At 37.0% G+C, this 57671-nt stretch carries 51 protein-coding genes (1 of these 51 running past the window's edge); 34 read left to right on the top strand and 17 right to left on the bottom strand.

Features of this window, described 5'->3' with window-relative positions:
- Nucleotides 1-84: 84 nt before the first annotated feature.
- The 12 genes from ACSHWW_RS12460 to ACSHWW_RS12515 all read left to right on the top strand — a co-directional run bounded on the left by ACSHWW_RS12460 (nucleotide 85) and on the right by ACSHWW_RS12515 (nucleotide 15375).
- Nucleotides 85-1290, top strand: a complete 1206-nt coding sequence (locus tag ACSHWW_RS12460) for an acetyl-CoA C-acyltransferase (protein WP_435682791.1) — start codon at nucleotides 85-87, stop codon at nucleotides 1288-1290.
- A gap of 56 nt (nucleotides 1291-1346) precedes the next feature.
- A complete protein-coding gene (locus tag ACSHWW_RS12465) occupies nucleotides 1347-3680 on the top strand; it encodes a hypothetical protein (protein WP_435682792.1) in 2334 nt (777 codons plus the stop codon).
- A 210-nt stretch (nucleotides 3681-3890) separates the two neighbouring features.
- Entirely contained in the window at nucleotides 3891-6428 is a 2538-nt protein-coding gene (paaZ, locus tag ACSHWW_RS12470; RefSeq protein WP_435682793.1) for a phenylacetic acid degradation bifunctional protein PaaZ, read from the top strand.
- A 139-nt stretch (nucleotides 6429-6567) separates the two neighbouring features.
- Nucleotides 6568-6882, top strand: coding sequence for a GIY-YIG nuclease family protein (locus ACSHWW_RS12475; RefSeq protein WP_435682794.1), 315 nt, complete (start codon nucleotides 6568-6570; stop codon nucleotides 6880-6882).
- A 107-nt stretch (nucleotides 6883-6989) separates the two neighbouring features.
- A complete protein-coding gene (locus tag ACSHWW_RS12480; protein WP_435682795.1) occupies nucleotides 6990-7742 on the top strand; it encodes an enoyl-CoA hydratase/isomerase family protein in 753 nt (250 codons plus the stop codon).
- Nucleotides 7742-8341 (top strand): transferase hexapeptide repeat family protein, encoded by a 600-nt coding sequence (locus tag ACSHWW_RS12485; protein ID WP_435682796.1) that lies wholly within the window; start codon nucleotides 7742-7744, stop codon nucleotides 8339-8341. The genes ACSHWW_RS12480 and ACSHWW_RS12485 overlap by 1 nt, the downstream gene beginning before the upstream one ends.
- Before the next feature lie 229 nt (nucleotides 8342-8570).
- Nucleotides 8571-9392 (top strand): hypothetical protein, encoded by an 822-nt coding sequence (locus tag ACSHWW_RS12490; RefSeq protein ID WP_435682797.1) that lies wholly within the window; start codon nucleotides 8571-8573, stop codon nucleotides 9390-9392.
- A 96-nt stretch (nucleotides 9393-9488) separates the two neighbouring features.
- The gene (locus ACSHWW_RS12495) at nucleotides 9489-10826 is read left to right on the top strand and encodes a dihydrolipoamide acetyltransferase family protein (protein WP_435682798.1); all 1338 of its coding nucleotides are present in this window, start codon (nucleotides 9489-9491) and stop codon (nucleotides 10824-10826) included.
- 118 nt (nucleotides 10827-10944) lie between these two features.
- Nucleotides 10945-11190, top strand: a complete 246-nt coding sequence (locus ACSHWW_RS12500) for a GIY-YIG nuclease family protein (RefSeq protein WP_435682799.1) — start codon at nucleotides 10945-10947, stop codon at nucleotides 11188-11190.
- 149 nt (nucleotides 11191-11339) lie between these two features.
- A complete protein-coding gene (locus ACSHWW_RS12505) occupies nucleotides 11340-13442 on the top strand; it encodes an alpha-ketoacid dehydrogenase subunit alpha/beta (RefSeq protein WP_435682800.1) in 2103 nt (700 codons plus the stop codon).
- Between the two features lie 13 nt (nucleotides 13443-13455).
- The gene (locus tag ACSHWW_RS12510; RefSeq protein ID WP_435682801.1) at nucleotides 13456-14943 is read left to right on the top strand and encodes a hypothetical protein; all 1488 of its coding nucleotides are present in this window, start codon (nucleotides 13456-13458) and stop codon (nucleotides 14941-14943) included.
- 24 nt (nucleotides 14944-14967) lie between these two features.
- Complete coding sequence (locus tag ACSHWW_RS12515) at nucleotides 14968-15375, top strand: OsmC family protein (protein ID WP_435682802.1); 408 nt, start codon at nucleotides 14968-14970, stop codon at nucleotides 15373-15375.
- Nucleotides 15376-15390: 15 nt separating this feature from the next.
- Here the strand turns inward: ACSHWW_RS12515 and ACSHWW_RS12520 are convergent, their stop codons facing one another.
- From ACSHWW_RS12520 to ACSHWW_RS12535, 4 genes are all read right to left on the bottom strand, one after another.
- Complete coding sequence (locus tag ACSHWW_RS12520; RefSeq protein ID WP_435682803.1) at nucleotides 15391-17799, bottom strand: hypothetical protein; 2409 nt, start codon at nucleotides 17797-17799, stop codon at nucleotides 15391-15393.
- A 219-nt stretch (nucleotides 17800-18018) separates the two neighbouring features.
- Nucleotides 18019-18546: a DUF4136 domain-containing protein gene (locus tag ACSHWW_RS12525; RefSeq protein WP_435682804.1), complete on the bottom strand. Its 528-nt coding sequence runs from the start codon at nucleotides 18544-18546 to the stop codon at nucleotides 18019-18021.
- 68 nt (nucleotides 18547-18614) lie between these two features.
- Nucleotides 18615-20639, bottom strand: a complete 2025-nt coding sequence (locus ACSHWW_RS12530) for a urocanate hydratase (protein ID WP_435682805.1) — start codon at nucleotides 20637-20639, stop codon at nucleotides 18615-18617.
- On the bottom strand, nucleotides 20636-20806 hold the full coding sequence (locus ACSHWW_RS12535) for a DUF5522 domain-containing protein (RefSeq protein WP_435682806.1): 171 nt from the start codon (nucleotides 20804-20806) through the stop codon (nucleotides 20636-20638). The genes ACSHWW_RS12530 and ACSHWW_RS12535 overlap by 4 nt, the downstream gene beginning before the upstream one ends.
- Nucleotides 20807-20875: 69 nt before the next feature.
- On the opposite strand from ACSHWW_RS12535, the gene ACSHWW_RS12540 reads away from it, so the two are divergent.
- Genes ACSHWW_RS12540 through hemL form a run of 4 tightly spaced genes read left to right on the top strand, consistent with a single transcriptional unit; the run spans nucleotide 20876 to nucleotide 24334 of the window.
- Nucleotides 20876-21211, top strand: coding sequence for a hypothetical protein (locus ACSHWW_RS12540; protein WP_435682807.1), 336 nt, complete (start codon nucleotides 20876-20878; stop codon nucleotides 21209-21211).
- The gene (locus ACSHWW_RS12545) at nucleotides 21208-22197 is read left to right on the top strand and encodes a 1-aminocyclopropane-1-carboxylate deaminase/D-cysteine desulfhydrase (protein WP_435682808.1); all 990 of its coding nucleotides are present in this window, start codon (nucleotides 21208-21210) and stop codon (nucleotides 22195-22197) included. Before ACSHWW_RS12540 ends, ACSHWW_RS12545 begins: the two co-directional genes overlap by 4 nt.
- Nucleotides 22187-23032: a glucosaminidase domain-containing protein gene (locus ACSHWW_RS12550; protein ID WP_435682809.1), complete on the top strand. Its 846-nt coding sequence runs from the start codon at nucleotides 22187-22189 to the stop codon at nucleotides 23030-23032. Before ACSHWW_RS12545 ends, ACSHWW_RS12550 begins: the two co-directional genes overlap by 11 nt.
- Before the next feature lie 9 nt (nucleotides 23033-23041).
- Nucleotides 23042-24334 (top strand): glutamate-1-semialdehyde 2,1-aminomutase, encoded by a 1293-nt coding sequence (hemL, locus tag ACSHWW_RS12555; protein ID WP_435682810.1) that lies wholly within the window; start codon nucleotides 23042-23044, stop codon nucleotides 24332-24334.
- Nucleotides 24335-24440: 106 nt separating this feature from the next.
- Here hemL and ACSHWW_RS12560 read toward each other — a convergent pair whose 3' ends face one another.
- From ACSHWW_RS12560 to lysS, 3 genes are all read right to left on the bottom strand, one after another.
- Entirely contained in the window at nucleotides 24441-24815 is a 375-nt protein-coding gene (locus ACSHWW_RS12560) for a hypothetical protein (protein ID WP_435682811.1), read from the bottom strand.
- Nucleotides 24816-24930: 115 nt separating this feature from the next.
- Nucleotides 24931-25356 (bottom strand): hypothetical protein, encoded by a 426-nt coding sequence (locus tag ACSHWW_RS12565; RefSeq protein ID WP_435682812.1) that lies wholly within the window; start codon nucleotides 25354-25356, stop codon nucleotides 24931-24933.
- A 118-nt stretch (nucleotides 25357-25474) separates the two neighbouring features.
- Nucleotides 25475-27166 carry a lysine--tRNA ligase gene (gene lysS, locus ACSHWW_RS12570; protein ID WP_435682813.1) on the bottom strand — a complete coding sequence of 564 codons (1692 nt, stop codon included), beginning with the start codon at nucleotides 27164-27166 and terminating at the stop codon, nucleotides 25475-25477.
- A 409-nt stretch (nucleotides 27167-27575) separates the two neighbouring features.
- Between lysS and ACSHWW_RS12575 the strand changes: the two genes are divergently transcribed.
- The 4 genes from ACSHWW_RS12575 to ACSHWW_RS12590 all read left to right on the top strand — a co-directional run bounded on the left by ACSHWW_RS12575 (nucleotide 27576) and on the right by ACSHWW_RS12590 (nucleotide 30102).
- Nucleotides 27576-27743, top strand: a complete 168-nt coding sequence (locus ACSHWW_RS12575) for a YqaE/Pmp3 family membrane protein (protein WP_435682814.1) — start codon at nucleotides 27576-27578, stop codon at nucleotides 27741-27743.
- A 67-nt stretch (nucleotides 27744-27810) separates the two neighbouring features.
- Nucleotides 27811-28197, top strand: a complete 387-nt coding sequence (locus ACSHWW_RS12580; protein ID WP_435682815.1) for a hypothetical protein — start codon at nucleotides 27811-27813, stop codon at nucleotides 28195-28197.
- A 68-nt stretch (nucleotides 28198-28265) separates the two neighbouring features.
- A complete protein-coding gene (gene lipB, locus ACSHWW_RS12585) occupies nucleotides 28266-28964 on the top strand; it encodes a lipoyl(octanoyl) transferase LipB (RefSeq protein ID WP_435682816.1) in 699 nt (232 codons plus the stop codon).
- A 61-nt stretch (nucleotides 28965-29025) separates the two neighbouring features.
- A complete protein-coding gene (locus ACSHWW_RS12590) occupies nucleotides 29026-30102 on the top strand; it encodes a DNA topoisomerase IB (RefSeq protein ID WP_435682817.1) in 1077 nt (358 codons plus the stop codon).
- Between the two features lie 114 nt (nucleotides 30103-30216).
- Here the strand turns inward: ACSHWW_RS12590 and ACSHWW_RS12595 are convergent, their stop codons facing one another.
- Nucleotides 30217-32646 carry a hypothetical protein gene (locus ACSHWW_RS12595; RefSeq protein ID WP_435682818.1) on the bottom strand — a complete coding sequence of 810 codons (2430 nt, stop codon included), beginning with the start codon at nucleotides 32644-32646 and terminating at the stop codon, nucleotides 30217-30219.
- Nucleotides 32647-32731: 85 nt separating this feature from the next.
- Complete coding sequence (locus ACSHWW_RS12600) at nucleotides 32732-33331, bottom strand: ribonuclease HII (RefSeq protein ID WP_435682819.1); 600 nt, start codon at nucleotides 33329-33331, stop codon at nucleotides 32732-32734.
- A gap of 294 nt (nucleotides 33332-33625) precedes the next feature.
- Here ACSHWW_RS12600 and ACSHWW_RS12605 point away from each other — a divergent pair, with 294 nt between their 5' ends.
- The 5 genes from ACSHWW_RS12605 (at nucleotide 33626) to ACSHWW_RS12625 (ending at nucleotide 40222) form a co-directional block, all read left to right on the top strand.
- Complete coding sequence (locus tag ACSHWW_RS12605) at nucleotides 33626-35611, top strand: putative porin (protein ID WP_435682820.1); 1986 nt, start codon at nucleotides 33626-33628, stop codon at nucleotides 35609-35611.
- Between the two features lie 159 nt (nucleotides 35612-35770).
- Nucleotides 35771-36745 (top strand): hypothetical protein, encoded by a 975-nt coding sequence (locus ACSHWW_RS12610; protein ID WP_435682821.1) that lies wholly within the window; start codon nucleotides 35771-35773, stop codon nucleotides 36743-36745.
- A 104-nt stretch (nucleotides 36746-36849) separates the two neighbouring features.
- The gene (locus tag ACSHWW_RS12615) at nucleotides 36850-37134 is read left to right on the top strand and encodes a hypothetical protein (RefSeq protein ID WP_435682822.1); all 285 of its coding nucleotides are present in this window, start codon (nucleotides 36850-36852) and stop codon (nucleotides 37132-37134) included.
- A gap of 43 nt (nucleotides 37135-37177) precedes the next feature.
- Nucleotides 37178-39631 carry a TonB-dependent receptor gene (locus ACSHWW_RS12620; RefSeq protein ID WP_435682823.1) on the top strand — a complete coding sequence of 818 codons (2454 nt, stop codon included), beginning with the start codon at nucleotides 37178-37180 and terminating at the stop codon, nucleotides 39629-39631.
- A gap of 36 nt (nucleotides 39632-39667) precedes the next feature.
- Complete coding sequence (locus tag ACSHWW_RS12625) at nucleotides 39668-40222, top strand: type 1 periplasmic binding fold superfamily protein (protein WP_435682824.1); 555 nt, start codon at nucleotides 39668-39670, stop codon at nucleotides 40220-40222.
- 67 nt (nucleotides 40223-40289) lie between these two features.
- Here the strand turns inward: ACSHWW_RS12625 and ACSHWW_RS12630 are convergent, their stop codons facing one another.
- The 7 genes from ACSHWW_RS12630 to ACSHWW_RS12660 all read right to left on the bottom strand — a co-directional run bounded on the left by ACSHWW_RS12630 (nucleotide 40290) and on the right by ACSHWW_RS12660 (nucleotide 48855).
- On the bottom strand, nucleotides 40290-40421 hold the full coding sequence (locus ACSHWW_RS12630) for a hypothetical protein (RefSeq protein ID WP_435682825.1): 132 nt from the start codon (nucleotides 40419-40421) through the stop codon (nucleotides 40290-40292).
- 29 nt (nucleotides 40422-40450) lie between these two features.
- The gene (locus ACSHWW_RS12635) at nucleotides 40451-40621 is read right to left on the bottom strand and encodes a lmo0937 family membrane protein (RefSeq protein WP_435682826.1); all 171 of its coding nucleotides are present in this window, start codon (nucleotides 40619-40621) and stop codon (nucleotides 40451-40453) included.
- 88 nt (nucleotides 40622-40709) lie between these two features.
- Nucleotides 40710-42251, bottom strand: a complete 1542-nt coding sequence (locus ACSHWW_RS12640) for a cryptochrome/photolyase family protein (protein WP_435682827.1) — start codon at nucleotides 42249-42251, stop codon at nucleotides 40710-40712.
- Between the two features lie 7 nt (nucleotides 42252-42258).
- Entirely contained in the window at nucleotides 42259-43587 is a 1329-nt protein-coding gene (locus tag ACSHWW_RS12645; RefSeq protein ID WP_435682828.1) for a DASH family cryptochrome, read from the bottom strand.
- Nucleotides 43588-44005: 418 nt separating this feature from the next.
- Nucleotides 44006-44137 carry a DUF2256 domain-containing protein gene (locus ACSHWW_RS12650; protein WP_435682829.1) on the bottom strand — a complete coding sequence of 44 codons (132 nt, stop codon included), beginning with the start codon at nucleotides 44135-44137 and terminating at the stop codon, nucleotides 44006-44008.
- Entirely contained in the window at nucleotides 44130-44783 is a 654-nt protein-coding gene (locus ACSHWW_RS12655) for a flavin reductase family protein (RefSeq protein ID WP_435682830.1), read from the bottom strand. Before ACSHWW_RS12655 ends, ACSHWW_RS12650 begins: the two co-directional genes overlap by 8 nt.
- A 109-nt stretch (nucleotides 44784-44892) precedes the next feature.
- Entirely contained in the window at nucleotides 44893-48855 is a 3963-nt protein-coding gene (locus ACSHWW_RS12660; RefSeq protein ID WP_435682831.1) for a fibronectin type III domain-containing protein, read from the bottom strand.
- Nucleotides 48856-49241: 386 nt separating this feature from the next.
- Between ACSHWW_RS12660 and ACSHWW_RS12665 the strand changes: the two genes are divergently transcribed.
- The gene (locus ACSHWW_RS12665) at nucleotides 49242-50039 is read left to right on the top strand and encodes a class I SAM-dependent methyltransferase (protein ID WP_435682832.1); all 798 of its coding nucleotides are present in this window, start codon (nucleotides 49242-49244) and stop codon (nucleotides 50037-50039) included.
- A 213-nt stretch (nucleotides 50040-50252) separates the two neighbouring features.
- Here the strand turns inward: ACSHWW_RS12665 and ACSHWW_RS12670 are convergent, their stop codons facing one another.
- Entirely contained in the window at nucleotides 50253-52469 is a 2217-nt protein-coding gene (locus ACSHWW_RS12670) for a TonB-dependent receptor family protein (protein ID WP_435682833.1), read from the bottom strand.
- Between the two features lie 234 nt (nucleotides 52470-52703).
- Between ACSHWW_RS12670 and guaB the strand changes: the two genes are divergently transcribed.
- The 8 genes from guaB to ftsY form a co-directional block, all read left to right on the top strand.
- Nucleotides 52704-54176 (top strand): IMP dehydrogenase, encoded by a 1473-nt coding sequence (gene guaB, locus ACSHWW_RS12675; RefSeq protein ID WP_435682834.1) that lies wholly within the window; start codon nucleotides 52704-52706, stop codon nucleotides 54174-54176.
- Nucleotides 54177-54181: 5 nt separating this feature from the next.
- Nucleotides 54182-54796, top strand: a complete 615-nt coding sequence (locus tag ACSHWW_RS12680; RefSeq protein WP_435682835.1) for a fumarylacetoacetate hydrolase family protein — start codon at nucleotides 54182-54184, stop codon at nucleotides 54794-54796.
- Nucleotides 54793-55128 carry an Hpt domain-containing protein gene (locus ACSHWW_RS12685; RefSeq protein ID WP_435682836.1) on the top strand — a complete coding sequence of 112 codons (336 nt, stop codon included), beginning with the start codon at nucleotides 54793-54795 and terminating at the stop codon, nucleotides 55126-55128. The genes ACSHWW_RS12680 and ACSHWW_RS12685 overlap by 4 nt, the downstream gene beginning before the upstream one ends.
- Nucleotides 55129-55144: 16 nt before the next feature.
- Nucleotides 55145-56392 carry a CinA family nicotinamide mononucleotide deamidase-related protein gene (locus ACSHWW_RS12690; RefSeq protein ID WP_435682837.1) on the top strand — a complete coding sequence of 416 codons (1248 nt, stop codon included), beginning with the start codon at nucleotides 55145-55147 and terminating at the stop codon, nucleotides 56390-56392.
- A gap of 150 nt (nucleotides 56393-56542) precedes the next feature.
- Nucleotides 56543-56782 carry a 50S ribosomal protein L28 gene (rpmB, locus tag ACSHWW_RS12695; RefSeq protein ID WP_435682838.1) on the top strand — a complete coding sequence of 80 codons (240 nt, stop codon included), beginning with the start codon at nucleotides 56543-56545 and terminating at the stop codon, nucleotides 56780-56782.
- A gap of 20 nt (nucleotides 56783-56802) precedes the next feature.
- Nucleotides 56803-56985 (top strand): 50S ribosomal protein L33, encoded by a 183-nt coding sequence (gene rpmG, locus ACSHWW_RS12700; protein ID WP_040003760.1) that lies wholly within the window; start codon nucleotides 56803-56805, stop codon nucleotides 56983-56985.
- Nucleotides 56986-56991: 6 nt separating this feature from the next.
- Nucleotides 56992-57144, top strand: coding sequence for a DUF4295 domain-containing protein (locus tag ACSHWW_RS12705; protein ID WP_081866548.1), 153 nt, complete (start codon nucleotides 56992-56994; stop codon nucleotides 57142-57144).
- 144 nt (nucleotides 57145-57288) lie between these two features.
- Nucleotides 57289-57671 carry the 5' portion of a signal recognition particle-docking protein FtsY gene (ftsY, locus tag ACSHWW_RS12710; protein ID WP_435682839.1) on the top strand. It continues 571 nt past the right edge of the window, so the window shows 383 of its 954 coding nt (coding positions 1-383); its start codon is at nucleotides 57289-57291; its stop codon lies off the right edge, out of view.

Below are 57671 nucleotides of genomic sequence, written 5' to 3' on the forward strand. Positions count from 1 at the left end.
ATCCACTAATCCACTAATCCACTAATCCACTAATCCACTAATCCACTAATCCACTAATCCACTAATCCACTAATCCACTAATCCATGAACACATACATAATTGACGGAGTTCGTACACCAATAGGAAACTACAAAGGAACCCTATCAACAATACGACCAGATGACCTTGCTGCACATGTTATTAAAACCATAGTGGAAAGAAATCCAAATATCCCGACAGATGCTTATGCCGATGTGATTATGGGTTGTGCCAACCAAGCAGGAGAAGATAATCGTAATGTAGCACGTATGGCTGGATTGCTTGCAGGATTGCCTGTCACTGTACCTGGAGAAACAGTGAATAGATTATGTAGTTCTGGATTGAGTGCTATTGTTCATGCGCATAGAGCGATACAAGCTGGAGATGGAGACGTATTTATATCTGGCGGAGTAGAGAATATGACTCGTGGACCGTTGGTAATTGCAAAACCGAGCAGCGCTTTTGGAACAGATTCAATGATGTATGATTCTAGTTTTGGATGGCGTTTTGTCAACCATAAAATGGCCGAAATGTATGGTGTAGACGGAATGGGAAACACTGCCGAAAATCTTGTAGAAAAATATACAATTTCACGTGAAGATCAAGATGCATTTGCCGCATGGTCCCAACAAAAAGCGGCGGAAGCGCAACAATCAGGAAGACTTGCAAAAGAAATCGTTGCTGTAGAAATACCACAACGTAAAAAAGATCCTATCATCTTTAAAGATGACGAGTTTATAAAACCTACAACGACTAAAGAAGTGCTTGCAAAACTACGTCCAGCTTTTAAAAAAGAAGGTGGATCTGTAACTGCAGGAAATTCAAGTGGTCTAAATGATGGTGCAGCTGCAACCATAATCGCAAGTGAAGATGCAGTAAAAAAATACAACTTAAAACCTATCGCTAGAGTCGTGAGCAGTGCGGTAGTAGGAGTAGAACCTCGTATTATGGGTATAGGTCCAGTAAAAGCGAGTAATAAAGCACTAGAGAAAGCTGGATTAACTATGGCAGATATGGATGTCATCGAATTAAATGAAGCCTTTGCATCACAAGCACTAGCCTGCACCAGAGCTTGGGGACTTAATGATGATGATCCTCGCTTAAATCCTAATGGTGGCTCTATTGCCATAGGTCATCCGCTAGGTGTGACAGGAGCTAGACTTGCTTATAGTGCTGCTTTAGAACTGCAATTGACAGGAAAAAAATATGCATTGATTACTATGTGTGTAGGTGTAGGACAAGGTTATGCAATGGTGATTGAGAATGTATAGTAGGATTTATCACATTTATTAATCTTGATAACCTATTTTTATAATAAATGATTCAAATGATTAGAATAGTGTTTTTTGTAATCCTAGCTTTTATCCATTTAGGAGTGGATGCGCAACAGCCTGTAGACTCTATTAAGTCAAAATATCAACGGTACAATGCGATACCTAATGAAATAGTTCATTTACATTTAAACAAATCTGCTTTTATCAAAGGTGAGGATGTAGGTTTTACAGCTTATGTTTTTGATAGGAAAAATAAAAAACCATCACTTCTTACTAAAAACTTACATTGTCAACTTACAGATGAAAAAGGAAACGTCGTAAAGTCTAAACTAGTACAAGTAAATAACGGCTTTGCTAGCAATACATTCAGATTAGATTCTACAATGAACCTTGGTGTTTATAGAGTAAAGGCGTTTACTAACTTCATGCGTAATTTTGATGATCCGCATTACTTTGAAACTACGATAAAGATTAATGATGAGAACGCTGCAGCTGTTGTAGAAAAAGAAGATGTTGTCTCACAAGTAGATGTTCAGTTCTTACCAGAAAGTGGTCACTTACTATCTGGAGTTAATAATGTATTAGGTGTTATTGCAAAGTCTAAAAACCGTGCTTTTGAAATAACAGATGGAATTATCTTAGAAGATGGATTACCTATTACAGATTTTAAAACTTCTCAATTGGGTATAGGAAGATTAAACTTAATTCCTAAACCAAATGCAAAATATACGGCAAAGTACTCATGGAATGGTGTTGAGCATACAGCGATTCTACCGGCAATCGATAAACTCGGTATTATTGTTAATTTAAGAGCAGCTGGAGATAAAGTAATCGTTGTTTTAAGAGCAAATGATGCATCTGTAGCAAATTTTAAAAACCAAGATTATCATCTTTCAATCCACAATGGTGAGAAAATGCAAGTGATTCCAGTTAAGATTATTAAAAACGAAACCATTCTTGCAGCTCCATTTGATCAATTAGGATATGGAGTAAATGTTTTTACATTATTTGATTCAGATGGTAATCCCATTGCTGAGCGTTCCTTCTTTAATTATAATAAATTACCCTTACTTGAATTAGCTTCTAGTGATATGAAGGTCGTATATGATTCTGTTGAGGTTTCAATGAAAATAAAATCTAATCTCAAAGATATAGATACAGTGAATAATTTTAGTGTCTCAGTTGTTCCATTAACATCCATGGCGATTAATGAAAGAAATAATGTGGCTGTGAGTGCTTTATTACGTCCATTTGTAAAAGGATATATCGATAACCCTTCTTATTATTTCAATGATATTAATCGTGAAACAAAGTATGAGATGGATAATTTAATGCTCACTCAGGCTTGGTCTGGTTATGATTGGGCTCAAATTTTTAATAGAACACCACAATTTAATTACCTTTTTGAATTGGGTATATCGATGAGTCTTAAGACAAATAACTTAAAAGATAAACGCTTTATGCTTTATCCTTTAGAGCTATCAAACACACAATTGATAGACATTGATAATGAAGAAGGAGAAGTACTTCTCACTAACTTATTTCCATTAGAAAATGAGAAAATCGAGCTAAGTGTTATGAATAAAAAAGGCGGCGTGTCTAAGCCTAAAGTAGCTTTAGGTTTTTTGCCTAATAAAACGCCCGTTTTTAAAAAGTATAAGGAAGTAAATGATTTTGATATTCCTAGTATTTATAAAAATAATGATAAACCGTTATTTGATCGTAAAGCTCAAGAACTTAATGAAATATTACTCGTAGTTGATAGAGATGAGGTACGCAGGGATTCTATTAAATCTAGAGCAATGGGAATCATAGATTATTTTACAGACGAGGATAGAGCGCGCACCGTTGATTTTCAAACTTATCTAGCAACTTTAAGTTATGATACTTATGTTGAAGGAGGATTACTCAAAGTAATAACTCGTAGCGCAGCGAGAGGAAATCCGACCTTTGTCATTGACAGTGTCATCTATAATGACCCAGGTATACTGGCCAGTTTTGAAGTGAATACTATAGACTTTGTAGAAATTGATCGAACAGGTCGTTATAATGGAAGATATTTTGGAGGAGATATTATTAAGATCACAACAGATCCTTCTTTGCGCTTTAAAAGTGCCAGTAATAAAAATACCACAAAGTACGATGTCCCGTTGAAATTTGCTGTTACTCGCTCTTTCTATATTCCAGCATATAACGATTATGAAGATGAGGCGTTTAAGAAATTAGGCGTTATTGCCTGGGAAGGAAATTTACAGTTGGATAAAAATGGTAATCTCTCATTTACCTTTCCGTATCGAGGCATAGAAAATTATAAGGTCATTGTAGAAGGTGCTGACGTTGATGGGCAACTTATTTCTAGCATACTTGATGTTCCAGTGAAAAGGTAAAACTTTGTTTTCGTTAATGTATTAAAATTAAAGATTACAGCAATTTTAATATTAGTTGGATTCAACTAACAGCTGTTAGTCTTTCCACTTGCTTTTTGTATTTTCGTAAGGTCTTTATGTTCTCGCTTTCAATTTGCTTTAGGAAATTGAAGTTTATGCTGAACTTGATTCAGTGCGAAAGCGTAATTACAACAATTTTACAGCAAGAATATGATCTTAGAAAGTTACATAAATGGCCAGTGGATTGCTGGTGAAGAAAAATCCACTCGTAGCATGTACGACGCTATAACTGGCGAGGTAATCGGTCTCACGAGCACGGAAGGATTAAACATCGCAAGCGCATTGCAATACGGTCGTGACCATGGGAAAGTCTTGAGAGACATGACGTTCCAGCAACGTGGTAACATGATTAAAAAACTGGCACTTTACTTAGAAAAACGTAAACGTCAATTTTATGATATCAGTTATAAAACTGGAGCTACTAGAGCAGATTCTTGGGTAGATATAGAAGGTGGTTTTGGGAACTTATTTGCAAACGCGAGTTTGAGAAAACTCTTTCCAGATCAATCCTATGCAGTAGAAGGCGATCCTATTGATTTATCTAAAGGTGGTCGTTTTATGGCGCATCACATACTTGTGCCACGCAAAGGAGTTGCAGTCCATATCAACGCATTTAACTTTCCAGTTTGGGGAATGTTAGAAAAATGTGCCGTGAACTGGATGGCAGGTATGCCAGCAGTAGTGTTGCCAGCACCTCAAACAGCCTTTTTAACAGAAGCCGTAGTACGCGAGATCATTAATTCAGGCATCCTTCCAGAAGGATCTTTACAGCTCTTAAGTGGTTTAACAACCAGCATTTTAGATACGGTAAATTCGCAAGACGTAGTAACTTTTACTGGTAGTGCCGCAACAGGTAGAAAACTAAAAGCACATCCACGATTGCTGGAAGAATCAGTGCCATTTACAATGGAAGCAGATTCTTTAAACTCATCGGTTTTAGGACCAGATGCTGTTCCTGGAACACCAGAATTTGACATCTTTGTAAAAGAAGTACGCAAAGAAATGACTTCTAAATCTGGACAGAAATGTACTGCGATAAGAAGGATTCTTGTTCCAGAAAACTTGATGGAAGACGTGCAAATCGCGCTAGGAAAACAATTGTCTAAAACCGTAATAGGTGATCCGTTATTGAGAGAAACTCGCATGGGTGCACTTATCAACCAAGATCAAAAAATCGCAGTACTTGAGCAAATCAGTAAAATTGCCAATACAGCAAACCTTGTTTACGGAAATCTCGATGCTGTAGAAATATTAGGTGATCGCGCGCAAAAAGGAGCATTTATGTCGCCTATTTTGATGCGGGAAGATCAGCCGTTTAAGAATACTGCCGTTCATGAAGTGGAATGTTTTGGGCCGGTTTCAACTTTGATGCCGTATAAGAATATCGATGAGGCGATTGAGTTGGCTCACATGGGTAAAGGCTCGTTAGTGAGCAGTGTAGTTACTGGTGATGACGCTTTCGCGAAAGCGTACACCATAAACGCTGCATCGTCACATGGAAGAATTTTAACATTGAACAGAGAAAGTGCACCGCAATCCACCGGTCACGGCTCACCATTACCATTACTGGTTCATGGAGGTCCTGGACGCGCCGGCGGCGGCGAGGAAATGGGTGGTTTGCGAGGAATCAAACACTACATGCAACGTTGCGCGGTTCAAGGAAGTCCGACTTCGTTAACCGAAATTACAGGAATTTATCAACCTAATGGTGCTTATAAAAAAGCAGAGAAGCATCCATTCTCTTACCATTATGAGGATATCAAGCCTGGAATGAGTTTGGAAACTCACAAAAGAACATTGACCGATAACGATATCCAGAATTTTGCAAACCTAACTTGGGATCATTTCTATGCACATACAGATATTACAAGTTTGGATGGTAGTATTTTCAAAAAACGCACCGCTCACGGTTATTTCATAATCAGTGCCGCAGCAGGACTTTTTGTCTATCCTAATAAAGGACCAGTAAGTGCTAACTACGGTCTGGAAGACATCCGTTTCTTGAGACCATTATATCATAATGATACGATTTATGTACGTTTAACTTGTAAAGAAAAACGTGAAAGAGACGTAGCTGGTCGTGAGCATCCATCGGGAATTGTAAAATGGTACGTTGAGGTTTTTGATGCAGAACCAGTAGATTATGAAAATGGAAAAACAGATGAAGAATCAGATGCGCTCGTTTGTGTAGCAACGATCTTAACGATGGTGGAAAAGAAACAAGCCGTTTTCCCGACCATTACTGAGGATTATATCAAGTCTGCGCTGTCCAATTTAACCGAGGATTCAAAACCTAATTGGGGAATGATGACGCCACAGCACATGGTAGAACATTTAGAAATGAGTTACCGTATTGCGAGTGGAGAAATTCAAGACTTTGACATCGCAACTCCAGAAGAATATCTAGAAAAAACAGCAGCAACTTTGTGGAACTTTGATAAAATGCCTCAAAACCACAAAATGCCTTTAATGAAAGATGGAGCACTAGAAGACTTAAAACACGCTGACTTAGAAACTGCAAAAGCTCAAATGCTCGAAGCTAGAAAAGAATACCTGGACTACTTTAAAAAGCATCCAAAAGCAACGACTAAAAATGCTGTTTTCGGAGAATTGAGTAAGTATGAATGGACGTTGTTGGAGAGGAAACATGTATATCACCATCTAACTCAGTTTGCATTAATTGACTAATCTAAGCCGCTCTGCAGCGACTTGATTTTTAGAAGGTTAAGCCGTCACAAAGCCAGTTGGTAAGTCAAGCCGTCGCAGGACGGCTTCGCTTCATATTAAATGAGAAGATTATTAAAAATTTATTTTCATAGTGAAAACAATGTACACCTACATCATGGCTCATATTAAAAACAAGCTTTTCTATGTAGGTGTTACTAATGATATCAAGCAACGTACGTTTGATCATAAAAATGCGACTTATAAAACACATACTGGACGATACAATATCAATCAATTAGTTTGGTTTGAGAAACATGTTGAACCACTAGAAGCTATCAAAAGAGAGAAATTGATTAAGAAGTGGAAACGAGAGTATAAAATTAATTTGATAGAAAGGATTAATCCTGAATGGATTGATTTATCTGAAGATTGGGATTTTACAGGGTATATTACGAGTAAAAAGAGATTTGAATAAACATTGAGATAAATAATAACCGAAGCCGTCCTGCGACGGCTTGACAATTAAAAGGTCAAGCCGCTGCAGAGCGCCTTCGATAGGTACAAACCCAAAAGGCATTTAAGATGACAGCACCTTACGTAAAAACAAACACAACAAACCAAATAACAACCATAGAATTCTTCCATCCAGCGCACAACTCGTTGCCAGGTGATATTCTTGCGCAACTAGCTCAAGCGATTACTGATGCTGGAATTGATAATGCTACTAAAGTGATTATCCTAAAATCTGGTGGAGAACGTACTTTTTGTGCAGGAGCTAGTTTTAAAGAATTGATTGCTATTAATGATGAGAAAACTGGCGAGGTTTTCTTCTCTGGTTTTGCAAATGTGATCAACGCGATGCGCAAGTGTCCTAAATTTATTTTAGGTCGCGTACAAGGAAAAACCGTGGGCGGTGGAGTAGGAGTTGCAAGTGCAACAGACTATTGTTTTGCAACAAAATTTGCGAGTATAAAACTTAGCGAACTTAACATAGGAATCGGACCATTTGTAGTTGGACCAGCTGTAGAGCGCAAACTTGGCTTGTCAGGAATGAGTCAAATCGCCATCAACGCAAACGAATTCTACTCACCAGAATGGGCAAAAAACAACGGTCTTTTTGCTGAGGTTTATGAATCCACTGAAGAAATGGACGCAGGGATTCAAGCATTTGCTGAGAATCTGTGCAACTATAATCCAGATGCCATGGCAGAGATGAAAAAAATCTTCTGGTCAGGTTGTGAAAATTGGGATCAATTACTTTTTGAAAGAGCAAAAATCTCAGGGAGATTAGTATTGAGTGAGTTTACGAAGGAGACGCTTAAGCGATTTAAATAATGGCAATTTACAGTTTCAAATCCCATATCCCAGTAATCCACAAATCCAGCTTTGTACATCCACAAGCTACGGTCATCGGTAATGTGATTATAGGTAAGAATTGCTATATAGGACCTAGTGCGGTGATACGAGGCGATTGGGGCGAGATCATACTAGAAGATGGCGTTAATGTGCAAGAGAATTGTACGGTTCATATGTTCCCAGGGAAAAGTATTACACTTAAGGAAGGTGCTCATGTAGGTCATGGAGCGATAATTCACGGTGCAAATCTAGGACGCAATTGCATGATAGGTATGAATAGCGTTATTATGGATGATGCCATCATCGGAGATGAGTGTATTGTAGGAGCTATGGCATTTGTAAAAGCTGAGGCTATTTTTGAACCTCGATCCTTAATCGTAGGTAACCCAGCCAAAAAAATTAAAGAAGTCTCTGATCAAATGGTCGCCTGGAAGACGGCAGGAACAAAATTATACCAACAACTTCCAGCCGACTGTCAGGAAACGATGAAAGAGGTAGAGCCACTCAGAGAAATTCCTGAAAATAGACCAGTACAAGAAGATTTTTATAAGACACTTCAAGAAATGAAGAAGAAATAAAAATTAAATCTTTCCTATATGAATTGTGGCCCGAGAATTTAATTGAAGTCACAATCTTTTTCTTTTACGTAATAATGTCTTTTCGCTCATTTGCGTCTAAGAAATTACCTAGTACTATCGATGAATTACATTAATACGTATTAAATCGGCCTTTTGTGAGCGTTCGTCTATGTTTATATGCTATATTTACTGAATAATTGTAACTCTTATTGTTTTCAAGGTATTGATTATGAGGCATGTTTTTCTGTTAGTAATTTTATTTTCTAGCTCTTTTTTAGTAGCCCAAGTTGGTATTAGTACTTCAACTCCAGAGGCAGCTCTTGACATAACTTCTACTGATTCTGGATTTCTACCACCTAGAGTGAGTTTAACTGGGAAGACTGATGTTACAACCATTTCTAATCCAACTGGAGCAGCACTAGTTAATGGAACTTTAGTATATAATACAGTAACTGCGGGAACAGGCTTTAATATTGTCTATCCGGGATACTATTACTGGAATGGAACCTTATGGGCAGAACTCATAACTACACAAAATACAGACACATATAATATACCGCGCTCAGCATATTTTAGACTCGATTCTGATTTGCCTCATTTTTTAAATACCACACCTGCAGGAACTACGCAATCAATTCCCATGACAGAGATTTTTAATGGATGTGGAACGTCAGATGGTGTGACGGCAAATGTGGCTATCAATTCAGCTGGTACACAACTGACATTTGCTCCAGGTGTTTATAGAATTGAATTTACATATGAGGCGACTCATAATAATGGTGTTTCATGCACGCTTTCTAGTTATTTTGTAGATTTCCCTGTTAATAATGTTTTTGCCTCACCCAACCATGCAAGAATCCATAGTACAGCTCCACATCTTTGGGGTGGGAATAGTTATCATGGAGGAACAATTTCTATAATCACACGAATTACCGCCAGCTATGCATGGGATATAGGGATAGGTAGAGGAGCAAGCGGTAATTGTTCGGGACCAGGTAATACTATGCGAGAACTTTCTACATTTATTTCGGTAGAACGATTAAGTGATTAGTCTTTTATTTATCTCGCTTTCGCGAAAGCGGAATTATCATGTCATTTTTACCACTAACAAGCGTTAGTTTCTTATTTTTATACCATGGCAAAGACTATGGATTTCATACTCCCAAAAATGGGAGAATCAATTACTGAAGGAACAATACTCAACTGGCTCGTTCAAGAAGGAGAAGCCTTTGAAGAAGGAGATATTCTCGTAGAGGTAGGAACTGACAAAGTCGATAACGAAGTTCCCGCTCCAGCAGCTGGAATAATGTCTAAACATTTATGTTCTAATGGTGACGTTGTTGAAATAGGTAGCGTTCTAGCACATTTTGAAAAGTCTGTTGGTTCTTCTAATAGTACGTCTAGCTCTAATACTATAGATTCCAAAAAGTCTAGCGAAAAGAAAAAGCAGATTCCGGATCACACTTCGACACAGCTCAGTGGAACAGTGCGGAATGACAATAAATTAAAAATTTCAAGTTCAAATTCAAATTCAATTTCGAGTTCGTTCGTAAATCAAGATCTTTTCGTTAGTCCATTAATCGATTCTATAGCACGTAAACATCATATTTCCTATGAAGAATTAGCGCGCATACCAGCAACAGGAATTGAAGGTAGATTGCGCAAGAGTGATGTCGTTAATTATATCAATGAAGGCAGACCGTTTCAATTTGCTCAAGCAGTATCAAATGAACCAGACCCTACAGCTTACCGCATTCCACAATTAAAGCTGGATAAAGGAACAGGTAAAATCATAGAAATGGATCGCATGCGTTCTATGATTGCAGACCATATGGTGTATTCTAAACATACTAGTCCGCATGTCACGGCTTATGTGGAGGCAGATCTTACTGATTTAGTAAACTGGCGAAATAAGAACAAAGCTCATTTTCAAGAAAAACACGGCGAGCGATTAACGTTCACACCATTATTTGTAGATGCTGTAGCAAGAGCAATCAAAGAATATCCTAATATTAACGCTAGTGTAGATGGGAAGAATATCATTGTAAAGGAAAATATCAATGTAGGAATGGCAACAGCATTACAATCTGGAAATTTAATTGTTCCTGTAGTAAAAAATGCTGATCAAAAATCCCTACAAGAAATAGCAGCTGATGTAAATCGCATGGCAAATCTGGCTCGTGAAAACAAATTAGGAGGAGACGATATCAAAGGTGGAACTTTTACTATTTCAAATGTAGGAACTTTTGGTTCACTCATGGGAACACCTATCATTAATCAACCAGAAGTAGCGATTCTAGCAACAGGAATTATCAAAAAACGAGCTGAGGTGATGACACGTGATGGCGTAGATTCGATAGAAATACGTAGTATGATGATGTTGAGTTTATCCTTTGATCATAGAGTGGTTGATGGGTTTTTAGGTGGAAGCTTTTTAAAGCAAGTGGCTTTGAATTTAGAAGTTGCACCAGATAGTGATTTTTAAAAAGTTGAATTTCCGCGCTCGACGCGGAAACTACTAGTTTTAACGCATGGCTGGATATGAGCACAAGTATTACGTCTATTTACTTTCTAATAAGAAAGATGGCGTATTATATCTATGAATGACAGATGATATAAAGCATAGAGCAGGACAGCATGAAGAAGAAAAGTATAAAAAGGCATTCTCAAAACGTTACCAAACTAAAAAGCTGGTCTATTTTGAAGAATATCAATGGGTTCAAGATGCCCAAGCGCGAGAGAAGAAGCTGAAGAAGTGGAAGCGGCAATGGAAAATAGACCTTATTGAAAAAGATAATCCAGAATGGCTAGATCTGGCCGAAAGTTGGTGGGATGAGGAGAATTATTGATTCCGCATCAAGTGCGGAAAGTCAGCCGCATTGCGTGTGGAAATCTAATAAAATTAGACTTGGAACATAGGTTTTCAAGTATATTGAGAAGGTATAATCAGATTCCGCATCAAGTGCGGAAATTCAAGCATATTAAAAGCTTAGTAATTATGAGCAATAATCAAACAGATTCCCACTTTCGTGGGAAATTGGAACAAGCATATAGAAACCTAACTACTGCCAAAGCTATGGCAGAACTCTACGAGGAGAACTTTAAAACGGTTTCTAAATACGTGCACGCGACCAGTCGTGGTCATGAGGTGATTCAAACCGCACTAGGAATGCAGTTATTACCGCAAGATTATGCATTTCCATATTACCGTGATGATGCGATGTTACTGTCCATAGGGATGAAACCTTATGATTTAATGTTGCAATTACTCGCCAAAAAAGACGATCCATTTTCTGGTGGACGCACCTATTACTCTCATCCATCATTAAATGATATTGATAAGCCTAAAATCCCGCATCAGTCCAGTGCTACTGGAATGCAGGCAATTCCAGCTACTGGTGTGGCTCTTGGCTTCCATTACCGTGAGAGTTTAACTCAAGAGCAACGTGATGCGATTGATTCAAATTCGAGTTCGAGTTCAAGTTCAGATTCTATCGTAGTATGTAGTTTAGGTGACGCATCTGTCACAGAAGGAGAAATTGCCGAAGCCATGCAAATGGCGGCTTTAAAGCAATTGCCTATTCTTTATCTAGTGCAAGATAATGGCTGGGATATCAGTGCAAATGCTGCTGAGACTCGTGCCCAAAACGCTGCCGAATATGCAGCTGGTTTTCATGGAATCGAAGCTATTTCTATAGATGGGACAGATTTTGAAGAAAGTTACAACACCTTAAATGAGGTGATTGAAAAGATAAGAACTGAACGCAGACCATTTTTGGTTCATGCTACGGTTCCATTATTAAACCACCATACGAGTGGTGTGCGTATGGAGTTTTACCGCGATGATTTGGAAGAGGCGAGAAGCCGTGATCCGTATCCACGTATGAGACAGTTGCTTCTCGATAATGGATTTAGTGAGCAGGATGTGGATGGGTATGACGCTTTCGCGAAAGCGGAAACCAAAAAAGCCCTTGAACTCGCATTACAACAACCAAATCCAGAACCAGCCGATTTATTCACACACGATTTTGCACCAACGCCTATCACAGAAGAAAAAGGAGAGCGATCTCCAGCAGGAGCAGAGAAAGTAGTGATGGTAGATTGTGCGCTGTTTGCGATTGAAGAATTGATGCGTAAACACCCAGAATGCTTGCTGTATGGACAAGATGTAGGTGGAAGATTAGGTGGAGTTTTTAGAGAGGCGGCAACGTTGGCACAAAAATTTGGCGATAATAGAGTATTCAACACGCCAATTCAAGAAGCATTTATAGTAGGTAGTACCGTAGGAATGAGTGCTGCAGGGTTAAAACCGATTGTAGAAGTACAGTTTGCCGACTATATATGGCCTGGATTAAACCAGCTGTTTACAGAGGTTTCTCGTTCTTGTTACCTGAGTAACGGAAAATGGCCAGTTTCAATGGTATTGAGAGTTCCCATAGGAGCTTACGGTTCTGGTGGACCTTATCATTCTAGTTCTATGGAAAGTGTGGTTTCTAACATAAGAGGTCTTAAAATCGCTTATCCATCAAATGGTGCCGACTTAAAAGGCCTTATGAAAGCGGCGTATTATGACCCAAATCCGGTGGTGATTTTTGAACATAAAGGATTGTATTGGTCTAAGGTTAAAGGAACAAAAGGTGCGACCAGTGTAGAACCTAGTGAAGATTATGTATTGCCATTCGGAAAAGCATGGGTATTACAAGAAATCTGGAAAAAAGAAGAAGAAGAAACCTTATCAATTATCACTTACGGAATGGGCGTACACTGGGCAATGAACGCTACAGAGCAGTTAGGTTTACAAGATCGAGTAGAAATAGTGGATTTAAGAACGCTACATCCCCTAGATTATGAGACGGTTTTTGCAAGTGTGAAGAAATGTGGTAAGTGTTTAGTAGTTACTGAAGAACCTAGTGATAATAGTTTCTCTCGTGCCTTGCAAGGTCGCATACAGGAAGAATGTTTTAAATATATAGATGCACCTGTTATGGTGATAGGTTCGGAAAATATGCCGGCTATTCCATTGAATTCAGTTCTTGAGGAAACGATGATTCCTAGCACTGAGAAAGTGAAAGTCAAGATTGAGGAGTTATTGAATTATTAAATGAAAGTTATAAATGTTCAAGAAAATCATCAGTTTTATAGAGTTAAAAACAATTCCATTTGATCTCAGGTCTTTAGGGCTTTTCAGGATATCTTTAGGTTTTGCGGTGCTTTATAATCTGATTTTTTATAGATTTCCGGCAGTAGGTATCTTTTATAATAACGAGTTGATTTCACCAGAAAAATCTGGTAATGATTATTTTGGGCCTAGTTTCCCGTTGTTCAGATTATTTGAGAATAATAACTGGTATTACTTTTTACTTAGTTTAATGACCGTACTCGTTGTGTTATTCATCATAGGATGGAAGACGAAATGGATCACACCAGTACTGTTTTTTATGTTTGCCAGTTTGGTGACTACTAACTCTTACCTGGCTCACGGTGTTGATTTTCTGGAAGAAGTAGCTTTGTTTTGGGCGATGTTTCTTCCGCTAGACCAAGCATTTACTTTGTGCAAGAGCAGGCAAGTGCCTCAAATTATTTTTGGGAAAATAGCTCACTTTGGGTTTCAATTTCAGTTGCTGCTCATTTACTTTTCGGCTTGGATCTTTAAAGATGGTGCTTTATGGCGTAATGGTAAAATACTAGAAATAGTATCTTATGATTTAATACATGCTAGGTCCATTTTACAAGAACTTGGAAGTTATCCTTTGTTATCACAAGTGTTTACTTATGCGGGTTTTTATCTTGAGGTTATCGTTTCTATACTGATATTGATTTCTATATTCCTTAAGAAAACTAGATTATGGACCTTAATATCAATCCTGTTATTACACGCCATCATGGCTGTATTTCTACATGTAGGTACGTTCTTTATAATTGGTTTAGCTTTTGGTCTATTGTTTTTACCTAGTAGTTTCTGGGATAAAATAGTATATAGAAAGAGTAGTGCTGGAATTCAAAATATTTATTCACGTCCTAATCGATCAAAAACGCATGTACTTGCAGGAATATTTATACTAGGTGTTCTTGCTTTTATCTTACAAGGTAATTTGCATCATTGGAGTAAGAATAGTTACTTAACTCCTGTCCTTTCTAAGGTTCCTTTTTATAAATACACCATAGGTTTAAAACTTCCAGATCCTGGGATCTTTACCGGAGTATGGCATCAAGTATGGGCTTTTTTCCCAAATAATCTTTACGATGATCTCGGCGATTTTATTTATGTAGGATATGATAATAATGGAGTCCCGTATGAACTCAGGACCGGAGAAGCGCTTTCATTTAAAGAAGTTGATGGTCAGGTATCAGTGACGCCTTTACCTAGGGCTTCTTATCATGGTGCTGAATTTACTTTTACAGTGTATTTAAAATTTTATCAAGATCGCTTTCCTAAATCAACTCAAGAAGGTATTCTTGAGTTGCAACTTGAAAAGTTTGAAAAAGAACATCCTGAGGTTCAAATCTCTAAAACCGAATTATGGAAACTACAACGTTTCCATAAATTTGAAAACGAAAAATTAGTAATCAAGGATTCACTTTACAGATTACTACCTGAGTGAACTCTGCATAAATAAAGTATAACAATGAAAGTGTTCCTAGAAAGAAAAAATAACGATTACTTACTAGAAGCAAAAGGAGTTTCGGGCAATACAGTGCTGATTGATCATAGCGGTATGGAAGTCGTGCAAGGAGTAAGTCCTATGGAATTATTGCTTATGGGCGTAGGTTCTTGTAGTGCGATAGATATTATTGCGATTCTTAAAAAGCAACGTCAAGAAATTACGAGTTATAAAGTTGAAGTGACAGGTGAGCGTTATGAACTAGATGATTCTAAGCCTTTTAAGTCCATGCATTGTCATGTGTTTCTAGAAGGAAATATCAATTTAGATAAAGCTCAAAAAGCAGCAAATCTCAGTTTTGAGAAATACTGCTCTGTTTCAAAGAGTTTTGATAAGTGTATTAAGGTTAGCTATGAGGTAAGCGTTGATTAATTAACAATTCATTTTTTACTTAATTTTTTCAATAGTGAAAAAGTTGCTTCCAGCTTCAGGTCGCATGGTAATAGTTCCATTATTGGCAGCTTGTTCGACGTGAACAAAAATTTCATCGCCAGCTTGAATTTCTATGATTTCTGTGATGTTTATGCTGGAAGTATTAGATCCGTTTCGATTTCTTATAAAATTATTTGCTGTAGGTGAACCAGGATGCACAATGGATCCCGAACGATTAATTCTTAACTCGGCGTCTAACTGTAAGTCTACAACGGTAGTGGTAGGGTCAATAATTATAGCCATAGCTACAAAGACTCTATAGCGTCCTTCTTCATTAACGGTTAATCGAGTTTGCGATGGACCTTCTATAGTTGTAAATAGGGAAGAATCATCATTCCACTCATTGAATTCAAATAATTCTAACTCAGTTCCAGCAGTAGTGTTGAGGTTTTTATTTCTATTTGCGGCATTTCCAAATCTTGCTGAGCGATCCTCAGCAAATTGTGGTTTCCATCTACTGCCATTCCATACATATGTACCAACTCGTACATCATTCCTGTAGCCTGCAGGAGTGAGGTTTTCGACAGTATTATATACCATAGTACCTCTGCTTGGAGAAGACGGTAATGGAGCAAAACTCGTAGCGCTTGTTAAGCGTACTCGGTTCATAAGGAATCCTTTATCATTGTGAGAAAGTGCTAAAGACGCGTATTCTGGGTTTGAGTTAGCTCCTATTTCAACATTTTCTTTAGTAGGATGTGCGCTAATAATAACGCCACTATCACCACGAACTTGAAAATTCATTTCAGGATCACCATCTGGATTAATAGTCACTTGTCTAGATGTCCCAAATTCTTTTAAAGTAAAAAAATCATAACCGTTACTGGTAAGTGTAAGGTCAGTATTATTTGATGCTAGGTACATACCCGATCTAGTATTTTCTAAAAATGAAAAAGAAGGTGACGTTTCAGTACCATTAGAAATACTTCTTAAAGTACCATTAGTTTCAAATCTAAAACGATCATTATTATTCGTTTTAACAATAACTGGAAAGGAGTTGTTACTTCCTATTCTAGAAGCGCTAGTAATTGTATTACCACTCGTGCTCCAAAAGCTTGTGGTTAGGTCCACAAAATCAGTAACGCCAGCTGCGCTCATAGCAAGAACTTCACCTACAGCACCTGAGGTAGCTGGCATGAGATAACGCTCTGATGACGTTGTTGTATTACCTAGCGACATTCTACCTATAAAATAACCTGCATAACTATTTAAATTACGAACATCATTGTATATTCCATAGTTCACACCAGCTGCTGTTGAAGATATTACCGTGTAAACACCATATTTACGTTGAACTGATGAACTCGTTCCTATAGTATTATACAGGCCATAAAATCTGCCTGTAGCCGAACTAGGAAATGAGTTATAGGTACCATAAGTGTTCCCTGTACTATTACTAAATGTATTATAAGTACCATACCTAACACCTGTACCATCAGAAAATCTGTTATATGCGCCGTAAGAGGTATTTGATCCAGTTTGTTGAAAATAACTGTAATTACCATAAAGCGTTCCTTCAACACTATTGTAAAATCTGGAATAGGTTCCATATTTACTTTGTGAACCTAAGCCTCTAATGCTATTGTATAATCCATAAAAAGTTCCAGCACTGCTAGAAGGGAAACTGTTACGAAATCCAATTTTATCATCAACTCCGCTGTTTAAAAATGTATTACTTACACCTGTAATATCTTTATTACCATCAATATCAAATTGCTGATAAGTTCCAGTAGTTGTATGTTCTGTAGGAGAAACGCTAGTAACACTAGTGTAATTTCCATATACATTATTTATAGCTGCGTCAATATCTAAAATATTAAAAAATCCTCCACCGCTATTTCCATCTAATCGATTGGTGAATCTTGCAGTATACACATTAGTTCCAGTAGATCTATCTTGAATAACATTCAATCCATAAGTTAAATTCTCGTCTGTATTAGTGACCTGTAATTTTCCATTTGTAGTGGCTGCACTTGAACCTATAAGTGTTTGTCCCATATGGTACATGGCGTCATTTGTGTCATTAGGTGGAGTGGTTGTTCCTACTTCATAGAAATCTGCATCTGGAGTGTCAGTATTTATAGGCTGCCAAATGGTTCCATTATAATAATAGAAACCAGTACCAGCACCATTTACCGTCGCTGCATTAGTATTATAAATAAGTAAACCAGTGGCAGCGGTATTAGTCCCGTCTAATTGTGTTACGTTCACATTTGTTAGCGAAACTCGAGGAATTAAAACACCAGAATCTGTACTTTGTATATCTAACATACTACTAGCGTCTGGAGTATCTGTGTTAATACCTACTTGAGCGCTTGCAATTACTCCTATAACTAGGAATAAAAAGAGAGTAAATTTTTTCATAATCATAAATATGCTCAAAATTAAGAATTTAGGTTAAAAAATGCATTTAATTCGATTTTATTATACTTTAATCCGATTTAAATAATATTTACACGCTGAACAGCACTTATTTGTTAAATTTCATCCCTTATTAAAGAAAGTTCTACTAATAACATTATTCCATAAAAAAGCTCCCATTTCATAGTTTGAAATGGGAGCTTTCTTTATGAATGTTGACATTTACCCTTGCGGTGGATATTGCATCAAGATCTCTTGAACAATTTTTTGAATACGTTCTGTTTTCTTTACAGGATCATTACTACGTATAGGAGCAGTTCCTACACCTTGCCAGATCAATTCCTTTTTCTGAGCATCTATAAAATCTATATGAAGAACACCTTCATTTACAGTATTGACGTTATTTCCAAAACTGCCGCCCCAACCGAAGCCACCCCAACCAAAGCCTGCATTCCAACCCCAATTGTTATAAACGTCTACGCGTTGCTGCGTTTTAGTAAAAATATTAACCATTACATCAGGAGTCTGCGATTTAGTCCATCCACTAGCAAGCATTTGGTCGTCGATAGCTTTAAGGATTCTCTTTTTGTCGAGATCGCTTATGTCTGCTTCGTCAATTCCTTGTTTGAAATATCCGTAGGTTTTGAATTGATTAAAATCAGTTCCTACAGCATAATCTTGTGAAACTCTTACGGTTTGGCATCCTACTAAAAGGATCAATGCTGCGATAAATAAGGTAGCTTTTTTCATAATGGATTTTTTTAATACGCTTTCGCGAAAGCGTAATTACTCTACACTTTCAACAAAAATAATTCAACTTATTTCATTAAATCATCACTTACACTGTGTGGTATAGTGACTTGCAGCTGCGGATTCATTTCCATGGCTCGTTGAATTGCAAAAACAGCATTTTCATTTCTCGCCCAGTTGCGACGAGCAATACCGTTATTTACATCCCAAAATAACATGGATTCTAACTTTTGTTCTGCTTCTATAGTACCATCAATAAGCATACCAAAACCACCATTAATTACCTCGCCCCAACCTACACCACCACCATTGTGAATAGATACCCAAGTTGCTCCACGGAAGCTGTCACCTATCACGTTCTGTATCGCCATATCTGCCGTGAAACGAGAACCGTCATAAATATTTGAAGTTTCACGATATGGTGAATCTGTTCCCGAGACGTCATGATGATCGCGTCCTAGAATTACTGGTCCTATTTCTCCAGCTTTTATCGCTTTATTAAATGCTCTTGCGATTTCAATACGTCCTTGAGCATCGGCATAAAGGATACGGGCTTGAGAACCTACAACGAGTTTATTTTCTTGAGCTCCTTTAATCCACTTGATATTATCCTGCATTTGTTGCTGGATGCGTTCTGGTGCGTCTTGAGATAATTTTTCTAATACGTCAGTCGCAATTTGATCTGTTTTCTTAAGATCCTCTGGATTGTTTGAACCACAAACCCATCTAAATGGACCAAAACCATAGTCAAAACACATAGGTCCCATAATATCCTGAACATAAGATGGATAACGGAATTCCTTTCCGTCGCCAGCAATATCAGCATCGGCACGGCTGGATTCTAGTAGGAAAGCATTTCCATAATCAAAGAAATACGTTCCCTTATCAGTATGTTTATTTATGGCATCTACATGTCTACGTAAAGAGCGTTGCACTTCTTTTTTAAACTCCTCAGGTCGATTGCTCATCATCTCGTTAGATTCTTCAAAAGAAAGATCTACTGGATAATAGCCACCAGCCCATGGATTATGTAAACTAGTCTGATCACTACCTATGGAAACATGAATATTTGCTTCATAAAGTGTTTCCCATACATGTACTATGTTGCCTTCATAAGCGATGGAAACCGTTTCTTTATGTTCTTGAGCACGTCGTACGCGCTCAACTAAATCTGTTGTATTCTTAATCACCACATCTACCCAACCTTGAGAATGTCTAGTGTGAACAGCTTTAGGATTCATCTCTGCACAAATGGTTATACAGCCTGCAATGTTTCCTGCTTTAGGCTGTGCGCCGCTCATTCCACCTAGTCCCGAGGTAACAAATATATTTCCCGTAGGTTCCTTTTTGATTTTTCTAAATGCGTTCAACACAGTAATCGTCGTTCCATGAACTATTCCTTGCGGTCCTATATACATATAAGAACCAGCAGTCATTTGCCCATATTGTGTCACGCCTAGCGCATTAAATTTCTCCCAATCATCAGGTTGTGAGTAGTTAGGAATCATCATTCCGTTAGTGACTACACAACGTGGTGCGCCTTTATGAGAAGGAAATAATCCCATAGGATGACCACTATACATGGCAAGAGTTTGCTCATCGGTCATTTCACTCAGGTATTTCATGGTAAGTAAATACTGTGCCCAGTTTGAGAACACGCCACCATTACCACCATAAGTAATCAATTCATGTGGATGTTGCGCAACAGCATGATCCAGATTGTTTTGAATCATTAACATGATTGCAGCAGCCTGCTTAGATTTATGTGGATAATCCTCAATATTACGCGCCTTTATTTCATAATCGGGCATGAAACGGTACATATAAATACGACCATAATTTTCCAGTTCTTTTTTGAATTCTGGAAGTAAAGTCGCATGATGTTTCGGTTCAAAATAACGTAAGGCATTACGCAGCGCTAGTTCTTCTTCTTCTGGAGAAAGAATTTTTTTGCGTTTAGGAGCGTGATTTACATTAGGATTATAAACGTGAGGTGCTGGTAACGTATCTGGAATTCCTTGTTTTATGCTGTCGCGAAACCTGCCTGCCGGCAGGCAGGACGACTCCTTATGGTTTTTAGCTGTATCAATCATGCTTTTTTTTTAATAGTATCTGACGATTTATCATAACCGTAAGGACAATGGCGGCAACCACTTTTACAGCAATAACCACGTTTCAAGTGATATTGCTCTGTAAAACAGCGGTAACCTTGAGGTGTCAAATAATAGTCGCCTTCTTCTACGGGAATGATTTTTTTCATTGCTATAAAAATACGACAGAGTTTGCGGTCTTTAAAGGAATGACGTGGTAGAAGTATTATTTTTACATCATGTTTATAAAACAAGTCTCCATCTTTAAATGGGTTAATGGTATGGTTATATGGCCGTTCTTATTTGTGCAGAATAAGAACTTTTGCAAGGACGCAACCTTTATGAACCATGAGCGCATTCATGCGAGGCAACAATTAGAAATGCTGTTACTTCTATTTTTCTTGTGGTATGGAATAGAGTATTTAATCCTCAGGTTAAAATACAATCATGATCGCGCATATCGCAACATCGTTTTTGAACGTGAGGCTTATGCGATGGAGTGTGATATGGAATATTTAAAACATCGTAAAATGTGGAATTTTACACGGTTTTACTCAAAAAAGTATAGATTATGAGTCTTTTTGAGGTAAAAAAAGCCATAAATCAGCCATTTCGTAATTATAATGATGGTGCGATTACTGTAGATATGAAGCGAGACGATTTGTTGCATGATCAAGTGTCTGGAAACAAATTGCGTAAACTCAAATACAACATCCTCGAAGCCCAAAACTTAAAACACAAGACCATACTTACTTATGGAGGCGCATATTCTAATCACATTGCTGCAACAGCGGCTGCAGGAAATATTTGCGGTTTTAAAACTATAGGTATAATAAGAGGAGATGAACTAGGATCAAATCTTGAAAAAACTTTAAAAAACAACCAAACTTTAAAAACCGCTCAGGCACTAGGCATGCAGTTCAAATTTGTATCTCGTTCCGCTTACAGAGATAAAAACACGGCTGCTTTCCAAGAAGCTTTAGGAGAAGAATTTGGTTCTTTTTATAACATCCCAGAAGGTGGAACTAATGCGCTTGCAGTTAAAGGAACTGAAGAAATTTTAACTGATACCGATAAAGAATATTACGACTATATATGCGTCGCTGCAGGAACTGGCGGAACTGCTGCCGGAATAATCAATAGTGCCGCACCACATCAGAAAGTTTTGGTCTTCTCAGCTTTAAAAGGAGATTTTATGTTTGACGAGATAGCTCGTTTTACAGATCGTGAAAATTTTATGGTCTTTGATGAGAACAGATTTGGTGGTTATGCAAAATCTAGTGATGGATTGATTAAGTTTATGAATGGACGCTTTCGTACTTCGGCTGAGCTCAGCATAAACTCTAGTGTAACCCCAGAAAATCCTGGAGGAATTCCACTGGAACCTATTTATACAGGAAAAATGATGTACCGATTAGAACATCTTGTTAAGACTGGCGTTATTACTGGAGAAACTCGTATTTTAGCCATTCATACCGGTGGATTGCAAAGTATCGCTGGATACAACGCTTTGCTGGAAAAGAAAGGAAAAATTACCTTAGATTATATCCATGAGATTTAAGTCATTACTATACATCGCTCTTATCGCATTATTTGTAGCTTCTTGTGGCTCAAATAAAAAAGTTGTCACTACTAAAAAGCGTGATAAAAAAACAACTTCTCGAGTTGATAATCGTACTAAGAAACCTCAAGTAACTACAGTTCCTAATGCGGAAAAAGATAAAGTCACTGAAACGGTGAAACCGAGCAGTGGAGATAAAGTTGCCAACTATGTAGCTCAATTTAAAGATGTTGCCATGAAGGAAATGCAGCTCTATAAAATTCCTGCAAGTATAACGCTAGCACAAGGTATTCTAGAAAGTGGATCTGGATTTGGAAGATTATCTGTTGAGGCAAATAACCACTTTGGGATTAAGTGTCACACCGCATGGACTGGTGAGCGCATCTATCACGATGATGATGAAGATCAAGAGTGTTTTAGAAAGTACGTTTCTCCCGATTATTCTTATCGTGATCATTCTTTATTTTTAACGCAACGTAAAAGGTATGCTGGTTTATTTCAACTAGATCAAGACGATTATAAAGCCTGGGCAAAAGGATTGCGCAAAGCAGGATATGCTACAGATAAAAAATATCCACAAAAATTAATAAGCCTTATTGAACGCTATGAGTTGTATCAGTATGACGCTATGGTTTTAGGAAAACCAGTTTCAAAACCTATTGAGAACAGTGAAGTAGAATCCACAACTGAACGTCATATCGTGAAAGCTGGTGATACTTTATATAGCATCTCTAGAAAATATAATATAACAGTAGACCAATTGAAAGCATATAATAATTTAACGTCTACAGATTTAAGTATAGGTCAAGTGCTTATCGTAAAATCCAAAATTTAAAGATTTTTCATGTCATTTAATTATCAACGTAGTAGTGCGCTTTTTAAAGCAGCACAGCAAGTTATACCTGGTGGAGTAAACTCTCCAGTAAGAGCATTTAATGCCGTAGGTGGTTCTCCAGTATTTGTAGATCATGCAAAAGGAGCTTATCTCTATGACGTAGATGGAAATAAAATCATCGATTATATAGCGTCATGGGGACCTATGATTTTAGGTCACGCATTTGAACCAGTCATAGACGCTGTAAAAGCCGCTGCAGACAAAGGCACTTCTTATGGAATGCCTACAAAACTAGAAACTAAAATTGCAGAACTCGCTGTTTCTATGGCGCCTAACGTGGACCAAATACGTATGGTTAATTCTGGAACTGAGGCCTGTATGAGCGCAGTGCGCTTAGCTCGTGGATTTACTGGACGTGATAAAATCATCAAGTTTGCTGGCTGTTATCATGGTCACAGTGATTCATTTTTAATACAAGCTGGAAGTGGTGCGGTAACCTTCGGTAGTCCTAATAGTCCTGGTGTGACTCAAGGAACGGCCAAAGATACTTTACTCGCAGCCTATAATAATCTAGATCAAGTAGCTGAGATTTTTAAACTCAATAAAGGCGAGATCGCATGTGTAATTATAGAGCCTATTGCTGGAAACATGGGTTGTATCGTTCCGCAAGATGGATTTCTAGAAGGAATAAGAAAATTATGTGATGAAAACGGCGCGCTTTTCATATTTGATGAAGTCATGACTGGTTTCAGGCTTGCCTCTGGTGGTGCGCAAGAAACAACTGGTGTAAAGGCAGATATCGTTACATATGGTAAAGTCATCGGTGGTGGATTGCCCGTAGGAGCATTTGCCGCTCGTCAAGAAATCATGAATCATTTAGCACCACTTGGTCCTGTTTATCAAGCAGGAACTTTGAGTGGAAATCCGCTGGCGATGAGTGCTGGTATTGCCATGCTATCTCATTTACAGAACAATCCAGATATTTTCACCAGCCTAGCTCAAAAAACAGAACGTCTTCATAAAGGAATTGATGCTGTTTTAAGCGAGAAAGGAATGCCTTATCAAATCAATAGATATGGTTCTATGATGTCAGTTCACTTTACAGATCAACCAGTAGTTGACTTTGCAAGTGCTGCCACGGGAAATAATGAATGGTTTAAGAAATTTTTCCATGGACTTTTAAATCGTGGTATTTACTTGCCGCCTAGTGCTTTTGAAAGTTATTTCTTGAATGACGCGTTGAGTAATCAAGATATCGATAATACTATTGAGGCCAGTAGAGAAGTAGTGGCAGAGTGGTAATATAATTACGCTTTCGCGGAAGCGTATGGTCAAACCTCAAATCAACTCATAAAAAAAATCCGTTTCTTTTAAGAAACGGATTTTATATAATTTATAGTTTTTAAAACTACTTAGGACTAATTGCGTTTTGAACCATCGCATATTTATCTTCTCCTAGAAACTGTTTTAATTGAGTTTCAAAAGCGTCTCTTACATCATTAATCTTAGACTGCTTCATAACAGCTGTAATGTCTTCTCTCTCGATAGATGCCGTTTGTGATTCTTTATTATGAACTAGTTCATATAAAGTATCTCTGTTTTTTGCATCTACGTTACCTAGAGACATTATTTGATCTACTTTTTGATTCACAATAGATTCAAATTTCTCTGTTTTTTCTTTAATCACACGGCTATTTTCTAATTGAGCTTGAGTGATTTGAGGAGCTTGTGCATAACCTATTCCTGCAGTAGCAATCGCTATTATAAAAAGTAATTTTTTCATGTTTTGTTTTTTCAAGAATTTAAAAATAAGAAATAAATCACATATTTAAAGCAAAAGTCCCTATCATTCTCACGATAGGGACTTTCCAACTAACCAAAAACTAAACTAATTCATACTAATTTCTACCTCTGCGTTTCTTTTTTCCTTTGCGATCGTTGCCTCTCATTTTGTGCATCATCTTTTCCCATTTTGCATACTGCTCATCATTAAGAATCTTTTTCATAGCGCGTTTCATCGCAATTTTCTCATCCATCATGGCTATTTTGGCAGCTTTCTTTTGATCATCAGTTAATTTCTCGTGATCTTCTCGGGACATTTTATTTGCTTTTCTTTTTTCTGCACCTTTTAACAACACTTGAAAAACTTCTTTTTCTTGCTTGTCAGAAAGATCTAGAGCCAGTGTCATTTTTTTAGATTGAAAAGTCGCCATTTCTTGCGGACTCACATCTTTCATGCGTTCTCCACGATCACCTTTTCTACCTTCTTGAGCTTGTGCTACAGTCATTGCCAATAAGGCAATAATTACAATTAATTTTTTCATTTTCTTTTTTTTAAGTTACACATCTATGACTATGTGATTGATGAAAAAGTTTAATTGAATCGCATAAAAAAAGCCTTTAAATTTAATTAAAGGCTTTTAAGTGTTTAATAATCAGTGTTTAAATGGTTTTTATAAATAAACCATCATCTGTCTTTTCGACTTTGGCAATTTTCTTACCAGTAAGTCCTTTGACAGCTTTATCCCATTTTTTATTACTCAGTTCAACTTGGCTTTTTAAAGCATTCAAGTCCATTTGAGATTCTTTTTTAAGAATGTCAAAAACGGTTTTTTCATCTTCAGTAAGGTCAAGCGCTTTTTTCTCAGGTTTCATTTGAGGGAAAAACAATACTTCTTGAATAGAAGGATTATTAGTTAAGAACATGATCAATCGATCCATTCCTATTCCTAATCCACTTGTAGGCGGCATACCATATTCTAGCGCTCTCAAGAAATCTTGATCTATAAACATCGCCTCATCATCTCCACGATCTCCTAGAGCAACTTGAGCTTCAAATCGCTCGCGCTGGTCGATCGGGTCGTTTAACTCTGAGTAGGCATTTGCGATTTCTTTACCACACACCATTAATTCAAATCGCTCCGTTAATTCTGGGTGATCACGGTGCTCCTTAGTAAGTGGTGACATTTCCTTAGGATAATCTGTGATGAAAGTAGGCTGGATGTAGTTTCCTTCACACTTTTCTCCAAAGATCTCGTCGATTAACTTCCCTTTACCCATGGACTTATCTACGTCTATTCCTTCCGCTTTCGCGAAAGCGTATAACTCATCCTCACTTTTTCCAGTAATATCAAATCCTGTAAAATGCTTAATAGAATCTGTCATCGTAATGCGAGGATATGGTGCTTTCCACTCAATAGTGTGCTCACCAAACTGGCTCGTCGTTTTACCGTTCACCTTTACCGCACAGTGCTCTAATAAACTCTCTGTAAAGTCCATCATCCAGTTGTAGTCTTTATAAGCTACATAAATTTCCATAGCAGTAAACTCTGGATTATGCGTGCGATCCATTCCTTCATTACGGAAGTTTTTACTGAATTCATAAACACCATCAAATCCACCTACTATGAGTCGCTTCAAGTACAATTCGTTTGCGATACGCATGTAAAGTGGTATATCCAGTGAGTTGTGGTGCGTAATAAATGGACGCGCTGCGGCTCCACCTGGAATAGGTTGTAGGATAGGAGTTTCAACTTCAAAATACTCGCGATCGTTAAAAAAGTTACGCATCGCATTAAAAAGCTTAGTGCGTTTCACAAAAACTTCCTTCACTTGCGGATTCACAACAAGATCTGCATAGCGCTGGCGATAACGCATCTCAGGATCTACAAATCCGTCGTGTACGTTTCCATCTGCATCTACTTTAGGTAATGGTAATGGTTTTAAAGACTTGGTAAGAAGTGTGAATTTTTTAACCATAATGGTCATTTCGCCCACTTGGGTTTTAAAAAGTTCACCTTCTATTCCTATAATGTCTCCTATGTCGAGGAGTTTTTTGTAAACATCATTATACTGAGATTTATCATCTCCAGGACAGATCTCGTCACGGTTAAAATATACTTGAATACGTCCTTCACTATCCTGCAGCTCTGCAAAAGAAGCTGCTCCAGCGATACGTCTTGACATAAGACGTCCTGCGACGTTAACCTGTTTACCTTCTTTGAAATCTACTTTTATGTTTGCAGATGTGTTATCTACAGGATATAAAGCTGCTGGATAAGGATCAATTCCCATCTCACGCAATTTGCCTAATTTCTCACGGCGTATGATTTCTTGTTCAGAAAGTGGATTCATGTCTTAGTTTATTAAGCCTGCAAAGGTAAATAAATGAACTCGAACTCGAACTTGAAAATGAAATTGAAACTGAGGAAAAACGTCATTCCGAGCTGTGCGAAGGAATCTGTGTGTACAGAACCGCTGAGAAAATCGAGAACGATTGTAATGAGTTTGAACAAGGCTAGTATTTTTAACGTGATCTGGAAATGAAGGTAATATCGTTTTTGATAAAACAGATTCCTTCACTACGTAAACTTCGTTCGGAATGACGTTTTGCTTCGAGAACGTATAGGAAATTCTACATGGTTTCAATTATGGTAATTATAATTGTAACAAACTGGTTCTATTTCAGTCATATTATTAAATATTTAATAGGTCCGTAGCTTAACTAAAAACTAAGGACTTAAAAACTAAAGACTAAAAATATATGAGCTTTTGGCGTGTTTTACTTGCAATCATTTTTCCACCACTTGCTGTGATAGGAAAAGGTTGTGGATCTATTTTAATTGTATTTATCCTAACCTGTCTAGGTTGGATCCCTGGTGTGATTGCAGCACTTATTATTCTCAATAAACAAGAAAGCCCTTATTCATAAGCAACCTTTTGATTGAATGAGCATCTATAGTGTTATAAACGCCCATTTAATTCAAAATATAAAACTCATGAAACGTCTTATTTTACTACTTGTTACTGCAGTCACAATCATCTCCTGTTCCATGGAAGAAGATTACAACACTTATAATGTGACTAACAATTCTGCTGAGGAAATCTATATCGCCTTTGATTATGATAATTCTGTGATTGCTTCTTTTGAAGATCCTGGAACTGTAAACAGTAATAGAATCATTCCATCTATGCAAAGTTTTCTTTACTCCGTAGATGAAGGTGTGCTTACAAATGATAAGAAGCTCACTCTTATTGTAGTGACTAAAGCTGTCTATGACGCAAACCCATGGCAAGATATTGTAGATAATGATTTGTATGATGAGCGATATGATTTAGGTCTTTCTGAAATAAGAGCTCTTGACAACGAGATTGTTTATAATTAAAAAGTTTCTCTCTTTTTTAAAATAGGAAACTGCGATAGTAATATAGTTGCAAGTTTTACCTTTGTCCTATGAATAAACAAGTTCAGTTTAGAGATTTAGGTCGCAAGGATTATAAAGATACTTGGGATGAACAAGAGCAGCTCTTTAAGGATATTATTGATGTAAAAATCAAGAATAGGAGACACGATGCTGGTCTTGAAACTGATAATCATTTACTTTTTGTTGAACACGATCATGTTTATACCTTAGGTAAAAGTGGTGATTTTGAAAATCTACTGGCAAACGAGGATTTGCTTAAAAAGATAGGTGCTACTTTTTATAAAATTAATCGTGGTGGTGATATCACGTATCACGGACCAGGACAAATTGTAGGTTATCCTATCCTAGATCTCGAGAATTTCTTTACTGACATTCATAAATACCTGCGTTTTCTTGAAGAGATTTTCATCAAAATTCTTGCAGACTATGGTTTAAAAGGTGAGCGCAGTGAAGGAGAAACTGGAGTGTGGCTCGATGTAGGAACACCATTTGCTCGCAAGATTTGCGCCATGGGCGTGCGCGCTAGCCGCTGGGTAACTATGCATGGTTTTGCTTTTAATGTAAATACAGATTTAGGTTATTTTGATCATATCATTCCTTGTGGAATTGATGATAAAGCGGTTACAACACTTGCGACTGAGCTCAAGCGTCCTGTAGATGAGAATGAGGTAAAGGAAAAGATTAAATTGTATTTCTCAGAGTTGTTTGAGGCTACTTTAGTTTCCTAATTATCTATTAATTGGTATTTATTTAAGTTTTTGATAATCATATCCCATCTATTTTTAGGGTATGACTTTATCGCCAGCACAAATAAGAGAATGTTTAACACAACCAGAAGCAGCTGCTCAATTAGCTGATCTTGTTTACATTCAAAATAATAACCTCAATATTTATCGTAAAAAGTATGGAAGAGGTTACTCGTATCTTATCAATAATACGGAACGTTTAAAAGATAAAAATCAAATAAAAAGAATTAAGTCTCTAGTAATTCCGCCAGCGTGGCAAGAGGTGAGAATAAGCGAAATTCCTAATGGACACCTACAAGTAGTAGGACGAGATGATAAAGGTCGCAAAGTATATTTATACCACGATCTCTGGTCACTACTACGCAATCAGACTAAGTTTTTTAAAATGATTGCATTTGCAAACGCATTACCTAAAATTAGAAAGCGATTAGAGAAACATCTAGCTCAATCTGGAATGCCTAGAACAAAATGTCTAGCACTTGTACTATCTATTATGGATCAAACGTATATAAGAGTAGGGAATCAGTATTATGCAGATAAAAATCAAACCTACGGACTATCAACTTTAAGGACCAGACATGTCACTGAAACAGATGAAGGATTGAAGTTTACGTTTACAGGAAAGAAAGGTGTATCTCAAGAAACATCTATTGAAGATGATGATTTAGTACATCACATACAGCAGTGTGAGGAAATACCAGGTTGGGAATTATTTCAATATTATGATGAAAACGGTCATCATGAATCTATAGATAGTGGAATGATTAATGAATATTTGCATGACATAGCTGGTGATATTTTTAGTGCCAAAGACTTTAGAACTTGGGGTGCAACTCGGGAGTTTTTTGAAAAACTAGTAGAGTTGCCTGAGCCTGAAACTATTAAAGAAACAGATAAAAACATTCTCAGCGCCTACGATAGCGCTGCAGAAGCTTTAGGGAATACCAGAACAGTATGCAGAAAATATTATGTGCATCCACAAATTCCAGAGGTGTACCGAGATGGTGAATTTCAAATTTATAAGGATAAACTTACCATCTTAAAAGACTCTAAGCATTTCACAGCTACAGAGAAATGTATTCAAGAAATCATCTCTGATTTTGAAATTAAATTTAGTTAATAAAAAGATTTAAATTTTAAGTTAGACTGTTTAGTAGTTATCACTCTTAACAATGAAATTTAAATTTCTTAATGGAATTAAGAAAGCATTTTTGCCTACTGCCTAATAGAAAAATTACCACTTATAAATAATCACATCATCACCATCAAGTGTAGCCATAAAGTTGCTCTGCGACCTTGCAACTGCCGATTTCTCTTTACCGTAAACTGGAAATGAATTCAAGATATTTCCTCCTTTATCAAGAACATAAACTAAGCTCTCACCAGAGTCGATTAGATGTAAGAATTCTTCACGCAGCAATTTATCAACTTGTACATTATTATAAGTACCATAAGGTAATTCAATACTTTTGCCATTGAGCACCAGCTTATTATTGGTCTGTATGATTTCAACGCCTCCTAAAGCTGTGTAATGCTGAGTATCTGATATTTTTTTACCTGAATTTGTCACTTTTCCAGTGGTTGGATTTAGATAAATGAGTTTATCTCCATCTACCATTTTAATGAGATTCTTTTGGAAACTCATGGTTCCGTTGAGTGCGACTTTGTCTTTTACTTTAGTTCTTACTCCAGCGGTTCTGTTGAGTAGTGAGATGGTTTTGTCTGCTTTCGCGAAAGCGATATAATCACGACTTCCTACTCTATAATGTTGCGGCTGACTCGTAATGTCTTTACCTTTTTTATATTTGAATCCTTTAACCTCTTTACCGTTGATGTCATACATGGTTAAATCATCACCGTGCGTGACTAGAAAACGGTAATTGCGATTACTATCATAGTCAAAAACGCTTAGTGGCTGCGTGATGCCACCTTTAATTTGTAGCGGATATTTATTCACATTTTTACCATTGCGATCTAGATAATAAATCGATTTGCTGGTGGCAAAAGCCAATTGTTTACGGCCGTTTTTATAACCGTCAACTGCAGTGATTTCTCCCAAAATTATGGCATCAAGTTCCTTGCTCCAGTGCTTTTTTCCAGTGTCTGAAATGAGATGCAATTTAAAATCGGCATCTTGAAAAGCGACGTCGTGCTTACCAGTAATGTGATTAGGGAACATAAATGGTCCTGCGATAATCTTGCTTGCAGACTTATACGAGCCTGATTGTACTATTCCCGCAGCTGTATTGCGACCATCAACTTGAGGAATACTCGTGTGATAATGCGCGTATCCTTTTTCATGCACGTACTGACTCACCATAAATGGAAAATCGTTGCTCGATATTTTTTTAACGATTTTGGCATCATCATTACTCATGGAAGATTCTTGAATATTATTCAAGCTCGTGAAATACATTAAGGTGCTGGAATCACTAATATTACTCGATAAGTCTTCCCACCATGATTGCTGTGAAAGAGAAGATTTGTTCTGGTAGCTCACTATGAATTCCTCTGGTGCGGTAGCGGTTGTAGATAGTATTAAAAAGTCTTCAATGACAGTGAGAAATTTATAATCTGCAGCTGGTAGTAAAGGTTGCATCCCTGTGGTTTTTACAGGTTCACGTAATTCATAAATAGTAAAATTACGATAGTCAAATTTTGCGCTCGTCGCACTATCCATGTCCATGAATAAGGCTTCAAAAGGTTTTAATGAAAACACTAGAGCATCGGTTTTAGGTAATACTACTTGCGAGAGTTCAGTGCTGTTTTCAAGAATTAATTTTAAAGTTGGATTTAGTTTTGTGCTGCTGCTGTTATAAGCATTTACTTGTTTGTGAAGTTGATTAACATCGCTATAAGTAACTAAAACCGCTTGATTAACAGATGCTGGAATGATGGCAGGAACTCTGTTTTCTTGAGCTTTAATGTTGTTAAAAATAGCATGAAATTGCTGAGATGAATCTGTATAAGTAAAGATTCCATCTATATTAAAAGCATGATCTGTTTTGCGAGGTTCGAGCTGGAACCAGTTGCCGCGGACTTTGGAAGAAGTAGATTTTTGCTTTAATAAAAAGTGCTGGAGCCAGTCTTTTTGTGCGCCGTGAATGTAAATACTCAAATCACTTTTTGAAGTGCGGTTATAGATAGACGCAAACTGAGAATCAAATACATAATCCTCAACATCGCGTCTTATCAAGCTTTCTATAACCAGTTTTGATGAGCTAGCAAGATGAAAACCGTTATGATTGATGTAATAATATGGAACTGCGTGTGAGCTGTCTTCTCCATAAGTAACCTTATTATAAGTATGAACTGTCATACTATCAGGTCTTATGAGCTTGCTTTCTATCTCTTGAGTAATAAGTGTGACTGCGATATTATCTTTTCCTTCTGGACTTATTGCGATAAGACTTTCTCCTTTAAGATCATAATCGTTTAGGAAATCGGTTGATTTTTTTAGTTCTTGAACTCGTTCTAGATTTTCAATCTTGCTAAATAATGCGCTTGATGATAATAAATCACTCAAGTTCTCGACATCGCTGGTCGCGATGACTATTTTAGAATCTGTAGGAATTCGGTTGAGAATTTGCTGATTTACAGCTGCATCTTCAGTGCAACCTATTAAGAATAAGCTTAGAAATAGAACGGCAATGAGGCCACGCATAGTTTAAGTGTTTGTACAAAAATAGAAAGATAATCTTCTACAACTACAAAGAATATTATAAAGTAGTGGAAACAATATCAACAGGTTAAACGTCCAGTTTAAGTTGCTCTGGTAATAGTTTAAAAGTAGTTCTATGATATGGCGTTGCACCATGTTTTCTTATCGCGTCACGATGCTTGAGGGTGGGATATCCTTGATTCTTGTGCCAGTCATATTGTGGATATTCTTGAGATATTTTCTCCATATAATCATCACGATACGTTTTGGCAAGAATAGAAGCTGCTGCGATATGCAAATATTTTCCATCACCTTTAATGACTGTTGTTGCCGGAATACCAGGAAAAGGTTTAAAGCGATTTCCGTCCACAGCAATATGTTGTGGTGTCACTTGAAGTCCTGCAACAGCTTGGTGCATCGCAAGAATGCTGGCGTTGAGAATATTTATTTTATCGATGGTTTCCATCATCACATGAGAAACATGATAGGCAATTGCATGTTCTTCTATAATTGTTCTGAGTTCATATCTACGCTTTCGCGAAAGCTTCTTACTATCATCTAAGAGCTCATTTCTAAATCCTGGTGGTAAAATAACAGCAGCAGCAGTCACCGGACCGCAAAGACAACCTCGACCAGCTTCGTCTGTGCCACATTCAATGATATTAGGATGAATTTGATTCAAAAGCATGATGCAATTTAGTAATTATCTTAATGTATGTAAGTCGATTTGAGGAGATGATATTTTATTGAAGAAATATTTTTAAGTGCAAGATACAGTCTCAGTCTCAGTTTACAGTCACAGTCTCAATAGTGATGATTACCTTTTAAGTTTAAGTTTAAGTTTAAGTTTCAATTTCAATTTCGATTTCAATTTCATCTTCAAGTTCAGCTTCGAGTTCAAGTTCACAAAGAGATTCTCTATAATAGGACGATTATAAAAGCGTTATAATGTTTACTTTTGATTCCTTGAGCTGTTTTGCACATGAATAAATACTTTTTTCTCTTTTTATTAATACCTCTAATGGGTTGGGCGCAATTGCCTACACCTACTCAAAGTGGTCAGATTCCGCAAGGTGGAACAAATAGTGGCAGACCGCAATTCGGTAAAGAAAAAGACTTAACGGTTGAAGGAGAAAAACCACCTATTACAGATTACCTTATTATCTCCCAAAGTCGTGACACTACTTATGTAGATACTACACTAACCATGGCAAAGGATTACAAATACAATTACCTGCGCCGTGATGACTTTGAATTAATGCCTTTTCATAATGTGGGAAGACCTTATAATAGTTTGAGTAAAAACTTTGATCTAGACTTACTCTCACCACGCATGGGAGCGAGAGCAAAACATTTTAATTATATAGAGGTAGATGATGTTTATGATTATCATGTACCTACACCACTTACAGAACTATATTTTAAAACAGTAGTAAATCAAGGACAGCAGCTTGATGGCTTGTTTACTTCAAATATTTCGCCTCAATTAAATTTTTCCATATCCTATAAAGGAATGCGTAGTGCTGGAAATTATGTAAACACACTTACCAGTACTGGGAATTTCAAATTCACGACTAATTACGTTTCAAAAAATAACAAATACCGATTGCGATTACACACAGTATTTCAAGATATTTCAAGTCAAGAAAATGGTGGATTGACTAGTGAATCGCTGGAAGGTTTTGTGTCTGGAAATGATGATTTACAGGATCGAGGAAGATTAGAGCCTAATCTTGCAAATGCAATAAGTCTTTTAAAAGGAACACGTTACTACCTCAATCATGATTATGAAATTCTGGGTGATAAAGATTCTACCTCATACTATAGCGCTCGTATTTATAACACGGCTTTTTATGAAGATAAGTTTTATCGTTTTGAGGAGTCTCAATCAAGTAACGATTTTCTAGGAGATTCTTATGTGAGTTCAAATTTAAGAGATCAAACAGATCATGAAGAAGGCGCGATCGAGGCAGGAATGACTTATGATCATCATATTTTAGGATATTTTAAAGCTGGAGTTGCTCGTCAAAAATATAATTATGGCTACAATAGAACGCTGGATTTAGGAGCTGGAAACTTTATCACAAATAGATTGCGTGGTGAGCTGTATCAGTTTAAAGGAGCTTTTGAAAAACGTATCGGTAAGTTTGATGTGAAAGCAAACACAGGAATAAACATTGCAGGAGATCTCGATGGTCAGTATATCAATGGTAGCGCTCGATATAATTTTAATGATTTTAAGATAGAAGCTGGAATTGCCATAAGTTCAAGAGCGCCAGATTTTAATTACTTATTATTTCAAAGCGATTATGTAAATTATAACTGGCAAAATAGTTTTAATAATATTGAGAAGCAGCAATTCAACTTTAGTGCACAATCAGATAAGTTCTTTGATCTAGACGTTACATTTACCACGATTCAAGATCAAGTATATTTCCAGCAAAATGATGTACTGGATACAAATGGTGAAGTTACTGGTTATAATGCAAAACCATTTCAAGCTGCAGATGATATCACTTACTTAAAAATAAAAGCTCACAAGGATTTTAAATTCTTAGGGAAATTTGGTCTTGATAATACGGTCATGTTTCAAAATGTGACACAAGGATCGAACATTATCAATGTACCAACTTTTACCACCAGAAACTCCTTATACTATAAAGACCGATTATTTAAAAATGCCTTACTACTGCAAACAGGTATTACAGTAAAGTACTTTGATTCTTATTTTATGGACGCTTATGATCCAGTTCTAGGAGAATTTATGGTGCAAACAGATGAAAAATTAGGAGCCTTTCCTATGGTGGACTTTTTTGTAAATGCTAAAGTGCGCCAAACTCGTATTTTCCTAAAATTAGAACACCTCAATCAACTATTTGCAAGTGGCGACGATTACTTCAGTGCGCCGCGTACTCCTTATCGTGACTTTACGGTGAGATTTGGAGTGGTGTGGAATTTCTTTTTGTAAAATGTAATACTCTAAATATTATATTAAAATCGTAATATATTTAGCTTAAATTTTTGTTTTCCTTTTTTTTATTCTGTTTTTATGTTAAAACTCTAACAATAACTATGGTTTGCCCGTGTGGTGTCGTGTATCTTTAGAGTGAACAATTAAAAATTTTTTATGAAAAAGCAAATTTTAGCAATAGCAGTATTAAGTTTAACCATATTCTCTTGTACAAGTGATGATGATGGTGGATCAACTACTCCTAATCGTGCAGAGCTTTATGCTACAAGTACGGCAAATGGTGACATTACCGTGTACGATCTTGTAAACGGTACATCTACATTAACAACGAGCTCAACATCAAATGAAGGTATTCAGTATGATGCTGGAAGCGATGAGCTTTTCGTAGCATCGAGAAGTGATTTATACCTATCAGTATATCCAAATATTGAAGCACAGGTTAACGGAACTATGACAGCAATAACTGGTGTAAATAGTGCAGCAAACCTAATTAGTCCTAGAGCGCTAGCAATTAGTGGCGATAAAGTTGTTGTAGCAGATAATGACACTAATCAATTTTATGTATTTACTAGAACAGCTGCTGGTTTAACACTAGGAGATGTAGTAGACACAGGATTTCCAGTTTGGGGAATTGAATTTGTAGGTGACGATTTATATGCAGTGGTAGATAGTTCATCTGATCTTGCGATTTATGAAAACTTCTTAGCAAACTCTTCAATTAGTTTACTTGCACCAACTAAGCAAATTACAATTGAAGGAATAGTAAGAACCCATGGTATTGCATATGATGCGACTGATAATTTATTAATCATGACAGACATAGGTAGTGCAATGAGTGATTCTGACGGTGGATACCATTTAATACCTAACGCGACTACACAAATTGCTGGTGTTGCAAATGGAGGAACTTTGTCTGTAGCTACTCAAACAAGAGTTGCTGGTTCAAATACTTTAATGGGTAACCCTATAGATGTAACTTATGATACAGTTTTAAACACGGTATACATTGCAGAAATCGCCAATGGTGGTGGTAGAATCTTAGGATTCTCTGCAACGGCATCTGGTAACGCTACTCCTAACGAAAGTAATATGTTAGCTGGAGCAAGTTCAGTTGATTTTTATAATGAATAGGATACAATCATTAAATGAATGAATAAACTGCCCTGCAATTGTAGGGCAGTTTTTTTATGTCTTTATTTAGAATTCCTTTAAAAAGGTTGTTTAACTTTGAGACGATGAAAAGGCGTCTTTTTATATCACGTTTGTTACTTGCCATTTTTGTGATGGTCCAACTCTCTACGCTCCATGAATTGGGGCATGAGGATAGTTCTCATAATTGTGATATATGTATCGTAGCGCATGACATGCAATCTACCGCGCTGGAAATTCAGCCGGTTCTTGTAATTGAAACTCCTGTTGTCTTTACTTTTTATAAGCAGGATAGCTATGAGTATTACGCTTCCGCGAAAGCATATTCAAAAACATCACATCTCTCCATACGACCACCGCCAGCTGTTTAATTTTATTGACACATTCAATACAATTCACAGCTAAAATTACACAATGAAAATATTTCAATTGTGGTTATTTATGATGCTATTTCCAGCATTATGGGTAACCGCACAAGATTGTACCTATTCCATAGAAGGGACAATTAAAGATTATCACGATAATAGTGTGCTAGAACTCGCCACTATCTACATCGAGCCATTGCAAAAAACTATTAACTCTGACGTTAATGGTTATTTCAAAATTGATAAACTCTGCGCTGGAACTTATACTATCACCGTTGCTCACATAGATTGTGACCCTAAAACTATGACTATAAATTTAACCAGTTCTCAGAAAATAGAAGTGCTGCTCGAGCATCATGTAGAAGATCTCGAAGCGGTAAAAGTGGTGGCACACGTTCACGATAATAAGAACAGTTCGCAAGCGGCGACACGAGTTTCAAAAGAAATTTTGCAAAATTACAGCGGTGCTACTCTGGGCGATGCACTGGCCAGCGTGCCTGGTGTAAGTGCATTAAAAACAGGGAATAGTGTGGTGAAACCTATTGTTCATGGGTTATATGGAAGTCGAGTAACCATTGTAAATGATGGAATGCGGCAGCAAGATCAAGAATGGGGCATTGAACATGCGCCTAATATAGACGTGAATACAGCAAGTAATATTCAAGTTATAAAAGGTGCAAGTGCGCTACGTTATGGTGGAGATGCTATAGGCGGAACAATTGTAATAGAACCAGCGCGTATCATTTCTAAAGACACTTTAAACGGAACTTTTATAAGCCAGCTGCAAACTAACGGTCGCGGTGGATCTCTAACTGGAACGGTGAATAATTATCGTAAAAATGGTTGGTATCAAAAGGCGACTATGACTTATAAACGATTAGGTGATTATGACGCTCCAGATTACGTACTGAGTAATACAGGAAGTGAAACGGCAGCAATCAATTTAGGATTAGGGTACAGGAAATTTGAATATGGAGCGAGTTTGAAGTACTCTTTTTATAATTCTACACTTGGAATCTTAAGAGCTTCTCACATAGGTAATGCCGCAGATTTAGTAAATAGTATCAACTCTGGAGCACCTGCAGTTATTAATGATTTTACTTATGATATAGATGCTCCACGACAAGAAGTGAATCATCACAGTCTACAGTTAGGAGCTTTTAATAGGTTTGCAGGTTTTGGTAAACTAGAAGTTGATTATGCTCTGCAACTTAATAATCGTAAAGAATATGATATAAGAAGAGGTGCAAATGCTGGTCGTGCTTCTATGGATATGGATTTACAAACGCACACCGCGGCTGCACATTTATTAATTGATTATTTGAGTAATACTACTCTGGAAACTGGAGTAGACGGAATGTTTCAAATAAATACTCCAAATCCAGATACTGGTGTGCGACGATTGATTCCAGATTATACTGCATTTAAGGCAGGATTCTTTACAAGTGTCACGCATAAGGTGAAAGAAAATTGGGTAGTAGATGCAGGAATTAGATATGACCATTATAAAATAGATGCCGATAAATTTTACCAGCAAAGTAGATGGGAATCCTTAGGTTATGATGATCAATATCCGCAATTTGAGGTGAGGCAGGAAGGCAATCAGATACTGACTAATCCAGTAATAGATTATAATTTACTTGCTATTACTGCAGGAACTAAGTATAATTTTAATGAATATTATGATGTTGCCGTTAATTTAAGTACTGCAAACCGAGCACCTAATCCTAGTGAGTTGTTCAGTGATGGATTACATCATGCGCTAGCCACAATAGAATTAGGAAGGTTAGATTTGAAAAAAGAGCAATCTTATAAATTGAATACTACTTTTCATTTAAAGAAAGGTTCACTGGATCTAGAAATGAATCCTTACGTGAATTTAGTAAATGATTATATCCAGCTCATACCTACAGGAATAGAGACCACAACTCGTGGTGCTTTTCCAGTGTATCAATATGAGCAACTTAATGCCAGCTTGTATGGTGTAGATGTGAGCGCGAGTTATGATTTTTGGGTGAGGCAACCTCTTATTCAAGATACTGGTAGTGAGATTACTTTTAAAGTAAAAAAACTCATCAACTGGAGTTCAAATTTCTCATACATACATGGGACAAATACAGATGCTAACGAGCCATTAATAGACATGCCGCCAGCTCAGTTCAATAATACCATTACTTGGTTTGACGCTTTTGATACAGGATTAAATATTTTGGTTTCAAATCAAACGGTTTTACAACAAACTCGTTTTCCAGACAATGATTATATAGTTTCTGTCCCAAATAATTCTGGAGGATTTCAAGATGCACTCGTGGAAATTTCGCAAACTCCTGCAGCTTATAGTTTGTGGAATGCTGGTGTGAGTTACGCTTTCGCGAAAGCAAAATTAAAACTAACCGTAAATAACCTTCTAAATACTAATTATCGCAATTCTTTAAATAGACAACGTTTTTATGCAGACGACGTAGGGCGCGATATTCAACTACAATTCATTTATAATTTTTAATACAAATAATCAAACAAGTAATAAATAATTACAATTATGAAAACAACAATCAAAACCTTAGCAATCTTATCAACTTTAAGCTTTTTTGCATCTTGTAGTGATGATGATGCACCACAAGTTATCAATGAAGAAGAAGTGATCACAACAGTAGAATACACACTCACTAATACAGCTGATGCAACTAATGTAGTTGTCTATAAATCTGTGGATGCAGACGGTGATGGACCTAATCCACCAATAGTTACGACGACTGGAGTTTTAATGGCAAATTCTAGTTATATGGGAAGTGTGCAATTCTTAAATGAAGCTGAGTCTCCAGCCGAGAATATAACAGAAGAAGTTGAAGGAGAAAGTGATGAGCATGAGGTGTTTTATATCGCAAGTATTCCTGATGTAATGATTGCTAAGGATGATGTAGATGTAAATGGTAATCCTCTAGGAGTGATGACTACTTTTCAAACTGGAGCTGTGTCTACTGGGAATTTAACAGTGGTGTTGCGTCATGAACCTATGAAGCCTAATGATGGTTCTCTCTCTAACGCTGGTGGAGAGACAGATGTTCAGGTTGTGTTTGACTTGACTATTCAGTAAAAAAATAGTGCATTAAAAAAGCCGCTTAATAAAATTAAGCGGCTTTAATTTATAAATGAAATAGAATTTAATCTACTGCATCTTCAATATCGTCAGCGACATCTTCTACTTTGTCACCTAGACTTTTTTCTTCTCTACAGCTTACAGTTCCAAAAGTGAAAATTGCTGCAATTGCTAGTACTAAAAATTTCTTGTACATAAAATTTAAATTAATTGGTTAATTAATGATTATAGAGGCTTTCTCCCTGAAATGATGTTGAATAACACAACAATAACTGCAATTACTAAAAGGATGTGAATTAAATTACTTTCACCCATTCCGCCACCTATACCGGCAAAACCTAAGATCCAAATAATAATACAAACGACGGCTACTAGCCATAAAATACTTCTTAACATAATAGTTTAGTTTAATGGTTATGATTCAAATCTATGACTAATTTAAATGTATGAATCTTAATGAAATAATAATTCACATTTATTTATGTTAATAATTTGAAGGATTCTCAATTACATCTGTGGCTCTTTGTTTATGAGCTTGTAGTTTTTCGGCATCCATTTTTTTAAGCAAACTCATCATCATTCCCATACGGTGATTGCTCGCAAAATGTTCTTTTTTCTCATCGAGAAAGTTCCAGTATAAGGAGTTAAGTGGGCACGCATCTTCCTCAGCATTTTTCTTATTGACTTTATAATGACAGCCTTTACAATAGTTACTCATTTTATTGATATAACTACCGCTGGATACATAAGGTTTGGTCGCCACTATTCCGCCATCTGCCCATTGAGACATACCGCGCGTGTTTGTGATTTCTACCCATTCAATCGCATCGATATAAATTCCTAAATACCATTCATCCACATAACTAGGTTCTGTCATGGTGAGTAAGGCATAATTTCCAGTAACCATTAATCGCTGTATGTGGTGTGCATATGCATTATCAAGCGAGTTGTTAATCGCTTGACTCAAACAGTTCATTTTAGTTTCTCCAGTCCAGTAAAAGTCGGGTAGTGGATTGTGATTTTCTAGTTTGTTTTTAGTTTGATAATCCGGCATTTCTTTCCAGTAGATTCCTCTCATAAACTCACGCCAGCCTAGTATTTGCCTTATAAAACCTTCTACTTGAGAAATGTCGATATTGGGTTTTTCGCTTTCGCGGAAGCGTACTAAAACAGCCTCAATCACTTCTTGAGGACTTAGTAGTTTAGAATTCATCGCAAAACTTAATCGGGAATGATATAAGTATTCTTGATCTGTATGCATAGCGTCTTGATAGGTTCCAAATTCTATCAAAAGGTGCTCACAGAAATAGTTCAGAACATCCAATCCGTCTTGTCGAGTAGTAGGCCAGTTGAAGTTCTTCTCATCAATACGACCTATAGTTTTTACTTTCTCTTTTTTTAAAAGGTCTACGATATCACTAACATCTTTACGGAAACCTCGTTCATGTGGGATCTCTGTCTCGCCTTTCCACTGGTTGCGATTGCTCTGGTCATAGTTCCACTTGCCACCTTCTGGTTCTCCATCATTATCTACCATAAAGTTGTGCTTCTTGCGCATATCACGGTAGAAATATTCCATAGTCATGCGCTTCTTACCTTCAAAGAATTTCTCCACATCTTTGCGCTTGGTAAAAAAATGCTCGGTATCATAACCTTGCCATTCTATATCAAGAGATTTGCAAAAATCTTTAAGTTGCTGGTCGAGTCGCCACTCGTCTGGTGCGAGGTATTCAAATTTTTCTATTTTTTCATCTTTGATGATTTGGTTGAGGTTTTTAACCAAATCTTGTTGATTATTTTCTTCATCAAGATGATAGTAAATACTATTCCAGCCACGTTCTTGTATCCATTCATTAAAGCTACGCATAGCCATAAAAAAGGCTACTACTTTTTGAATATGATGGGTTACATAATCTGTCTCTTGGCGCATTTCGGTCATGAAATAGATAACGTTATCTTGGTTGCCATTGTACCAGGAGTGTTTATGATTAAGCTGGTCTCCTAGAATGAGTCTGAGTGTTTTCATATTTGAGTTAAAAAAGTTCTTCTTGCAACCACAATCGTTGAAACTTCCCATCGTTATCATAGCGACTAGCTTGTAACTGAATATTGAAAGTTCTATTTCTAGGGTCATTTCCCACGCCACTATTATACATCCAGTTGCCATAATTAGAATGCACGTCATAATCTATAAGGATGTGTTCAAAGTAGGCAGCGCCTATGCGCCAGTCTTGTTCTTTATGCATGGACCAGTAGCTCGCCACATTTTGCCTTCCACGATTGCTCATCCATCCTGTAGCACTTAGCTCTTTCATGTTTGCATTTACAAAGCGTTCATGAGTTTCACCATTCATCCACTTTTCAAGTTCTCGTGAGCTGGTTTTCCATTCATACTCTTTTTGTAGAATTCCGCCGATTTTGAAAATGTCATTGCCATTTTTAAGAGATACATATTTAAAGAAATCACGCCATATCAATTCAAATATGAGCCAATATGTATCTTGATTCTTTTTGACTTCTTTTTCAAATCTTTTTACTTCCCAATAAATCTCACGAGCACTTATGCAGCCTATGGCAAGCCATGCACTTAATTTACTGCTATAATCTATTCCTACTAGGCCATTCCGAGTTTTTTTATAGTATTGAAGTTTTCCCGTTTCCCAGAAATAATGATTGAGTCTTTCCCATGCTTCAGTAGCGCCACCTTTCCAAGGAAAAGCTGTGCGATGATCTTTTTCAAAGTTTTCAAGTCCGAGTTCTTTTAAAGTTGGTAAGTTGGTTTCAGTCACTTCAGGGAATTCTTGATGATAGTCTTTTATATCAACTAGGTTTCTCACTCGTAATTCTTTCTCACACTTTTTGCGGAATTGCGTAAAAACAGTAGGAATGTTTTGAAAAGATGAGAACGGAATATCATCAGGATGGAAGAGGAATTGATCGTAAGTTCTGCGACCTTTTGGTTTTTTTTCAAGTTTTTCTATTTCAATTCCGAGCAACTTTTCCTGTTGTAATTCATCTCGAGTCCACTCTTTTTGAAGGTAGATATCTGTAATTTCATGTTCTTGAATTAAAGACGGAATCACTGTAGCAGGCGAGTCATGAAATACCAACAATGGTATACCATGACTTTCTAGTTGTTTTCTTAGATCTTTTACAGCTTCAATAATGAACTGCGCTCTATATTTCCCTGTTTTACCGAATGGTAATTGCATATCGATATCCAGTCCAAAATCACTTTCTTGAAAGTACATGGGATCAAAGAAGTAAACTCCTATAACAGCACCATTTGCATCACAGGCGTTTTTTAAACTGTGATTGTCTGTTATTCTTAAATCGTTTCTAAACCATACTAGGTTGCTCATATTAAAAATTATTTATCCATTGCTGGCAGGCTGAAGTCTGCCGCTGTGAATTTATTATGTCGCCTGCAGCGTTCTTTTTATTTACGCCGACTGAAGTCGGCTTTTTAAATCTGTTATTCCGCACCTGCCTTTGCCGGCAGGCAGGCCTGATGCGGAATCTGATTGCAATGGCAAACGATGATTACTCAATCTCATTTTCCACAAAATTTTATTCATTGCTGGCAGACTGAAGTCTGCCGCTGCGAATTACTTCTGTCGCCTACAGCGTTCTTTGTATTTACGCCGACTGAAGTCGGATTTTTAGATAGGAGCAAGCGATAACTTATGGAGAAAAACAATATGTTTTGGTAGATTACTCGACCTAAATTTTCATTTTTCTTAACTCTTAACTCTTAACTCTTAACTCTTAACTCTTAACTCATTTCTTCCCACTACATTTCTTACTACAATACTTTACCGTTTCCCAGTTCTTCTCCCATTTCTTACGCCATGTAAACGGTCGCTCGCAGACAGGACATGTTTTGGTAGGTAAGTTGTGTTGATTACGCATCAGTATCTAAGGTTAGTTCTTCCAGTTCTTTATTTATTTGTGCGTAGGATAGTCGTTTCTGAGTTTTCGCGACAGCATAACCATCAAGACCATTAATGGTTGCTGAGCCTGCTTTTTCTAAATCTAGCCAACCATCTTTATGTTGAATATTTTCTATAATGAAAATATCAGTGATTTTACAAATGACGAGAATGCAATTGTTCTCTTTAATGAGATAGTCTGAAACATACTCTGCTGCGACTTGAATATTTGCCTCTTTAACAAATGGTGCATGAAATCCATTTCTATTCAATAGACCTATATCAAGTCGTTCAAATTCTGAAATCTCCCTAGGGTATTTTGCGCTGGATTGATGTGCTCGTTCTACTAATTCCATGTTGATATGATTGAGCGTGATTTTTCCAGTTGCTTTTAAATTTTCATAAGTGTGTCCTACACCATGTCCCAGTGGTCGCTGTACAAAACTGAACATCGCTGGATTACTTCCTAGATGTGTCACACTACTAAATATCGCGACGTTATCTATTCCATCTTGGGAGCGCGTAGCAAGAAGGTTAGCGCTTTTGTAGCCAGTCACGCTGTTGATGAGATTACCACGGTAAAAACGATCTAAATTTTCTATATCTTTTTGTGCAATGTGTTTCATGTTTTTCAAAATTACGTTTAATTATTTGAGTTAATAGTTAAACAAAAACTAACACTATAAAAAAAAGGCCATCAATCATGATGGCCTTTTTAAAATTATGTTCTGAAAATTATTCAACTATGAAACGCTCTACAATCGTTTCTTTATAAGTTTCAATTTGAATCATGTAAATACCCGTTTTTAATAGGGATACATCTACAGATTTTTCTGTGGATCCTTTTAATACTACTTGTCCTTGTAAATTGATAATGTTATAATCGATACGGTCTAAACGAGGAGCGATTATATTCAATTGACCATCTTTAACTGGATTAGGGTATATGGATAGGAAAGGTGTCGCAATTTCAGTTACTGTACTTAAAGTACTGTTTGCAACCGCACCACCTACACAGAAGTTATTCACCTGAGTCTCTGTAAAAGATCCACCTGAAGCTAGTGTTGCTCCACCAGAGCTTAATACATAACCACCATTTCCATAAGCACAACACATTCCGTCTCCATAAGTGTCGTTGAAAGTTAAAACATAACAATCTGCTGGAAGTGATAAAGGAACGTTTACTACAGAGCCTTCTGCTTGAGAACCATAGTTACTACCAGAGGCTACTGTTGTACCATTGCTATTTGCAAGTGACCAGCTCGTTTCTGAAGCATAACGATCAAATGTGATTTGTAAATTTGCCGCAGTGCTAGGACTTGCAGAGCTAAATGTTACATCATCTACTGCGATATCACCTTTCCACTGATTAGTTGTAGTTCCTTTAAATCTTAATTTAAGAGCAGCACCTGTGTAAGAGCTTAAGTCTAATGTAGCGGTTTGCCACGCTGTATTCTGACTTCCAGATCTTGTCCAAACATTAGTCCATGAAGTTCCATTATTAGTGCTCGCTTGAACAGTTAATGCTCCCATGGAAGCAGCTCCATTCATATGGTATTTGAATCCGAAGTTAGCACTGCTTACCGAGCTTAAATCAAAACATGGAGAATTGAAGTAAGTCGTCTTTGATGTATTATTAGGAGCACTTGCTTCTACATACATATAAAATGATCCTTGAGTAGCGCTTGATGGACCTGTTCCTGTAGATGGAGTGCCACCAGAACGTCTAGTCCAGTCAAAATCATCACCACTTGCTTGAGTCCAAGCGCCAATACCAGATTCAAAACCTTCACTGTAAGGAAGAGCGATAGCACCTGTACAACCTGTTGCAACAGGAGCTTCAGTTGTAAAGTTACTTGTAGAGCTTTGAGCACTGTTATTGCCAGCAGCATCTTTTGCTCTTACTGAAACATTATATGTCGTTCCAGCATTTAAACCAGTAAGGTTTGCTGCTGTTCCTGATACATTGCTTAATAATGAACCATTTAAATAAAGATCATAACTCGCAACTCCTACGTTATCTGAAGAGGCGTTCCAAGAAACACTTGCCGTGTTTTGTGTAATGTTTGAAACGTTCAATCCAGATGGAACAGATGGAGCCGTTTGATCAGTAGGAGTAACACTAACGCTATTTGAAGCTGTAGAGATGTTTCCTGCTGCGTCTTTTGCGCGCACGTTGAAACTATAATTAGTACCTATAACTAGTCCAGTAATCTGAATATTAGTTGCTGCAGTTGTTGTTAAAACAGTTGTTCCTCTTCTTACTTCATAACTAGTTACACCTACATTATCTGTTGAAGCTGTCCAGTTCAAGTTAACCGTAGTTTCAGTTAAGTTAGAACTAGCTAGTGAACTAGGTGCTGACGGTGCTGTGGTGTCTACCGTAGATGAGCTGATGTTTACAGTATAGTCTTCTACTTCACCATAGCTGAAGCTTCCACACGAAGCTGGTACAGCATTATAACTCATAGAAACTCTCATTCTAGTTGCTCCATTTAAAGCGCTATTAGGAATCGAGAAAGAACCACTTACAGGAGTGTTTTGAGTTACTGCAGCAGTCCAAACTTGCTCGCCTGCATCATCAAAATCACCATCTTGATTATAATCTATCCATGCCGCGTAACCTTCACTGTATACAGTTCCTGTCCAAGTAGGAGTTACAGTTATGTTGTAACTAGTTCCTTTTGAAACTGCAGTAGATACACTTGTATAATTAGTATAACCACCAGCTCCTGCACCACTTACTTGATTGATCGTGTTAAATTGAACACGACCTATGTATTCGTCGGCAACACTATTCCCGTTTGAAGCACAGTATTGTACACTTGTGGTAGAGAATGTGATTGTAGAGCTATAAGAACTATTTGATCCACCAGCACAAACACTACGCACTTGAGCTTGGTAAGAAGTTGATGGAGATAGACCGTTGATTGTTATACTAGGTGAAGCACTTGTGAGGTTAGTCCATGTTGTGGTTCCGCTTTCGCGAAAGCGAACTCCATAACTAGCACTTGCAACGGCATTCCAACCTAGAGAAGCGTCAGTACTTCCGGTTCCTGTTGCATTTAATCCTGAAGGAGTAGAGGCTATACATGGCTGAGCTTGAGCAGCAACTCCTGTAACGATAAGAGAATAGTTTTGGCTACCGCTGCTTAAACTGCCTTTATGTGTAACAGTAATGGTATAAGTTCCAGATGCATTACTCACATCAACTCTTTCATAAGGATCGCGGCTATTATCACCTTTTCCATTTGCAGTTATACTTGTTAATCTCCATGGATTATAAGTAGTTCCAGATTTAGTAACTCTTATGTCTAAGTCATTTACTAAACGAGCTGTGTTACTATTTGCAGCTGTAGTAGCTGTTCCAGCAACATCAGTCCATGAAATGGATGCTTTAAGGTCTTCAAGTCCGCTAGCGTTTACATCAATGGTATAAGATTGACCTGAAGTTAGTGTCAATTCAGATATGAAAGAGTTACTGCCTTCACCGGTAATTGCCTCGGCCGCTTTTTTAGTATTCATAAGTCCCCAACCAAAGACAGCGTCTGGTCCGTTGCTTCCTGCATCATCTGCAGTATGAAGTGCAAGACCTTTAAGAGTGGATGCTCTCATGTAAGAATTATTCAAGCTATTGTGATATTGTTGTAGTAATAATAAAGAACCCATCACATTAGGTGACGCCATAGATGTTCCTGTGATAGAATTATAAGCGGTATTGCTACTTTCATAACTAGAATAAACACCTGTTCCATTTCCTGTAAGGTCTGGCTTGATACGTAAGTCATCAGTAGGTCCTTCACTTGAGCTAGAGTTTATAGAAACGCTGCTTAAGGTTCCGTTTGCATTTATGTTTGCGTCGTTTGCATTTGCAATAACAAGATTATTCTTAGATACAGAATGCCCTGTTAATTTATCATAGCTAGAGTTACCATTCAGTGGAGATGGGTTTGCCGTGTTATCATTACCATCGTTACCGGCAGCAACTACCATTAAATAATAAGGAGCATTGTACATAATTACATCCCAATCTCTAGATTCTGATATATAACCACCAAAGTAATATGCTGGTAGTTGAGGATTTCCAAATTGATCTCTAGGTGCATAACCATAAGAGTGATTAGAAAGTAACATTCCGTTTGCAGCTTGAGCAGTAGCTTCGGCTTTATCATTATTCCAGTCATGACCTACGGCGCTTGCTCGTGGAGCCATACCTTTGGCTGCGGCTTGTGCTCCATAAGCGATTACGGTTCCTGTGACATGCGCTGCATGGAAATTTAGTGTAGAACTATTATCTCCTATGGAGAACCTATTATTTCCTCCAGGTCCATCATATTCTTGATGAGAAGCACGTGCAAGTCCACCATCCCAAATATATCCAGTCATGCTTTGACCTTCTATATTAAGTCCTAGTCCACCGTTATTGTGCATATAATTAGTACGCGTAGATGTAGCAGCATCAACATTAAAAGTAGAATAGTAGATAGGAGTTCCGTCAACTATTTTTTGAATTTCAACTAGAGTTCCATCATCTAGTGTTTTTCTAGTAGGTATATTATTTGCAATTGCAAATGACATCGCTTCTTGCTTTTCTTGAATAGATTGTAATCTATAATTACTTTCTAGTTCTTGAAGTTTTACTAAGTCCATACGACTAGTGATTTTCTCACGATCCTTTTGAGTTTGAGCGATCGACAAAAGACTAATTAAGCCGATTACCGAACAAAGGAAATACTTGGTAGTAACTTTCATTTTTTAGGGTTTTTAAGATTAGTTATATCTAGTTAATCATTTTTAATGTTAAAAAAATGACTTATTCTTAATCTATGTTCCTTAGTAATTAACAAAATATGGGTTTGTTTTTATTTAAAATGATAATTTTCAGATAGTTAAGTGATGGTGTAGAATGTTGATAGAAAATTAATTATTATTTAAGTTGCAATTACTTTAGTAGATAAACTGCATCAATTGTATATATTTCTTATTGCTGTTATAGAATTACTAAGAAAAAATCCAATCTTTATTTCATAACATTGCACCAATCAGCTGATTAATTATGTTGCTGAAAGTTAAAATTTTAACATATGGACTTAAAAGAACAATTTGAAGTCAATCGACAGACTTGGAATGAGAAAACGGCTGTTCATTTTGAGAGCAAGTTTTATGATAAGGACGCTTTCGCGAAAGCGAAAAATTCTCTCAACTCTTATGAATTAAAAGCTCTAGGAGATGTCACTGGAAAATCGATGTTGCACTTGCAGTGTCATTTTGGTCAAGATTCATTGAGCTGGGCGCATAAAGGTGCTGCTGTTACCGCGGTAGATATAAGTGATGCAGCGATAAAAAAAGCTCAAGAGTTAAGTGCATCGCTAGAGATTCCAGCTACGTTTGTGTGTTGTAATGTTTTGGATACTTCACAGCATGTTCAAGAGCAGTTTGATATCGTGTTTACCAGTTACGGTACTATAGGCTGGTTGCCAGATTTAAAACCATGGGCTCAAATGATTGCTGATCGTCTCAAAAAAGATGGTATTTTCTATATCGTAGAATTTCATCCTATAGCATGGATGTATGATTATAATGTATCACCACCAGTTATGAAATATCATTATGCTCGAGAAGAAGCTATCTATGATGAGTATGAAGGAACTTATGGAGATGATAAATCGACTATGATTTCAAAAGAATATGGATGGAACCATAGTTTAAGCGAGGTTATTCAATCGTTAATAAACGCTGGTTTACAAATAGCTCTAGTAGCAGAGCATGATGGAAGTCCTTATGATGTTTTTCCAAGTATGGAATTAAATGAAGATGGACTTTATTATCTTAAAGATGGTTTATACCCAACTGTATTTGAAGTTAAGGCTTATAAGAAATAAAAAATGCTCTACTTATGAGATAGAGCATTTAAGGGGAAAGCATCTTGAATGTATTTCAAAACGCAGCAATTTAAATTATTTAATTAACTTTTACAAGTGTAAATAGGGTTAAATCTTAAACAAGCCGCATGATGTTTTGAGGTATTACCACTCAGCAGTAATTTTATTAAGAATATCTAAATAAAGTTTTTTGATTGACGAGTTCGTTTTATTTTAAAATCGAGCAATCAATCCTGTATTTATACCAAATGGATGACCAGGTCGTAATCCAGCCGGTTGTCTAGAGGCTGCATATTCTGCATCAAGTAGGTTAATCATGTTTGCAGTTAGAGTAAGGTTCTTACTTACTTTAAATCTTGCTGCAGCATCTATTATAAAATTGCTATCCACACGTTCTGTAGCTAGGATTGTGCCACTACCAGCTTGAGTTCTCATCGCTCCTACGAATCTAGCGTTTGCATTAAAATCCCATTTGCCGTGTGAAACTCCTGCAATGATGTTCCATTGATTTTCTGCAATATATGGGATTTCATCACCTATGGAAACCTCACCATAGACATCGCTGTCAAATGCATTTTGGAATGAAGTATTTGTATAGGTATAATTAAAGGTCAGTGGAAATGACCATTTATTATTATTCTGTAGAAAATCATAAGTCAATGCGAGTTCAAGACCACTTACATTAACCTCTCCAGCATTAAACATATCTGTGGTACCGCCACCACCGCTAGCAGCAAGGTCACTTCCTAATAAATTGCTGTAATCATTAAAGAAAGCAGTGGCCTCTCCACGCAAGCCTTTTATTAAAAATCGAGAACCTAACTCATAGTTAATACTTTTTTCTTCATCTACGTCTGGAGCACTTCCTGGAGGAGAAAAACCTTTATGCACACCACCAAAAAAGGCTAAGTTCTTATCAATTTTATAATGTGCACCTATACCTGGAATCCATACTTGAACATTATTTTCTCTTGTGCTTAAATTGGCGCCAGTTCTATCTATGTCACTGCTTCCATAATTGTCTCTGGTTAAATTGATATCCTCATAGCGCAATCCTGGTGTGATGGTAAGCTTCCCTAAGTTTGCTTTATATAATACGTGAGCAGCAATCGCTCTGGCTTCGCTTACTCTGTTTGCATCTGTTCCTGGAGTACCTGGTGTGTTTAATGCTAGCTTGCCGTTAGTAATCCCATAAGCATCTACCCATTGAAAACGATCCTCTTGATCTGTGTGGTAACGCAATCCAATTTCAAGGTCGCTTAGAACTTTATTACCAAAACTGATATTTGCTTTAGTTTGAATTCCTATAGAATAGTAATTGCGATTATTTGCTTTCACGTTAAATACATTTTCAGCGGTGTCGTTTCCACTTGAAATGGCTTCATATTCTTGCGCATTTGTGATAGGATCGTTTAAGATATTTGCGATTCCGACATTACCATTTCCTGTATTAACGTCATTAAGCTTGTACCAGTTTCTCGCAAAATTATTTGAGTATGCTGTAGTCGTGAAAATCAAATTCTTAGCTGGTTGTATCAAATGAGTCAACTGGATTTGATCATGTTCAGTATCTATTCTATCTACGGCACTCGCAAGATATCTACGGTATGGATCGTTTTTGAAATCTTCATCTGTAAGTCCTAGATAGGTTTCATTATCCACACCTTCACTAAATTGTAGTTTCAGCGTTAAGGATTGATAAATTTTGGCGTCGGCAGCTGTGTTGTATCTGAATTTTCCCGAGTAATCATTACGGTCAAAACCAGTATTCCCGCCACCATCAAGTGTTTTAAAACCGTCAGAATTAAAATTTAAAAATTCTGCTACATAACCGAATCTTTCAGAGCTATCACTTATGCGCAATTCAGTCTGTTTACTATTATAATTCCCTATATTCATACGTGCATAACCTTCAAGGTTATCTGCTATACTGCTGGATACAAAGTTTATCGCTCCACCTGTGGTAAATGGACCATATTGTACCTGGCTACTTCCTTTAAGAACCTCTATAGCTTCCATACGAGCAACGTTAGGAAAATAATAGGCTGCAGGAGCAGAGTAAGGAGCTGGAGCAATAAGAACTCCATCTTCCATTAATGTGATTTTTGAAGAACGCTCTGCCTGCGTTCCTCTTAAGGATATATTAGGTCGCAATCCATATCCATCTTCCTCAGTAATATTTACTCCTGGAATACTTAATAGAGCACGATTGACATCTGTGTAGTTGAATTTAGACAAATCTTTTTCAGATACATAGTAAGAACTACCAGTCCTGTTTGCTGCTGCATATTTACTTCCAAAGACTGATGAAGGACGCAATAAGATAACTGATAAATTATTGATGGAGTCTTGTGCTTTGGCTTGTGGTTGTTGCGCTTTCGCGAAAGCGAGACTCAAAATAGTTAGAGTAATAAGAAAACCTTTTTTCATTTATTTAGACTTAATATAAATAGTTATTTGAATTCGGCTGCAAATTTATATCCTTATTTAGACTTGATAAAAATAAAAGACGCTTTTCGTTATTGATATTTCTAATGGAAGAATACAAAGTCATCAATTTTTATTATTTAAACTGATTCTAAATAAGTTAGAGTTAAGCTTTTGAACAGCTGCATAGCGCACCAATTAAAAAACGTATATTTGCATGCAATAAAATTCTATTGCATGATCTCTCACGATTCTAAGTTCCTAGGTGAAGCATTAACCTATGATGATGTTCTTCTCGTACCAGCATATAGCGAGGTACTTCCACGAGAAGTAAGTATTAAAACTAAATTTTCAAGAAACATAACTCTTAATGCACCAGTTATAAGTGCAGCAATGGATACCGTTACTGAAAGTCGTATGGCCATAGCCATGGCGCAAGAAGGCGGAATTGGTATTTTGCACAAGAATATGTCCATCGAGGCACAAGCCCAAAAAGTGCGACGTGTTAAACGTGCAGAAAGTGGTATGATCATCGATCCGGTAACGCTTACTGTTAACGCAACTATAGGAGATGCCAAAGCGAACATGAGAGAACACAGCATAGGTGGAATTCCTATAGTAGATGAGGCAGGATATATAAAAGGTATTGTAACTAATCGCGATTTGCGTTTTGAAAAAGACAATAGCCGTTCTGTAACTGAGGTAATGACTTCAGATAATTTAATCACTGCCAAAGCTGGTACTTCACTTCAAGATGCTGAAGCAATACTTCAAGAATATAAAATTGAAAAACTACTCGTAGTAGATGATCAGGATAAACTGGTCGGTCTTATTACATTTAGAGATATTACTAAACTTACTTTAAAGCCTAATGCAAATAAGGATCAATACGGTCGTTTACGTGTTGCCGCTGCAATAGGTGTAACTGGTGATGCAGTAGATAGAGCTGGTGCTCTGGTAAATGCTGGAGTTGATGCTGTAGTTATTGATACGGCTCATGGTCATACTAAAGGTGTGGTTGAGGTTTTGAAAAAAGTAAAAGCTGCATTCCCTAACCTGGACGTAGTTGTAGGTAATGTTGCTACTGCTGAGGCTGCAAAATACCTAGCAGACGCTGGAGCAGATGCCGTAAAAGTAGGAATAGGACCAGGATCTATTTGTACTACTCGAGTTGTTGCTGGAGTAGGTTTTCCACAACTAAGCGCTGTAATGGAAGCTGCTCATGCTTTAAAAGGAACTGGAGTTCCTGTTATTGCAGATGGTGGAATACGTTACACCGGTGATATTCCTAAAGCAATTGCCGCTGGAGCAGATAGTGTAATGTTAGGTTCGTTGCTTGCAGGAACGACTGAGTCACCTGGAGAAACAATCATATATGATGGTCGTAAATTCAAATCTTATCGTGGTATGGGATCAGTAGAGGCGATGCAACATGGTTCAAAAGACCGCTATTTTCAAGATGTTGAAGATGATATTAAAAAATTAGTTCCTGAAGGGATTGTAGGTCGTGTACCTTATAAAGGAGATCTTGTGGAAAGCATGACTCAGTTTTTAGGTGGACTACGTGCCGGAATGGGATATTGTGGAGCGGCAGATATTGAAACACTTAAGAATACTGGCCGTTTTGTGAAAATAACGTCGGCTGGTGTACAAGAAAGTCATCCTCATGATGTGACCATTACTAAAGAAGCTCCTAATTATAGCCGCTAGATCTTATGAAAATTATTTGCATAGGTCGTAACTATACAGATCATATCGCAGAGCTGCAAAATGAGCGCCCTGCAGAGCCTGTCGTGTTTTTAAAACCAGACACGTCTATATTATTACATAAACAACCTTTTTTCATACCATCATTTTCTAATGATGTTCATCACGAGGTTGAGGTTGTCGTGCGCATCAATCGTATAGGGAAACACATCGACAAGAAATTTGCACATAAATACTATGATGAAATAGGTCTAGGCATAGACTTTACAGCTAGAGATGTCCAGCAAATTTGTAAAGAAAAAGGCTTGCCATGGGAAAAAGCAAAATCCTTTGATGGAGCAAGTGTGGTATCTAGAGAATTTATAAATAAGGAAGAATTAGGTGATTTAAATCAGTTGCCTTTTGAATTATATAAAAATGACACGTTACAGCAAAGTGGTAATACCAGCCACATGCTGTTTAAGATTGATGAAATAATAGAACACGTCTCTCAGTATTTTACCCTTAAAATAGGAGATCTGATTTTTACTGGTACGCCAGCAGGAGTTTCTAGAGTAGAAGAAAATGATGTGTTAAAAGGTATACTCGCTGGACGCGAAATGTTCCAGATTAAAGTAAAATGAAAGAACAACTATACAATTTACAGAAGATTATAGATCTCTCAGATAATGACCCTACTTTTATTAAGGATATGGTTGATATGTTTATCAATGAAATACCACGAGACCTAGAACACCTTGCTGTGGCTGTCATAGAAGATGATCGAGCTAGTGTGCATGATTATGCGCATAAAATGAAACCCAGTTTAGATATGTTTGGGTTATCATGCCTTAGCGATATGCTTATTCTGGAAGCTTGGGGAAAATCTAAGGATGAAATGGAGATTAAAGAACACTTCATGCGTATCAATCAAGAACTTGATATGGCACTTATCCAGCTCAAGCGAGATTTTTAAAGTTAAAACAGCATAAATGCAAGCAACTATTATAACTATAGGAGATGAAATCCTCATAGGTCAGATTGTAGATACTAACTCTGCATGGATGGCACGAGAACTCAATAAAATCGGAGTTCATGTGTATGAGATTATCTCTATTAGTGATGATAGAGCTCATATTTTATCCGCTTTCGCGAAAGCGGAACAACAATCAGATATCGTATTAGTAACTGGTGGATTAGGTCCTACCAAAGATGATATTACAAAAAAAACAATCTGTGAGTATTTTAATGATACGCTAGTATTGAATCAAGAAGTGCTAGATCATGTAGTCAGGCTATTTAAAGAGTATGTAAAAGCTCCTATGGTAGATATGAATAAAGATCAAGCGCTAGTGCCTAAAAAGGCACAGGTAATCATGAATGAATATGGAACCGCGCCAGGAATGTGGCTAGAAGAAAATGAAACTATCTTTGTCTCTATGCCAGGTGTGCCGTTTGAAATGAAAGCGCTCATGCGTGATAGTGTGATCCCTAGAATTGAAAAAATAGGTAACCTACCATTTATTCATCACCGAACCATACTTACCGCTGGGCAAGGTGAAAGCACTATTGCCACTCGATTAGAGGAATGGGAAAATAATTTACCAGCACATATTAAACTTGCTTATTTACCTAGTTTAGGAACTGTGAGATTAAGATTGTCATCTCGTGGAGTAGATAAAGACTTTATTGTGAACTCAGTTGCTGGACAGATTCAGGAGCTTTATACTATTATAGAAGACGTGATAGTAGGTGAGAGCAATGATGAGAGTTTAGTTCATGCTGTTGTACAGTTATTAAAGGATAAAAATCTTACCGTCGCAACAGCCGAAAGTTGTACCGGTGGAAAAATAGCAAGCCTGATTACTGAAATTCCAGGAGCTTCTCAAGTATTTATAGGTAGTACGGTTACATATGCCACACAATCTAAAATAGACATGCTTAATGTAGATCCTGCGATTATAGAAAAGTATAGTGTAGTGAGTGAACAAGTGGCTATTGAGATGGCTATGAAAGCACGTTTAAAGTTTAAATCAGACTTTGCGATTGCAACTACAGGTAATGCAGGACCTACTCAAGGAGATAGTGATGCACCAGTAGGAACTGTCTATATAGGAATAGCAACTCCATTAAATGTTTATGGATTACACTTTATGATGGGGAATCATAGAGAACGAGTGGTGCAAAAAACCATAAATAAAGCACTAGAGTTATTACAAAAGGAATTAATAGAAATGTAGTTATAACAAGGTGTGCGGTTAAGTTCTTTGAGCTTAATTGATGCATTAAAACTACCTTTGAAAAATAATTATAAAAAAGGCACCAATTTAGACTTGTGAGAACGAATTAATATTCGTTATTTTGCAGTCCGATTTTAAACACAGATAACCATGTCACGAGTTTGTGAAATTACAGGTAAGAGAGCAATGTCAGGAAACAACGTTTCTCACGCTATGAACAAGACTAAACGTAGATTCAACGTGAATCTTTTTACTAAGCGTTTTTACCTTCCAGAAGAAGATAAGTGGGTTTCACTTAAAGTATCTGCTAAGGCAATTAAAAACATCAATAAATTAGGAATTACTGCGGTAATGAAAGAAGCTCGAGCAAAAGGGCATCTTACTAAGTAATCCATATAATATACTAGAAGATGGCAAAGAAAGGTAATAGAATTCAAGTAATCCTTGAATGTACAGAGCACAAGGAGTCTGGTCAAGCTGGAACTTCACGTTATATCACAACTAAGAATAAAAAGAACACGCCAGATCGTTTGGAAATTAAAAAATTCAACCCGATCTTAAAGCGTATGACTGTTCATAAAGAAATAAAATAATAAGACATGGCAAAGAAATCAGTAGCAACCCTACAAACTGGGTCAAAGAGATTAACAAAAGCCATTAAGATGGTTAAATCACCTAAATCAGGTGCATACACATTTGTAAGTGCTATCATGGCACCAGAATTAGTAAACGATTTCTTGAAAAAGAAATAAGTTGGTTAGTTAAGATGATAAAAAGACCGCTCTGCTTGCAGAGCGGTCTTTTTTTATAGACCATTTGTCAGTTCTACAATTATGGCTTACAAATTGACTTTTCATTTATATGATTAACTTTGCAATTCTTACATACCACCCAAAATGAGTTTTTTTAAAAAAATATTTTCAAAAGAGAAAAAGGAAACCCTTGATAAAGGGCTAGAAAAAACTAAAACTACTTTTCTAGATAAATTAGGTAAAGCCGTCGCAGGTAAATCTAAAGTGGATGCAGACGTGCTCGATGATCTGGAAGATGTTTTGATCTCAAGTGATGTAGGTGTAGCAACAACCATAAAAATAATAGACCGTATAGAAGCGCGTGTAGCTCAAGATAAATATTTAGGAACTACAGAGCTTAATGAAATTTTACGTGAAGAAATTGCTGGATTACTAAGTGAAGTAAATTATGGCGATGCTACAGATTTCACCATTCCACAAAAGGATGGTCCATATGTCATAATGGTGGTAGGTGTGAATGGTGTAGG

It is taken from the genome of Nonlabens sp., from assembly GCF_051251825.1.
GTDB lineage: Bacteria > Bacteroidota > Bacteroidia > Flavobacteriales > Flavobacteriaceae > Nonlabens.

Excerpts from the sequence above, each read along its gene's own strand:
- ACSHWW_RS12460 (WP_435682791.1), top strand. The coding sequence starts at position 85 with ATGAACACATACATAATTGACGGAGTTCGTACACCAATAGGAAACTAC.
- ACSHWW_RS12465 (WP_435682792.1), top strand. The coding sequence starts at position 1,347 with ATGATTAGAATAGTGTTTTTTGTAATCCTAGCTTTTATCCATTTAGGA.
- paaZ (WP_435682793.1), top strand. The coding sequence starts at position 3,891 with ATGATCTTAGAAAGTTACATAAATGGCCAGTGGATTGCTGGTGAAGAA.
- ACSHWW_RS12475 (WP_435682794.1), top strand. The coding sequence starts at position 6,568 with ATGTACACCTACATCATGGCTCATATTAAAAACAAGCTTTTCTATGTA.
- ACSHWW_RS12480 (WP_435682795.1), top strand. The coding sequence starts at position 6,990 with ATGACAGCACCTTACGTAAAAACAAACACAACAAACCAAATAACAACC.
- ACSHWW_RS12485 (WP_435682796.1), top strand. The coding sequence starts at position 7,742 with ATGGCAATTTACAGTTTCAAATCCCATATCCCAGTAATCCACAAATCC.
- ACSHWW_RS12490 (WP_435682797.1), top strand. The coding sequence starts at position 8,571 with ATGAGGCATGTTTTTCTGTTAGTAATTTTATTTTCTAGCTCTTTTTTA.
- ACSHWW_RS12495 (WP_435682798.1), top strand. The coding sequence starts at position 9,489 with ATGGATTTCATACTCCCAAAAATGGGAGAATCAATTACTGAAGGAACA.
- ACSHWW_RS12500 (WP_435682799.1), top strand. The coding sequence starts at position 10,945 with ATGACAGATGATATAAAGCATAGAGCAGGACAGCATGAAGAAGAAAAG.
- ACSHWW_RS12505 (WP_435682800.1), top strand. The coding sequence starts at position 11,340 with ATGAGCAATAATCAAACAGATTCCCACTTTCGTGGGAAATTGGAACAA.
- ACSHWW_RS12510 (WP_435682801.1), top strand. The coding sequence starts at position 13,456 with ATGTTCAAGAAAATCATCAGTTTTATAGAGTTAAAAACAATTCCATTT.
- ACSHWW_RS12515 (WP_435682802.1), top strand. The coding sequence starts at position 14,968 with ATGAAAGTGTTCCTAGAAAGAAAAAATAACGATTACTTACTAGAAGCA.
- ACSHWW_RS12520 (WP_435682803.1), bottom strand. The coding sequence starts at position 17,799 with ATGAAAAAATTTACTCTCTTTTTATTCCTAGTTATAGGAGTAATTGCA.
- ACSHWW_RS12525 (WP_435682804.1), bottom strand. The coding sequence starts at position 18,546 with ATGAAAAAAGCTACCTTATTTATCGCAGCATTGATCCTTTTAGTAGGA.
- ACSHWW_RS12530 (WP_435682805.1), bottom strand. The coding sequence starts at position 20,639 with ATGATTGATACAGCTAAAAACCATAAGGAGTCGTCCTGCCTGCCGGCA.
- ACSHWW_RS12535 (WP_435682806.1), bottom strand. The coding sequence starts at position 20,806 with ATGAAAAAAATCATTCCCGTAGAAGAAGGCGACTATTATTTGACACCT.
- ACSHWW_RS12540 (WP_435682807.1), top strand. The coding sequence starts at position 20,876 with ATGTTTATAAAACAAGTCTCCATCTTTAAATGGGTTAATGGTATGGTT.
- ACSHWW_RS12545 (WP_435682808.1), top strand. The coding sequence starts at position 21,208 with ATGAGTCTTTTTGAGGTAAAAAAAGCCATAAATCAGCCATTTCGTAAT.
- ACSHWW_RS12550 (WP_435682809.1), top strand. The coding sequence starts at position 22,187 with ATGAGATTTAAGTCATTACTATACATCGCTCTTATCGCATTATTTGTA.
- hemL (WP_435682810.1), top strand. The coding sequence starts at position 23,042 with ATGTCATTTAATTATCAACGTAGTAGTGCGCTTTTTAAAGCAGCACAG.
- ACSHWW_RS12560 (WP_435682811.1), bottom strand. The coding sequence starts at position 24,815 with ATGAAAAAATTACTTTTTATAATAGCGATTGCTACTGCAGGAATAGGT.
- ACSHWW_RS12565 (WP_435682812.1), bottom strand. The coding sequence starts at position 25,356 with ATGAAAAAATTAATTGTAATTATTGCCTTATTGGCAATGACTGTAGCA.
- lysS (WP_435682813.1), bottom strand. The coding sequence starts at position 27,166 with ATGAATCCACTTTCTGAACAAGAAATCATACGCCGTGAGAAATTAGGC.
- ACSHWW_RS12575 (WP_435682814.1), top strand. The coding sequence starts at position 27,576 with ATGAGCTTTTGGCGTGTTTTACTTGCAATCATTTTTCCACCACTTGCT.
- ACSHWW_RS12580 (WP_435682815.1), top strand. The coding sequence starts at position 27,811 with ATGAAACGTCTTATTTTACTACTTGTTACTGCAGTCACAATCATCTCC.
- lipB (WP_435682816.1), top strand. The coding sequence starts at position 28,266 with ATGAATAAACAAGTTCAGTTTAGAGATTTAGGTCGCAAGGATTATAAA.
- ACSHWW_RS12590 (WP_435682817.1), top strand. The coding sequence starts at position 29,026 with ATGACTTTATCGCCAGCACAAATAAGAGAATGTTTAACACAACCAGAA.
- ACSHWW_RS12595 (WP_435682818.1), bottom strand. The coding sequence starts at position 32,646 with ATGCGTGGCCTCATTGCCGTTCTATTTCTAAGCTTATTCTTAATAGGT.
- ACSHWW_RS12600 (WP_435682819.1), bottom strand. The coding sequence starts at position 33,331 with ATGCTTTTGAATCAAATTCATCCTAATATCATTGAATGTGGCACAGAC.
- ACSHWW_RS12605 (WP_435682820.1), top strand. The coding sequence starts at position 33,626 with ATGAATAAATACTTTTTTCTCTTTTTATTAATACCTCTAATGGGTTGG.
- ACSHWW_RS12610 (WP_435682821.1), top strand. The coding sequence starts at position 35,771 with ATGAAAAAGCAAATTTTAGCAATAGCAGTATTAAGTTTAACCATATTC.
- ACSHWW_RS12615 (WP_435682822.1), top strand. The coding sequence starts at position 36,850 with ATGAAAAGGCGTCTTTTTATATCACGTTTGTTACTTGCCATTTTTGTG.
- ACSHWW_RS12620 (WP_435682823.1), top strand. The coding sequence starts at position 37,178 with ATGAAAATATTTCAATTGTGGTTATTTATGATGCTATTTCCAGCATTA.
- ACSHWW_RS12625 (WP_435682824.1), top strand. The coding sequence starts at position 39,668 with ATGAAAACAACAATCAAAACCTTAGCAATCTTATCAACTTTAAGCTTT.
- ACSHWW_RS12630 (WP_435682825.1), bottom strand. The coding sequence starts at position 40,421 with ATGTACAAGAAATTTTTAGTACTAGCAATTGCAGCAATTTTCACTTTT.
- ACSHWW_RS12635 (WP_435682826.1), bottom strand. The coding sequence starts at position 40,621 with ATGTTAAGAAGTATTTTATGGCTAGTAGCCGTCGTTTGTATTATTATT.
- ACSHWW_RS12640 (WP_435682827.1), bottom strand. The coding sequence starts at position 42,251 with ATGAAAACACTCAGACTCATTCTAGGAGACCAGCTTAATCATAAACAC.
- ACSHWW_RS12645 (WP_435682828.1), bottom strand. The coding sequence starts at position 43,587 with ATGAGCAACCTAGTATGGTTTAGAAACGATTTAAGAATAACAGACAAT.
- ACSHWW_RS12650 (WP_435682829.1), bottom strand. The coding sequence starts at position 44,137 with ATGCGTAATCAACACAACTTACCTACCAAAACATGTCCTGTCTGCGAG.
- ACSHWW_RS12655 (WP_435682830.1), bottom strand. The coding sequence starts at position 44,783 with ATGAAACACATTGCACAAAAAGATATAGAAAATTTAGATCGTTTTTAC.
- ACSHWW_RS12665 (WP_435682832.1), top strand. The coding sequence starts at position 49,242 with ATGGACTTAAAAGAACAATTTGAAGTCAATCGACAGACTTGGAATGAG.
- ACSHWW_RS12670 (WP_435682833.1), bottom strand. The coding sequence starts at position 52,469 with ATGAAAAAAGGTTTTCTTATTACTCTAACTATTTTGAGTCTCGCTTTC.
- guaB (WP_435682834.1), top strand. The coding sequence starts at position 52,704 with ATGATCTCTCACGATTCTAAGTTCCTAGGTGAAGCATTAACCTATGAT.
- ACSHWW_RS12680 (WP_435682835.1), top strand. The coding sequence starts at position 54,182 with ATGAAAATTATTTGCATAGGTCGTAACTATACAGATCATATCGCAGAG.
- ACSHWW_RS12685 (WP_435682836.1), top strand. The coding sequence starts at position 54,793 with ATGAAAGAACAACTATACAATTTACAGAAGATTATAGATCTCTCAGAT.
- ACSHWW_RS12690 (WP_435682837.1), top strand. The coding sequence starts at position 55,145 with ATGCAAGCAACTATTATAACTATAGGAGATGAAATCCTCATAGGTCAG.
- rpmB (WP_435682838.1), top strand. The coding sequence starts at position 56,543 with ATGTCACGAGTTTGTGAAATTACAGGTAAGAGAGCAATGTCAGGAAAC.
- rpmG (WP_040003760.1), top strand. The coding sequence starts at position 56,803 with ATGGCAAAGAAAGGTAATAGAATTCAAGTAATCCTTGAATGTACAGAG.
- ACSHWW_RS12705 (WP_081866548.1), top strand. The coding sequence starts at position 56,992 with ATGGCAAAGAAATCAGTAGCAACCCTACAAACTGGGTCAAAGAGATTA.